At 55.4% G+C, this 57,671-nt stretch carries 48 protein-coding genes (1 of these 48 running past the window's edge); 4 read left to right on the top strand and 44 right to left on the bottom strand.

Features of this window, described 5'->3' with window-relative positions:
- From INF30_RS00250 to INF30_RS00155, 20 genes are all read right to left on the bottom strand, one after another.
- Window positions 1–187: the 5' end (the start) of a sodium ion-translocating decarboxylase subunit beta gene (locus INF30_RS00250; RefSeq protein ID WP_076777954.1), read on the bottom strand. Its footprint begins 965 nt before the window's first position; the window shows 187 of its 1,152 coding nt (coding positions 1–187); it begins with the start codon at window positions 185–187; its stop codon lies beyond the left edge, outside the window.
- Window positions 188–242: 55 nt separating this feature from the next.
- Window positions 243–635, bottom strand: coding sequence for a biotin/lipoyl-containing protein (locus INF30_RS00245; protein WP_226393867.1), 393 nt, complete (start codon window positions 633–635; stop codon window positions 243–245).
- 27 nt (window positions 636–662) lie between these two features.
- Window positions 663–1,478 (bottom strand): OadG family transporter subunit, encoded by an 816-nt coding sequence (locus tag INF30_RS00240; protein WP_226393866.1) that lies wholly within the window; start codon window positions 1,476–1,478, stop codon window positions 663–665.
- A 14-nt stretch (window positions 1,479–1,492) separates the two neighbouring features.
- Entirely contained in the window at window positions 1,493–2,932 is a 1,440-nt protein-coding gene (locus INF30_RS00235) for an acyl-CoA carboxylase subunit beta (RefSeq protein ID WP_226393865.1), read from the bottom strand.
- A gap of 275 nt (window positions 2,933–3,207) precedes the next feature.
- Window positions 3,208–4,239 (bottom strand): RIP metalloprotease RseP, encoded by a 1,032-nt coding sequence (rseP, locus tag INF30_RS00230; protein ID WP_226393864.1) that lies wholly within the window; start codon window positions 4,237–4,239, stop codon window positions 3,208–3,210.
- 3 nt (window positions 4,240–4,242) lie between these two features.
- A complete protein-coding gene (locus INF30_RS00225) occupies window positions 4,243–5,394 on the bottom strand; it encodes a 1-deoxy-D-xylulose-5-phosphate reductoisomerase (protein WP_226393863.1) in 1,152 nt (383 codons plus the stop codon).
- Between the two features lie 31 nt (window positions 5,395–5,425).
- Entirely contained in the window at window positions 5,426–6,223 is a 798-nt protein-coding gene (locus tag INF30_RS00220; protein ID WP_226393862.1) for a phosphatidate cytidylyltransferase, read from the bottom strand.
- The gene (locus INF30_RS00215; RefSeq protein ID WP_076780926.1) at window positions 6,216–6,941 is read right to left on the bottom strand and encodes an isoprenyl transferase; all 726 of its coding nucleotides are present in this window, start codon (window positions 6,939–6,941) and stop codon (window positions 6,216–6,218) included. Before INF30_RS00215 ends, INF30_RS00220 begins: the two co-directional genes overlap by 8 nt.
- 75 nt (window positions 6,942–7,016) lie before the next feature.
- Window positions 7,017–7,568, bottom strand: a complete 552-nt coding sequence (gene frr, locus INF30_RS00210) for a ribosome recycling factor (protein ID WP_076777961.1) — start codon at window positions 7,566–7,568, stop codon at window positions 7,017–7,019.
- A 27-nt stretch (window positions 7,569–7,595) separates the two neighbouring features.
- Window positions 7,596–8,291, bottom strand: coding sequence for a UMP kinase (gene pyrH / locus INF30_RS00205; RefSeq protein ID WP_076777962.1), 696 nt, complete (start codon window positions 8,289–8,291; stop codon window positions 7,596–7,598).
- 104 nt (window positions 8,292–8,395) lie between these two features.
- Window positions 8,396–9,748 carry an MATE family efflux transporter gene (locus tag INF30_RS00200; protein WP_226393861.1) on the bottom strand — a complete coding sequence of 451 codons (1,353 nt, stop codon included), beginning with the start codon at window positions 9,746–9,748 and terminating at the stop codon, window positions 8,396–8,398.
- A 151-nt stretch (window positions 9,749–9,899) separates the two neighbouring features.
- Window positions 9,900–10,385 (bottom strand): cytidylate kinase-like family protein, encoded by a 486-nt coding sequence (locus INF30_RS00195; RefSeq protein ID WP_226393860.1) that lies wholly within the window; start codon window positions 10,383–10,385, stop codon window positions 9,900–9,902.
- 38 nt (window positions 10,386–10,423) lie between these two features.
- Window positions 10,424–11,059 (bottom strand): DUF3841 domain-containing protein, encoded by a 636-nt coding sequence (locus INF30_RS00190; RefSeq protein ID WP_226393859.1) that lies wholly within the window; start codon window positions 11,057–11,059, stop codon window positions 10,424–10,426.
- A gap of 11 nt (window positions 11,060–11,070) precedes the next feature.
- Window positions 11,071–11,577, bottom strand: coding sequence for a prepilin peptidase (locus INF30_RS00185; protein WP_226393858.1), 507 nt, complete (start codon window positions 11,575–11,577; stop codon window positions 11,071–11,073).
- Window positions 11,578–11,582: 5 nt separating this feature from the next.
- Window positions 11,583–12,566, bottom strand: a complete 984-nt coding sequence (locus INF30_RS00180) for a tRNA dihydrouridine synthase (RefSeq protein ID WP_226393857.1) — start codon at window positions 12,564–12,566, stop codon at window positions 11,583–11,585.
- A gap of 58 nt (window positions 12,567–12,624) precedes the next feature.
- Complete coding sequence (locus INF30_RS00175; RefSeq protein WP_226393856.1) at window positions 12,625–14,775, bottom strand: sensor histidine kinase; 2,151 nt, start codon at window positions 14,773–14,775, stop codon at window positions 12,625–12,627.
- A complete protein-coding gene (locus INF30_RS00170) occupies window positions 14,747–15,445 on the bottom strand; it encodes a response regulator transcription factor (RefSeq protein WP_226393855.1) in 699 nt (232 codons plus the stop codon). The genes INF30_RS00175 and INF30_RS00170 overlap by 29 nt, the downstream gene beginning before the upstream one ends.
- Window positions 15,411–16,121: a DUF374 domain-containing protein gene (locus INF30_RS00165; RefSeq protein ID WP_226393854.1), complete on the bottom strand. Its 711-nt coding sequence runs from the start codon at window positions 16,119–16,121 to the stop codon at window positions 15,411–15,413. The genes INF30_RS00170 and INF30_RS00165 overlap by 35 nt, the downstream gene beginning before the upstream one ends.
- Window positions 16,057–17,340, bottom strand: coding sequence for a glycosyltransferase (locus INF30_RS00160; protein ID WP_226393853.1), 1,284 nt, complete (start codon window positions 17,338–17,340; stop codon window positions 16,057–16,059). Before INF30_RS00160 ends, INF30_RS00165 begins: the two co-directional genes overlap by 65 nt.
- Before the next feature lie 15 nt (window positions 17,341–17,355).
- A complete protein-coding gene (locus INF30_RS00155) occupies window positions 17,356–17,865 on the bottom strand; it encodes a DedA family protein (RefSeq protein ID WP_076777972.1) in 510 nt (169 codons plus the stop codon).
- A gap of 267 nt (window positions 17,866–18,132) precedes the next feature.
- Between INF30_RS00155 and INF30_RS00150 the strand changes: the two genes are divergently transcribed.
- Window positions 18,133–19,467, top strand: a complete 1,335-nt coding sequence (locus tag INF30_RS00150; protein ID WP_226393852.1) for an MATE family efflux transporter — start codon at window positions 18,133–18,135, stop codon at window positions 19,465–19,467.
- Here the strand turns inward: INF30_RS00150 and INF30_RS00145 are convergent.
- From INF30_RS00145 to INF30_RS00100, 10 genes are all read right to left on the bottom strand, one after another.
- Window positions 19,412–19,954 (bottom strand): type III toxin-antitoxin system ToxN/AbiQ family toxin, encoded by a 543-nt coding sequence (locus INF30_RS00145; RefSeq protein WP_226393851.1) that lies wholly within the window; start codon window positions 19,952–19,954, stop codon window positions 19,412–19,414. The two genes, INF30_RS00150 and INF30_RS00145, sit on opposite strands and share 56 nt — an antisense overlap.
- A 235-nt stretch (window positions 19,955–20,189) precedes the next feature.
- Window positions 20,190–21,848 (bottom strand): glycoside hydrolase family 13 protein, encoded by a 1,659-nt coding sequence (locus tag INF30_RS00140; RefSeq protein ID WP_226393850.1) that lies wholly within the window; start codon window positions 21,846–21,848, stop codon window positions 20,190–20,192.
- A gap of 34 nt (window positions 21,849–21,882) precedes the next feature.
- Window positions 21,883–23,670: a glycoside hydrolase family 13 protein gene (locus tag INF30_RS00135; RefSeq protein WP_226393849.1), complete on the bottom strand. Its 1,788-nt coding sequence runs from the start codon at window positions 23,668–23,670 to the stop codon at window positions 21,883–21,885.
- Window positions 23,671–23,673: 3 nt separating this feature from the next.
- Window positions 23,674–25,149 carry a 4-alpha-glucanotransferase gene (malQ, locus tag INF30_RS00130; RefSeq protein ID WP_226393848.1) on the bottom strand — a complete coding sequence of 492 codons (1,476 nt, stop codon included), beginning with the start codon at window positions 25,147–25,149 and terminating at the stop codon, window positions 23,674–23,676.
- A gap of 22 nt (window positions 25,150–25,171) precedes the next feature.
- The gene (locus tag INF30_RS00125) at window positions 25,172–27,433 is read right to left on the bottom strand and encodes a glycogen/starch/alpha-glucan phosphorylase (protein WP_226393847.1); all 2,262 of its coding nucleotides are present in this window, start codon (window positions 27,431–27,433) and stop codon (window positions 25,172–25,174) included.
- Between the two features lie 105 nt (window positions 27,434–27,538).
- Window positions 27,539–29,488, bottom strand: coding sequence for an amylo-alpha-1,6-glucosidase (locus tag INF30_RS00120; protein WP_226393846.1), 1,950 nt, complete (start codon window positions 29,486–29,488; stop codon window positions 27,539–27,541).
- Between the two features lie 4 nt (window positions 29,489–29,492).
- Window positions 29,493–31,469 (bottom strand): type I pullulanase, encoded by a 1,977-nt coding sequence (gene pulA / locus INF30_RS00115; RefSeq protein WP_226393845.1) that lies wholly within the window; start codon window positions 31,467–31,469, stop codon window positions 29,493–29,495.
- A 28-nt stretch (window positions 31,470–31,497) separates the two neighbouring features.
- Window positions 31,498–32,370, bottom strand: a complete 873-nt coding sequence (locus INF30_RS00110; protein ID WP_226393844.1) for a sugar ABC transporter permease — start codon at window positions 32,368–32,370, stop codon at window positions 31,498–31,500.
- 3 nt (window positions 32,371–32,373) lie between these two features.
- Window positions 32,374–33,753 (bottom strand): carbohydrate ABC transporter permease, encoded by a 1,380-nt coding sequence (locus INF30_RS00105; RefSeq protein WP_226393843.1) that lies wholly within the window; start codon window positions 33,751–33,753, stop codon window positions 32,374–32,376.
- Between the two features lie 24 nt (window positions 33,754–33,777).
- Window positions 33,778–35,013, bottom strand: coding sequence for an extracellular solute-binding protein (locus INF30_RS00100; RefSeq protein ID WP_226393842.1), 1,236 nt, complete (start codon window positions 35,011–35,013; stop codon window positions 33,778–33,780).
- Window positions 35,014–35,296: 283 nt separating this feature from the next.
- Here INF30_RS00100 and INF30_RS00095 point away from each other — a divergent pair, with 283 nt between their 5' ends.
- On the top strand, window positions 35,297–36,307 hold the full coding sequence (locus INF30_RS00095) for a LacI family DNA-binding transcriptional regulator (RefSeq protein WP_226393841.1): 1,011 nt from the start codon (window positions 35,297–35,299) through the stop codon (window positions 36,305–36,307).
- A 65-nt stretch (window positions 36,308–36,372) separates the two neighbouring features.
- Here the strand turns inward: INF30_RS00095 and INF30_RS00090 are convergent, their stop codons facing one another.
- From INF30_RS00090 to INF30_RS00075, 4 genes are read right to left on the bottom strand one after another with little or no spacing between them, the layout of a single operon-like run.
- A complete protein-coding gene (locus INF30_RS00090; protein WP_226393840.1) occupies window positions 36,373–37,500 on the bottom strand; it encodes a toxic anion resistance protein in 1,128 nt (375 codons plus the stop codon).
- 37 nt (window positions 37,501–37,537) lie between these two features.
- On the bottom strand, window positions 37,538–38,626 hold the full coding sequence (locus INF30_RS00085) for a substrate-binding domain-containing protein (RefSeq protein ID WP_226393839.1): 1,089 nt from the start codon (window positions 38,624–38,626) through the stop codon (window positions 37,538–37,540).
- Between the two features lie 3 nt (window positions 38,627–38,629).
- Window positions 38,630–39,316: a 5-bromo-4-chloroindolyl phosphate hydrolysis family protein gene (locus INF30_RS00080; protein ID WP_226393838.1), complete on the bottom strand. Its 687-nt coding sequence runs from the start codon at window positions 39,314–39,316 to the stop codon at window positions 38,630–38,632.
- A gap of 4 nt (window positions 39,317–39,320) precedes the next feature.
- Window positions 39,321–40,946, bottom strand: a complete 1,626-nt coding sequence (locus INF30_RS00075) for a VWA domain-containing protein (RefSeq protein WP_226393837.1) — start codon at window positions 40,944–40,946, stop codon at window positions 39,321–39,323.
- 275 nt (window positions 40,947–41,221) lie between these two features.
- Between INF30_RS00075 and INF30_RS00070 the strand changes: the two genes are divergently transcribed.
- A complete protein-coding gene (locus tag INF30_RS00070) occupies window positions 41,222–44,947 on the top strand; it encodes a choice-of-anchor I family protein (protein WP_226393836.1) in 3,726 nt (1,241 codons plus the stop codon).
- A 183-nt stretch (window positions 44,948–45,130) separates the two neighbouring features.
- Here the strand turns inward: INF30_RS00070 and INF30_RS00065 are convergent, their stop codons facing one another.
- The 4 genes from INF30_RS00065 to INF30_RS00040 all read right to left on the bottom strand — a co-directional run bounded on the left by INF30_RS00065 (window position 45,131) and on the right by INF30_RS00040 (window position 50,940).
- Complete coding sequence (locus INF30_RS00065; protein ID WP_138303487.1) at window positions 45,131–45,301, bottom strand: helix-turn-helix domain-containing protein; 171 nt, start codon at window positions 45,299–45,301, stop codon at window positions 45,131–45,133.
- Window positions 45,302–45,333: 32 nt separating this feature from the next.
- Entirely contained in the window at window positions 45,334–45,975 is a 642-nt protein-coding gene (locus tag INF30_RS00060; RefSeq protein ID WP_226393835.1) for a hypothetical protein, read from the bottom strand.
- 102 nt (window positions 45,976–46,077) lie between these two features.
- Window positions 46,078–48,213, bottom strand: coding sequence for an ATP-binding protein (locus INF30_RS14695; RefSeq protein WP_311135983.1), 2,136 nt, complete (start codon window positions 48,211–48,213; stop codon window positions 46,078–46,080).
- A 30-nt stretch (window positions 48,214–48,243) separates the two neighbouring features.
- Window positions 48,244–50,940 carry a DEAD/DEAH box helicase family protein gene (locus INF30_RS00040; RefSeq protein WP_226393834.1) on the bottom strand — a complete coding sequence of 899 codons (2,697 nt, stop codon included), beginning with the start codon at window positions 50,938–50,940 and terminating at the stop codon, window positions 48,244–48,246.
- A 254-nt stretch (window positions 50,941–51,194) separates the two neighbouring features.
- On the opposite strand from INF30_RS00040, the gene INF30_RS00035 reads away from it, so the two are divergent.
- Window positions 51,195–52,577 carry a methyltransferase domain-containing protein gene (locus INF30_RS00035; protein WP_226393833.1) on the top strand — a complete coding sequence of 461 codons (1,383 nt, stop codon included), beginning with the start codon at window positions 51,195–51,197 and terminating at the stop codon, window positions 52,575–52,577.
- A gap of 271 nt (window positions 52,578–52,848) precedes the next feature.
- Here the strand turns inward: INF30_RS00035 and tsf are convergent, their stop codons facing one another.
- The 6 genes from tsf to INF30_RS00005 form a co-directional block, all read right to left on the bottom strand.
- On the bottom strand, window positions 52,849–53,769 hold the full coding sequence (gene tsf, locus INF30_RS00030) for a translation elongation factor Ts (RefSeq protein WP_076778007.1): 921 nt from the start codon (window positions 53,767–53,769) through the stop codon (window positions 52,849–52,851).
- A 66-nt stretch (window positions 53,770–53,835) separates the two neighbouring features.
- Window positions 53,836–54,606 (bottom strand): 30S ribosomal protein S2, encoded by a 771-nt coding sequence (rpsB, locus tag INF30_RS00025; RefSeq protein ID WP_157888426.1) that lies wholly within the window; start codon window positions 54,604–54,606, stop codon window positions 53,836–53,838.
- Window positions 54,607–54,799: 193 nt separating this feature from the next.
- Window positions 54,800–55,285, bottom strand: coding sequence for a hypothetical protein (locus INF30_RS00020; RefSeq protein ID WP_226393832.1), 486 nt, complete (start codon window positions 55,283–55,285; stop codon window positions 54,800–54,802).
- Window positions 55,286–55,287: 2 nt separating this feature from the next.
- Window positions 55,288–56,115: an ABC transporter ATP-binding protein gene (locus INF30_RS00015; RefSeq protein ID WP_226393831.1), complete on the bottom strand. Its 828-nt coding sequence runs from the start codon at window positions 56,113–56,115 to the stop codon at window positions 55,288–55,290.
- A gap of 150 nt (window positions 56,116–56,265) precedes the next feature.
- Window positions 56,266–56,742, bottom strand: a complete 477-nt coding sequence (locus tag INF30_RS00010) for a hypothetical protein (protein ID WP_226393830.1) — start codon at window positions 56,740–56,742, stop codon at window positions 56,266–56,268.
- A 433-nt stretch (window positions 56,743–57,175) separates the two neighbouring features.
- Window positions 57,176–57,671, bottom strand: a 496-nt coding sequence (locus INF30_RS00005) for a group II intron maturase-specific domain-containing protein (protein ID WP_311135982.1), incomplete at its 5' end; no start/stop codon positions are given.

Below are 57,671 nucleotides of genomic sequence, written 5' to 3'. Positions count from 1 at the left end.
CCGGATAGATATTGACAAGCAGCATACCGAAGGCAATAGGCACGAGCAGCAGAGGTTCAAATCCATGTTTTATTGCAAGATAGAGGAAAAAACATGCAACAGCGATCATGACCAGATTTCCCCATGTAAGGTTGAGGAAGGCTGTCTGCTGCACGAGGTTTCCCAAGGTCGTTATAATATAATCCATTTTTTAACCTCCAGTCGTGTTTCAAAAGTTTCCGTCAGAACGGCATCTTAGCCGCCTAGTTCAATGTAGCCAGAACTGCGCCTGCCTCAACGGCATCGCCTACAGCCACATCGATGCTGGCAACTGTTCCGTCCTCGGGTGCCACGATGGGGATCTCCATTTTCATAGCCTCAATGATGACAACAGCGTCACCACGCTTTACAGCCTGACCTACATTTGCCTCGATCTTGAATACTTTTCCGGCTGCTCCTGCTTTCACCTGGATAGAACCAGCGCCTGCCGCGGGTGCTTTCGGTGCGGGGGCTGCCGCAGGTGCCTTCGGTGCAGGTGCTGCTGCTTTCGGTGCCGCTGCCGGTGCTGCTGCCGCTGCCGGCGCTGCTCCTGCTGCTTTCTCCTCAACCGTTACATCGTATACATTTCCATTTACTGTGATTGTGTAATTTTTCATTTTTATATCCTCCTGATCCGGTTATACTTACATCCATTTATTTGATTTCCGACGTCTGATGCTTCTCACGATAAAGCCGTCTGCCGGTACTTCTTCCGATGCCGCTATCGCTGCTGCGATAACTGCCACAAGCTCGCCATCGTCTGTCACATCCTCAGGCTCCGGTTCGGGCGCCGCTTCCGGCACTGCCGTCTGAACCGGTTCCGGAGCTGCGGCCGCAGAAACTTCCGCCGCCTGGGCTTTTGTATTCTTTCTAGAGAACGCCTCCTGCAGTTTCGGTATATATTTCAGCAGGGAGATGATCACGCTGATGATGATCAGTACCACAAACACGGTTCCCATGCCAAGAAGGGTGTTCATCCCCGCCTTGCTCAGGATCTCACTCATGGAGTAAATACCGCTGACTGTAAGGCTGTCCAGATGCAGGTTGCCGCGGACATCTGTCTTGTAGATGATCTCCAGGTTCGCATCGCGGTCAGCAAACTCTGCTGTGGTCGTCAGGGAGAGCTCTGTCTGGGAAGCATCGTAGGTAAAATCACCGTGTCCGATGTACTCACCGCACTCCTCCACACCTGCCTGCCAGGCGTCCATGGAGCCAAGAAAACTGTCCCCTGTGAAAGGATAGCCCGACTGTGCCATCTGGATCTCCAGCTGCTCATCAGAGAGGCTGTTCCACTGCTCAATGGTTGTGTCATCCGCACTGGAGCAGTATGCAATGAGGAACTCGGTGGCCTCCTCTATGGTCGCCTGATCATACTCGACTCCCGCGTCGCTGCCACTGCATCCGGCCAGGGCAAACACAGCCATGAGCGTGCATAATAATAAGCTAATTTTCTTCTTCAATTTGTCTCACCTCACTAAACTGTTCCATGTTTCTTGGCAGGACGATCCTCCCTCTTTGTAAAGAGCATCTCGAATGCTCCGATAATATACTTGCGCGTCTCTGCCGGGCTGATGACAGCGTCCACATATCCCCGTCCTGCTGCAGAAGCCGGGCTGGACTGCAGTGCGCGGTAATCTGCCGCCTTCTCTCTCTGGGCTGCCCTGTCAGCGTCAGGATACATGATCCTGGCTGCCAGATCCGCATCCATCATGCCGATCTCAGCGTCCGGCCAGGCATATACCATGTCCGCGCCGATGGATTTGCTGTTCATGGCCACATAGGCGCTGCCATAAGCTTTCCCGATAATGACATTTACTTTCGGAACGGTTGCGTCTGCAAATGCATAAATCAGTTTTGCCGTCTCCCTTGCCAGATTTCTCTCCGCACACTTGGAAGCATCAAAGCCTGTCACATTTGTCAGGGTAAGAACCGGAATATTGAAGGAGTCACAGAATTTCACAAACTGCGCTGCTTTTCTCGCGCCCGCTGTGGACAAAGAACCGTCGAATTCTGCCACCAATTCTGCATTCTCGTTGTATACTTTGGAGCGGTTTGCAACAGCTCCCACGGTCATGCCGTTGAGGCGGATAAACGCGGTAACCATGTCCTTCGCATAGTCTTTCTTCACCTCAAACACAACACCGTTGTCTGAAATCTGGGCCAGAGCTATGGCTGTATCTTCTGCCGCATTCTCGATATCCGCGCACAGACGGTTCAGATCATCTGTACACTCATCGTAAGATGCGTCCTCCTCATTGTTGCACGGCAGCATGCAGATCAGAGAGCGGATATCAGAGAGAATCTCCTCCTCTGTTCCCACCGCATCCACAAGGCCTGCAGACTCACTCTGGAATTTCGCGGAGGATGTGTCGCATTTCTGGACCGTGTTGCCCGGAATTGCATTGGGAGAATTCACAAACAGTTTTGCACTCTTCTCTTCCATAAATGTGAAATCTGTCAGTGCCGGTACAACAGCCAGGCCACCGCCGCAGTTTCCGAAAATCGCTGTAATCTGGGGAACAACGCCGGAAGCCAATGTCTGTTTCAGGTACAGCTGTCCAAATGCGTCCAGCGCATCTGTCGCCTCCTGCAGACGGATACCCGCACAATCCACAAGTCCGATGACAGGCGCGCCCATCTTCATCGCCATATCGTAGACAGACACGATCTTCTTCGCATGCATCTCGCCGATAGATCCTCCAAGAACAGATGCATCCTGGCTGTAGACATAGACGAGATTTCCATCGATCAGTCCGTATCCTGTAATGACGCCGTCTCCCGGAGTTTTTGTTTCCTGCATGTTAAAATCAGTTGCTCTGGCTGTCACACCGCCGCCGATTTCAACAAAGCTGCCTGCATCAAGCAGAGACGTAATTCTCCGGCTTGCTGCATTTTCTGTTGCCATGTTGCTCATAACCTAGCCCTCCATTTTCATTATTATTTAAATCAGGTTTTCCCTTGCAGATTATAGATAATTGCAAAAAGTCAACCAAATTTTCTGCCTATTATATTATATATTTTTTTTCTCTCTAATTCAACTGTTTTTCGTATTTCTGTTAAATTTTTAGCAATGCATCTTTCTGCCGGCAAAAGGTCAAAAAAAGAGGAGCAGATCCGTCTCCCAAGACGCGGAACTGTTCCTCTTTTTGCAATATATTTATATTCTGTGTCCCACCCCGGACAGACTCCCTAAAAGAACACTCTCTGTATATCATTGAACATAACGACTACCATCAGTGCCATCAGAAGCACGATCCCTGCAAAGTGGACGTACCCCTCTTTCTCCGGCGGGATGCGCTTGCGCCGCACCGCCTCTATGGCAAGGAAGACAAGCCGCCCTCCGTCCAGAGCTGGCAGAGGCAGAAGGTTCATAACTCCCAGGTTAGCGGAGATCAGGATCGCAATGTTCAGCATATTGACTGCCACTGTGGCAGCGCCGTAACTTCTGGCCTCCTGGTAGGTGTCATCCACCACATCCACGATCCCCACAGGCCCTGACAGCTGGTCAATGCCGATCTGGCCCGTCACCAGCATCTTAAGGCTCAGAATAGTGGTATCGATCCAGTACTTGACCTCGTAGGCCCCGTACTGGATGGCCGTCAAAGGATTCGCCGCCGTGTAGCCGCTGCTGCTGATGCCCAGCCTGTAATACTGGAGGTCCTCATCAAATTTCGGCGTGATGGTGACTGTGTATTCCTCCCCGTCCCTTAAATAGGTCAGCTCCACGTTCTCTCCCTGGTGAAACTGGTTGTAGACCTGGATTTCCTTGAAAAGATGGATGTTCTTGCCGTTCATCTCAACGATCCGGTCTCCCGGCTGAAGTCCCGCCTCCGCTGCCGGATATCCTTCTTCCACCTCACCTGCCAAAGGCTCGTCGTAACCGGCCATCCCTATAAGGACGACAGCACATATAAGAGCCAGGATAAAATTAAAGACAGCGCCAGCCGCTATGACACAGATCCGGGCCCAAACGGATTTATTGTTGAAATTGGTGGGAGAGTCCGTAGCCTCCTCGTCCTCTCCCATAGCGCAGTACCCGCCGATGGGCAGGATACGCACTGCGTACAGGGTGCCGTGGTACTCTTTTGTAAAGATCGCCGGTCCCATGCCCACAGAGAACTCCTGCACATCGATGTGGTTCAGCTTTGCCAGGGTAAAATGTCCCAGTTCGTGGAAAAAGATGATAAAGCTGAAGATTAAGATTGCAATGATTATACCCAAGTGTTACCTCCTGCCAAGTCTGCTGTTTATGTATTCATAGACGCCCGCTTCTGTGTCCAGTATCTCGTCGAGAGAGGGGGATGGAATATTTACGTGACGCTCCATGCACTCTCCGATCAGATCCGTAATCTCCAGGTACCTGATCTTTCTGTCCAGGAATTTGGCCACAGCCATCTCATTTGCTGCGTTAAACACAGTGGGAAGGCTGCCTCCTGCCCTCCCGGCCCTATACGCCAGTTCAAGCGCCTGGAACGTATCTGTATCCGGCCTCTCAAAATCCAGCTTTCCGATGCTCCAGAAATCCAGTCTCTCTCCCGGCAGATACCTCCGCCGGGGATAGTAGAGGGCGTACTGGATGGGAAGCTTCATGTCCGGCGTCCCCAGCTGGGCAATGACTGCTCCGTCCTCGTATTCCACCATAGAATGGACCACACTCTGGGGCTGGACCACCACCTGGATCTGATCCACGTCCACGCCGAAGAGCCACTTTGCCTCGATCACTTCCAGACCTTTGTTCACCATGGTGGAGGAGTCGATAGTGATCTTCCTGCCCATCTCCCAATTGGGGTGCTTCAGGGCGTCCTCCACCTGCACATCTTTAAGCTCCTCCCGCTTTCTGCCCCGGAAGGGCCCTCCGGAAGCGGTCAAAAGGATCTTCTTCAGCGACCGCTCCTGCCCTCCCTGGAGAGACTGGAATATGGCGCTGTGCTCGCTGTCCACAGGGAGGATGGACACGCCCCGCTCCTTGGCCAGGGGCATGATCAGATGTCCCGCTGTCACCAGGGTCTCCTTGTTCGCCAGTGCAATGTCCTTTCCGGCCCGGATAGCCTCCATAGTGGGGCGGATACCGATCATACCGACAATAGCTGTTACAAGTATATCCGCCTTTTCCTCTGTTGATACCTGAATCAGTCCGTCCATGCCGGATACAACCTTTGTATCCAGATCCCGGACGCGGCTTTTCAGTTCCGCCGCCTTCTCTTCCTCCCAGACTGCAGCCAGGCAGGGCGAGAATTCCCGGATCTGCTTCTCCAGCAGATCGATATTGCTGCCCGCCGCCAGTGCCGTCACTTCTATATCTCTGTTTTCCCTCACAACCTCCAGGGTCTGTGTGCCAATGGAGCCTGTGGAACCCAGTATGGCAATTTTCTTCATTTCAATCTTCCTTCCTGCAAAAAGGTTCAGCCTATCGGATCATGGCTGCCAGATAATAGATCACCGGCGCCGTAAAGATGACGCTGTCAAACCGGTCCAGGATACCGCCGTGCCCCGGGATCAGCTTTCCATAATCTTTCACGTCGTGATTGCGCTTGATGGCTGAAGCAGCCAGATCCCCGATCTGAGAGATAATGCCGCCGGCACCGCAGATCACTGCATAGAGCAGAGGATCCACGTCCGCACCGCCCCACTGGTTCATGGCCAGGGAAAAGAGCGCGCCAAGAAGCGCCGCGCCAAGAACGCCTCCTACGCCGCCTTCCACAGATTTCTTGGGACTTAAGCGGGGCGCCATCTTGTGCTTCCCGATGAGCATGCCCACGCAGTAGGCGCAGGTGTCACATCCCCAGGAGCTTAAGAAGATCAGCCACACCGCCGTGCCTCCCTCCGGCAGCATCCGGGTCTGGTACACGTAGGAGAGCATCACTGCCACGTAGAACAGGCCGAAAAATGTCACCATCACCTGCTCGGTCCTGAAGGCCGGGAAGGTGAACACATAGACTGCCATGACCACCACAAGGAAAAGGATGGTAAAGGCGGTCATCCACTCCATATGGTCTGAATACAGAAGGGCGTAGTAGCAGACCGCCCCCACATAGCCTGTAATGCCCAGCGCCTTTTTGTGCGCATCCACTACTTTATAGAGCTCGCTCATGCCAATCAGGCTGATCACCGCCAGGACCGCAAAGAGAAGATTACCACCGTATCCCACCGTGGCGATCAGAACGATCACCAGCACGATCCCGCTCAAAAGTCTGGTCTTAAACATCTTCCCCACCCTCCTTCTTCTTCACGCCGCCGTAGCGCCGGTCTCTTGCATTGTACTGCTCTATGGCTTTTACAAGATCCTCTTTTGTGAAGTCCGGCCAGAGCACATCTGTAAAATAGAACTCCGAGTAGGCCAGCTGCCACAGAAGGAAATTTGACAGCCTCTCCTCCCCGCTCGTGCGGATGAGAAGATCAGGGTCCGGTATGTCATGGGTGTCCAGGTAGGAGGAGATGACCTCTGAGGTAATGTCCTCCGGCTCCATTTTTCCTACCCTGACATCTGCCGCTATTCTTTGAACTGCCCGGACGATCTCATCCCGGCTTCCGTAGTTAAGGGCAATCTGAAAGTTCAGTCCCCCATTATTCTTTGTAGCCTCCTCCAGCTCCGCGATCCGGCTGCGGATATCGTCATCCAGCCGGGTCTTATCGCCGATGACCCGGACTTTCATATCATTTTTCGCCGCCGTCTTCAGACAGGTCTTCATATAGTTGCGAAGAAGCTTCATAAGAGCATCTACTTCATCCTTGGGACGGCTCCAGTTCTCTGTTGAGAAGGCGTACACGGTCAGGTACTTGATCCCCATCCTCCAGGCTTCCTCGCAGATTTTCTCCACATTCTTGCTTCCCTGCGCATGCCCATAATTGCGGGGCATCCCCTTGGACTTGGCCCACCGTCCGTTTCCGTCCAGGATGACCGCCACATGCCTTGGTACATTCATCGCATTGTCTCCCTTCACAAGGGAGGACGGGCACATGATGTCCCGTCCCCCGTCTTTTCTCTCTGTTTTTTCCGGCTAAACTGTCATAACCTCTTTTGACTTGCTCTCCACCGCTTTATCTACTTCCTTGATGAACTTGTCGGTAAGCTTCTGAAGGTCGTCTTCCAGATCTTTGATCTCATCCTCTGACACGTCGCTTCCCTTTAATTTCTTAAAAGCGTCATTTCCATCCCGGCGGATGTTGCGGACAGCCACCTTGGCCTGCTCGCCTTTTTTCTTGACATCCTTCACCAGTTCTTTTCTGCGCTCCTCTGTCAGCTCCGGGAAGATCAGGCGCACGCAGGAACCGTCGTTGGTCGGATTAATACCAATGTCTGACATGTTGATAGCCTTCTCGATAACCTTCAGCATGCTCTTCTCCCAGGGCTGGATCTGGATCATCCGGGCCTCCGGCACAGACACGTTGGCCACCTGCTGAATCGGTGTGGGAGATCCGTAGTAGTCCACTGTGATCTTGTTGAGCACATTGGGGTTTGCACGCCCTGCACGGATCGTCACCAGCTCTCCCTCCAGGTTCGCCAGCGTCTTTTTCATCTTGTCCTCGTATGGTTTCAGTCTTTCATTCATGTTGGTTTCCTCCCTTATGACTTTCTGCTACACGGTCACTTTTGTACCGGTAAATGTTCCTGATAATGTCTCCACAATGCTGTTCTCCTCGTTCAGTCCGAACACCAGCATGGGCATCTTGTTCTCCAGACACATGATGGAGGCGGTCAGATCCACTGCCATCAGCTTCTTGTCTATGATCTCCTGGATAGAGATCTCATCGTATTTTACAGCATTCGGATTCACCTTCGGATCGCTGTCATAGATACCGTCTATCGCCTTGGCAAGCAGCATGGCGTCGGCCTCGATCTCGATGGCCCGCAGCACAGCCCCTGTATCTGTGGAGAAATAGGGATGGCCTGTTCCTCCCGCAAAGAAGATGACTTTTCCCTGCTCCAGCGCCTCCACAGCCTTATCTTTGGAGAACAGAGTCGTAAAGGCACCGCACACAAAGGGGGTGAACACCTCTGTCTGCATCCCCACATGGCGGAAGATATCGGAGACATAGATGCAGTTCATGACAGTGGCAAGCATGCCGATCTGGTCTGCCTTTGTCCGGTCAATAGTCTCGCTGGTCCTGCCCCTCCAGAAATTTCCGCCTCCGGTCACGATAGCCACCTGGTATCCCTGATCCACGATCTGTTTTACCTGCTTTGCAACGCCGATGCAGGTTTCCTCGTCAAACCCGGTCTTCTTCGCACCTGCCAGCGCCTCTCCGCTCAGCTTTAACAACACTCTTTTCATAAAGTTTAACTCCTTGTCTTACTGTTGTACTCCGCTGCACATCCGGCTTTTCCTTATGTGCATACCTAAGGTAAAGTATAGCATAGGTTCCCGAAAAAGGGAACTTACTTTTTTCCCGATCCAGCGCCTTTCGGGGCGCGGGATCTCATAATGCAGACATACATCACCAGCAGCAGGCCGCCGGCCAGGATCCAGGCCGTGGGGCTTGCCATGCAGGTACCCGGGTAGCTGCCTCTCTCCGCTGAGATCAGGGCCACCGCCCCTCTGCCGATGAGCTCCGCCACGCCCGCCATCATGGGAAGGAGCGCGTACCCCATCCCCTGGATCCCGTTTCTGTATATATTGACCACCGCCAGAGGGATGAACATAGCACCGGCACATTTCAGATAGATGTCCGCCAGTTCCATGATCTGCCCCACCTGCTCAGACACGAAGAGGACCACCAGGTATTTCCCTCCGAAGAAGATGGCTCCTCCCGCGATGACGGCGTAAATGCTCCCGATCACTGTAGCAGAAGAAAACCCTTTTTTCAGGCGGTCCCACTTGCCGGCTCCCATATTCTGGGCACAGTAGGTGGCCATGGTCGTCCCAAGGGCCACGTAGGCCTGGCTCACCACCTGCTCGATCTTGCTGGCCGCCGCAAAGCTGGCCACAGACAGGGCTCCCAGCGTATTCAGAGCCGCCTGCACCATAATAGTCCCGATGGCCGTGATGGAATACTGAAGCGCCATGGGCAATCCGATCTTGATCTGCCACAAGGACAGATCCCGATGCAGCTTCCAGTCTTCTCTTTTCAGATGCAGATCCGGCACTTTCTTAATAATGTAAATCAGACAGGAGATGCCTGACACACCCTGGGAGATGACGGTGGCGTAAGCAGCCCCCGCCGCCCCCATGTGGAATACGATGATAAACACAAGGTCCAGAACCACATTCAAAAAAGCCGCCAGTATGAGGAAATAGAGGGGCACCTTGCTGTTTCCCAGAGCCCGCAGGATGCTGGCCAGCAGATTGTAGAGCACCTGGGCCACAATTCCGGCGCAGATCACCATGATGTACCCGTAAGCCTCGCTGTAGATCTCCGGCGGCGTGTTCATCCAGCCCAGGATCTGCTTCATCATGGACATACTCAGCACGGTCATGATGACAGAGACAATAGCGGACAAAATGTAAGCCGACGCCACAGACTGGCGCATAGCCTTCTTGTTGCCTGCCCCAAAGTGCTGGGCCGTGATCACGGTAAAACCTGCCGTCAGTCCCTGCAGGAAACCGATGATCAGAAACATGAGCGTTCCGCAGGATCCCACAGCTGCCAGGGCGTTTGGTCCCACGAATTTTCCCACGATCACCGCGTCCGCCATATTGTAGAGCTGCTGAAATATATTCCCTATAAAGATAGGGAGCGTAAAATTCAGGATCACCCTGACCGAGCTTCCAACTGTCATATCTGTTTCCATCCAGTTTTCCTCCTTTATCTTCTTCTATGCACAAACGAGCATCATTATAAAGAAGCCTTCGGAAGATTGCAAGAGGCTACACGCAAAAAGCAGCAAGAAACAAAAATAAAAAAGCGGCAGATCTTCATCCGCCGCTTCTCGTCAGTGTTTATCAGATATATTCTTTTCTTTCAAAATACTTCATCAGAATATCCGCACAGTTCTCCAGGCCCAGGTCGGAGGTGTTGAGGATCATGTGATAGTTGTTCACATCTCCCCAGGTCTTCCCTGTGTGCTCATAATAGTACTCCGCCCTCTCCTGGTCTGTCTTCTCGATCTTCTGCTCCGCCTCCTCGTGGCTGAGATTCTCTTTGCCCATGATCCTCTTAATCCGGTCCTCCTTGTCCGCACACACATAGATGTTGAAGGCATTGCGCCGGTCCTTGAGGATCTCGGAGGCGCATCTTCCCAGAATGATGCATGGATTTTCCGCCAGTTTCTTGATGACTTCCACTTCAGAGTCATAGGTATGGCGGCTCATCTCCTCTTCCACATTCACCTTGTCATAGACCGGAATGCCGAGTCTCTCGGAGAGTTCCTGGGCGATCCTGCTTGCTCCTGTGCCGTAACGCCTGCTCATGGTTATCACTAATTTCATACCAATTCCTCCTTTGTAGTCCGGGTTTAGCTCTACTATTATAGCACATCTTCTCCCGGATGTACAATGCGAAGGACCCACTCTCTTCTTATTTCCCATATATTGCCGCACACATTAAAGACAGACCACCTGTCAATATCAAAGATACGGTTCCAGCTCTCCTGGATGCGCCGCTCCTCCTCCGGGTACATGCCTTTGTAACGACCCTGAAAAAACTCAAACCCGTTCACAACTCCCAGCTCCTTAAGATGCTGTTTGTACTTCTCCTGGTCCTCTTTGTCCTTTGGAAGGTAAATCCGGTTCAGCACATAGTCCCACTTCTCATCATCAAAGTAGATGACCTGCTCTTCCGGGACCTCCAGCACGTATACCACCGTCCCCGGAACCGGCCGCAGACAGTTTTCACGGCTGATCGAGCACCAGATCGGAGCCTGCACATCCTCAGGCTTCTCCACAATGGCAGAAGCCTTCCTCGTGAACCAGTCATAGCTGTCCAGAAAAAGGGGTGCGATATCCCCGAAATGCAACTCCACGTAAATGCGCTGGTTGATGATCCGCCCGTCCCGCTCAAGCTGATACAGTGTCTTGTCATTCTGCCTCGTATAGAGCCGCACTGTCTTCTTCTGTCCCGTCTCTTTTTCTTCCTGTCTCTCTCTTCCCCTGTCCTTAGTCATCCTGTATCCTCCTACTTTCCCACATACCACCTTGCCAGTTCCTCGCCCAAGAAAAAGCCGGCCGTCATGCCCAGGCAGAGAAAAGGTCCAAAAGGGATCCCCTCTCTTCTGGATATCCTCCCTGTAAGAAGGAATACTGCCACAGCGGCACCGGCAGACAGAACAGCCATCGCCCCTGCAGACAGCATGGCCTTCCATCCCAGGAAGAAGCCTCCTGCCGCGCAGAGTTTGATATCGCCGCCCCCGAAGGATCCGGGGGCCAGGCAGGCGGCTGTACCAAGAGGAATACTGACGCAGAAAAAACCTGCCAGACGCTCGGAGAATTCCAGAGGACCCGGTCCGCATCCCGGCGGCGAGATCCCCGCTATATGACAGCACAAGCCGGCCGCCACGAGAAGAACCCCTATCCTGTCCGGTATCTCTCTTCGCCGCAGATCTTCCAGGCATGCCCGCACAAGAAGCAGCAGGAACAGCGTTCCTGCCATCAGCTCCAACAGCCATCTTTCATTCCCACGCATCTTCCTTACAAGGCATGGTACTCTCCGTCTTTTACCTCGCAGCTCTCAAAAAGCCAGGCGGCCGCCTCCTCGTATGCCGCCAGCTTCTCTGCCTTTCGGATCTTTTTCAGGGGTTTCTCCGCCCCCTCAAACAGCTGCCCCATGTAAGCCCACAGTTCCTTCATCTTGAAGAGCACCGGCTTTGCCCCCGGCATCTCCTCTTTGTACCACGCATAGATCTGATCGTGGAACTTCCGAAGCACCGTCTTATCCGGCATCTCTGCACCCTGCAGCATCTGGTGGAGAGCCGGGTTGACAAGAAGGCCTCTGCCGATCATCACCCGGTCCAGATCCGGAAATGTACTGGCCAGGGCACGCATATCCTCCCCGGTCCGGATATCTCCGTTGTAGCAGACCGGGCAGCGGCTGTTCTCTGCACCATAGGCAAAGAGATCCATATGGACAGTGCCGCTGTAGAAGTCCTGCTGCGTCCGGGGGTGGATGATCAGCTCCTTCAGAGGGTACTTATTATAAATGTCCAGGAGCCGGAAAAACTCCTCCGGCTCTTCCACGCCCAGCCTTGTCTTCACGGAAATCCCCATCCCCTGAAGGGAGCTTTCTCCCCCTTCCCGGCAGGCCGCAAAGACCTCCTCAAAAAACCGGTCTAACGCTACAGGCTTTGCCAGGAATCCTGATCCCCGGTACTTGGTCACCACGGTCCGGGAGGGACATCCCAGGTTCAGATTGATCTCCCGGTAGCCCATCTCCCCCAATTTCGCTGCTGTGGTGATAAAGTCCTGTGCATTGTTTGTGAGAAGCTGGGGCACGGTGTACATGTCCTGGTTGTGGGCCGGGAGTATATCGTTTTTCTCCCTGGCGCTGAACTTTCCCTTCTGTCCCGGCGCGATAAATGCCGTAAAGTATTTGGATATGCCGGGAAACAGACTGTGATGCACATTTCTGTGTATGTAGCCTGTGATCCCCTCCATGGGTGCAAAATAGTATTCCATCTTTTTCCTCTTTCATGTCGCTTTGTGCTACTACTCTAGCATGATTTATGGAAAAAGTCTACGGTTTGGGAAAGCGGATCTCCACCCGGAAAAGATCTGCCTCTGTGGAAATCTGCAAAGTGCCGTGCATCAGCTCCGTAAAGCTCCTGGCTATGGCAAGGCCCAGTCCGGAGCCCTCTGTATTCCGGGAGGCATCTCCCCGCACAAAGCGGTCTGTGATCTCTTCCGTGTCAAAATCCAGCTCCGCTGCAGACACATTTTTCATGCGGATCACCGCCTCCTGCTCTGTCTCCTCCACATCGATGTAGACTCGCGTGTGTGGAAGAGCGTATTTCGTGATGTTCACCAGAAGATTTTCAAAGACCCGGTAGGCTTTCTGGCTGTCCAGCTTAAGGATCACCTTCTCGCCCGGCAGACTCCAGCGGATATGCAGGTCTACCGCCTTGATATCCCTGTCGTACTCCAGCTCTACCTGCTTCAGAAGACCGATGATATCCAGATCCATAAAATGCAGTGTCACACTTTTGCTGGTAGCCTTGCTGATCTCAAAAAGATCCTCGATAAGCACCTTCAGTCTCTGGGATTTCCTCTCCAGAATGCCGATGTACTCCCGCCGTTTCTCCTCATCTTCCTCATTTTTCAGAAGATCCACGTAAGTGATGATAGCTGTCAGCGGCGTCTTCAGGTCGTGGGACACATTGGTGACCAGATCGGTCTTCATCCGCTCGCTCTTCACTTCCCTCTCCACGGCTTTTCGGAAGCCGGACTGTATCTTGACCAGCTCCTCCTGCACCGGGGCAAAGATCCCCGCATCTCCTTCGATCGGAATATCAAGCCGTCCCTCTGCCAGGGTGCTGGTGGTCTTAAGGATCTGGCCATACTGCTGCTTCACCTGGTCCAGATACCTTCGCAGGAACAAAAACAGAAGGACGGAGTAGATGGTCAGCACCCACACACCAAAGCCCCAGAACAGACTGATGATCAATATAACGACAAAATTGATGCCAACGATCTTCAGTATCAGACGGTTTGTACGATCCCGGAAATCCAGATGGAGGAGCGCCTCATACTGCTTTTTTACCGCCCCCTTTGTTTTCCGGAATACGCCTGACGCCTTCTCTTTTACTGTACCTGCAAAGTCCTTCTGCCCTGTCAGAAGCCAACGTACCCACCTGACAAGAAGACTTCGCTCCTTCAGATAGTCCACCGGCGCCTTGAAAAACTCCCGCAGGCATCCTCCGATCCAGAATATGACGGCGAAGATCACAAGCCACACAAGAAAGTTGAGTCCATATGCCAGGATCCGGTCCACATTCGCATAGCCTGATGAGCTGATTAGCTCCCCGGAGCAGGTCTTCCAGATCATGATAGCGGGCCAGATCATGGCGGCGGCCAGCCCCAGGACTGCGGCACACACCAACTCTGCCGGCGCCCTGAAGACAGCCTCCTGCCTGTCTCCGGAAAAGATCCTGTACAGAACTCCCGCCGCTGCCGCCAGTACAGTCAGGAACATCATGACCCAGGCAAAGGAAGAGCTTTCCAGTATCCCCCAGGCATACACATACGCTCCCCCGTAAGCCTCCGCGGACACGTAAGAGGACAGATAGGACTCTGCATTATCCCGGGTCATGCCGTACACAGCCGTCACATCCACAGGCGTGGACATTGGCCAGGCTTCCTGTTGCTCCCACTCCCTCTCCAGAGACTGCTGGTCGTGCAGCAGCGCCTCCTCGATCTGGTACTGCACCTCTTTATCCAGGTAACTGCTGCTCACCTGGATGTCCCCAAGTCCTCCCTCGCCGTCAAAAGAAAAGCTGATCTGTATATCATAAGCCGTGTTCTCCGGCTGACCATCCAGCTTCCTGCCCACGCCGGACCGGCTTTCAAGGAGAGCTTCTCCCTCATCGTCGAAGAAACTGTAATCCATATATTTCTCCAGCCGCCTGAAATCAGACGTTTCCAGCTCTTCTCTGATCTGGGACCCATCTGCATCCCTGGATATCTCGTTATAGAGAACATAGTTTCCCCGCGTCACGGGGGACAGCATTTCGGACAGATACTCTGCCCCTTCATAGACCTCCTCTGTCTCCTCCCGGCCTGCCTTTTCAAACGTGGGATAAAACGCAAGCATAACTGCCGCGCACACACATAGGACCGCCGCCGACAGAAGACGCCGCACATTAAGACTGTTTTTCGATCTTGTATCCAACACCCCACACCACCTTCAGATATTTTGGATTTTTCGGGTCCAGCTCAATTTTTTCTCTTATATTACGCACGTGGACCATGACTGTGTCCGTATTGACGGCTCTCTCCTGCCACACCCGCTCATAGATCTCATCTGCCGAGAAGACCCGGCCCGGATTTTTGGCCAGAAGGAGAAGGATCCGGAACTCCAGGGGAGTCAGCTTCACCGGGCTGCCGTCCACGGTGACTTCCACCGTGTCTTCGTTGATCTCCAGGCCGCCGATGACATGGACGTTTCCCTTCACCTCCAGCTTTTCCAGGAACTTCCGGTACCGCCGGAGCTGGGAATTGACTCTGGCCATCAGTTCCATAGGAGTGAAAGGCTTGGTCACATAGTCGTCTGCCCCCAGGTTAAGTCCGGTGATCTTGTCCACCTCCTCGGATTTGGCTGACAGCATGATAACCGGAAAATCATACTTTTCCCGCAGCTTCATCGTCATCTGGATGCCGTCCATCCGGGGCATCATAATATCCACAATGGCCAGATGGATCTCCTCCCTCTCCAGAATCTCCAGCCCTTCCACACCGTCCCCCGCCTGGAAAACCTGATACCCCTGGCTTTTCAGATAGATCTCCACGCCCTCCCGGATCTCTTTGTCATCTTCCACGATCAAGATATGATTGATTTCCATAATTTCCTCCTGCTGTCTGTATCTTTTGCTTTTCCATTCCAAGTATACTACTTCCCTTTCCGGACAGAAAGCCCGGATTTTCCTTCGGCGGCGCCGCAGGAAGAACAGGCGTCTCCTTCTTGGTGACCCTGCCGTAATCGTGGGCCCAAACTGTTACCTTTGAAAAGGGCAGAGGAATGGCGTACTGATCCCACCTCCACCGGAGACGGAGGCAGGCAGAATACCGGATCGTAAAGCCTGTAAAGCCCTGTCCCAGTGTCTCCGCAAGGTAGAAGGCCAGCTTCTTGGGCTGATGCCGGGGGCCAAGGGGGCCGTCCAGGGCCACAGCCACAGAAGCGTCTTTGTGCCGGTACTCCTCCAGTATCTCCCTGAGTTTTCCAAAGGAGGCCCGCCCGTCCGCCACTCTCAGTGCATGGCCTCCGCAGCTTTCCAGCATTTTCTCAATATAATCTCCCCTCGTGTCTGCCGTGACAATGACGTGAACCGGCCTGGTCCGCTCAGCCATCTGTCCCAGTACCAGGTTCATGGAGAAGCTGTCCTCATGCCAGAAGCCGAAGATCTGACGCCCTGGATCCACCTGATCCTCCGCCCACTCCACCTGCACGGTCCTTCTAAGTAATCTTAAATAGGCGAGAAAGAGAAACTGCAGCATGCTTTTCCCCATGTCCGTCCACACATCCAGACACCTCCTTCCACCTCTGCTCTGCACAGTTCCTGTACATCCGCTCCTCCTGCATAGCCAGAAGGATGCTCCTGTATCCCCTGACGCTGTCTTTTGCCCGGGACCGCATTTCTCCTGCTGCCGGCCCTTCCAGGGCCTTCCACACCTTCAGACACCAGGCCTGCGCATCCTCCGGCGCCAGGAACCCGTTCTTTCCATCTTCCACAACATCCTCCACTCCGGTAGCCTTCACTGCCACCACCGGACATCCGCTGGCCAGCGCTTCCTGGATCACAATCCCCTGGGTCTCTGACCTGGACGCAAAAAGAAAGAGATCGCTGGCAGCCAGATAATCTTTCAGCTCCCGGTTGGGGATATTGCCGGTAAATGTGACCACATCCCCCAGCCCCATCTGCCGGGCAAGCTCTTCCAGATAAACCCTCTGCGTCCCCTCTCCGATCACCAGAAAGCGGAAAGGCTCCATGTCCTCCTCCTTCAATCTGCGCACGCCCTCCAGAAGAAACGGAATATTCTTTTCTATCTCCAAACGGGACACGGTGCAGAACAGATATTTCCTGTCTTGCAGATATTCTCTGCGGATCTCTTCTGCCCTTCTTGCATCTGTCTCGAAAAAGCTTTCCTCAAGCCCGGTGGGAAGCATTTCCACAGGCGCCCTGACGCCCATCTCCAGGATCTGCCTTTTCATCCCCTTGGAGGGCGCCAGCACCAGGTCACATTTTCCTGTGAACCAGCGCATATAGGCCGGCAGGATGAGATCCCGCCCTGCCCGGATCAGCAGACGCCTCAGAGGCCCCGCCTTTTCCTCCTCCCGGAACAGCGGGAAATAGTGCAGATAGTCCTGGTACTTTGTGTGCCAGGTATAGACCACCGGTATATGGTACTTCTTTTTCAGCCAGAGGGCGGTATTTCCCGCAAAGACAGGCTGATGGACGTGAACACAGTCAAAGAACTCACGCTCAAAGGCCTCACGCACCTGCCGGTCCGCCACTTTGGGGTAGACCATGCCGTTGCACATCTTTCTTTTAAAGCAGCTGCACCGGACCACATGGTCTTCCTCAGGATCCTGGCCCCCATTTTTCCCGTCCCCATAGTCCGGGGCAAACACCGTCACCTCATGGCCTAAGGCCCGCAGCGCTTTCGCCTGTCTTTCCACAGAGACGGGAACGCCTCCCACAAAAGGCCTGTAATTGTTTGTCAGCATCGCGATCTTCATGTCTCATTGCCTCCTCTAGCTGAATATACGGATAGCAGCCTCCCCAAAGAAGTATCCTGCCCCCACAAAGAGAAAGTTCCACAGAAAGATCCCAAGAGCCGAGCTCACCGTATATTTCACAAAATTCATTTTCACCATGCCTGCCGGGATGGAGATCAGCGTCCTCACCATCGGCAGCAGCTTGCTGACAAAGACACCGACGCAGCCCTTCTCCCGAAGGAACCGGATCTTCTCCTCTATGACAGGCTTATGTTTGGGAAATTTCTTAAAATACCAGTCCAAAAGCCTGCTGCCGCCTGTCCGGCCCAGAAGGTAGAGAGCCCAGCTTCCGGTCAGTCCTGCCGCCACAGACAGGACCATGACCATGGGGAAGCTGATCTGTCCCTGGGAAGCCCAGATCCCCGCCAGGGGCATGATCACACCAGCAGGAAATCCCGGCAGGTTCAGGTACTCCAGAAGAACGATCACAAATATGAAAAATGCGCCATATTCAAGAAAATAGTTTGTAAGCGTCTGGATATCCATGGAACACATCCTCCTTTGTATGTACTTAGCATACCCACAATTTCTTAAGGAGCATGTGTTAAGAAACGAAAGATTTTCTAAAGAATTGACACAGCCTCTCTCCTGTGCTACATTTATAGAGTTAAAAATCATATTCCTAAAATTTTGATGTGGATTTTTCTGGCACAGCCACTTTTCGCCACACACCTGCCCCCGGCAGATGTGTGGCTTTTTTGCTGCCGCCCTTTTCAAAAAACTAACTTTTCAGATCAGAAAGGAAACAAACATATGAATGATACATTTATGAAAGAGAAACCTGTTCTCCCCCTCATTGCATCCATGGCGCTCCCTATGGTCATCTCTATGCTGGTCAACTCTCTCTACAACATTGTAGACAGCTTTTTCGTGGCACAGATCAGTGAGGACGCCATGACCGCCCTGTCACTGGTCTATCCCCTGCAGAACCTGATCAACGCGGTGGCCATCGGCTTTGGCGTGGGCATCAACGCGCAGATCGCCTTTCAGTTGGGAGCTGATAATAAGGACCGGGCCAGCGCTGCCGCCACCCGCGGCCTCCTCCTTGCCGCCATCCACGGCCTGATCCTTTCCCTGGTCTGCGTTGCAGCCATCCGCTGGTTTCTTGGCATGTTCACAGCTGACCAGACAGTCATCAACCTGGGTGTACGCTACAGCGTGATCGCCTTCTCCTTTTCCGTGGTCATCTCTGTCGGGCTTGCCTTCGAGAAAATATTTCAGGCTGTAGGACGGATGAAACTGACCATGCTGAGCATGCTCTCCGGGTGTGTCGCAAACATCCTCCTGGACCCTGTTCTGATCTTTGGCCTAGGGCCCTTCCCGGAGCTTGGCATAGAAGGGGCCGCCATCGCCACCGGCGCGGGGCAGGTGCTGACACTGGCTGTCTACCTGACTGTCTACAGAAAAGTCCCCATCCCGGTAAGGATCAGCCGCCGCCATCTGTCCGCTGACAGGCAGATGGATGCAAAACTCTACTCTGTGGGCATCCCCGCCGCCCTGAACCTGGCCCTCCCGTCTGTTATGATATCTGCGCTCAACACCATCCTGGCAGCCTGGTCTCAGAGTTACATCGTCATCCTGGGAGTCTACTACAAGCTGCAGACCTTCCTCTATCTGCCGGCCAGCGGCATTGTCCAGGGAATGCGTCCCGTCATCGGCTACAACTACGGCGCCGGAGAGCGGACAAGAGTTCAGAAAATCTACCGGGTCACCCTGACCATGTGCGCAGTTATCATGGTGGCAGGCACTTTAATCTGCCTGACAGTCCCCCACCTGCTGATCGGACTTTTCACGGATAATTCGAACACCGTACAGGCAGGAGCTGCGGCGCTGCGCATCATCAGCGCCGGCTTCATCGTCTCATCTGTATCTGTTACATCCTCGGGAGCTTTAGAAGGCATAGGCAAGGGGTTCCCATCCCTCATCATCTCCCTGTGCCGCTACATTGTGGTCATCCTTCCGGCTGCTTTCATTCTGAGCCGGCTGATGGGACCTTCCGGCGTATGGCACGCCTTCTGGGCAACAGAACTGATCACAGCCGTCGTTTCTTTTGCTGTGTACCGGAAGACTGCTGCCCTTCCGGACTGATACCGGACGTATACAGTCTGCACATCTCTTCCATTCTCCGGAAATCGATACATCTTTCTGCCGCCGCGCACTTCTTTCCCTCCACTTTCTTTCTATACAGGATGGAAGCGCTGCGGCGGATCTTATCCTCCATTTTCTTGATATATCTGTATTCTGCCCGCAGCAGATCCCTGTATTTGTCATCCTCCTCCCGGGCAATGTCCACATACTCGTACTGTCCTTCCGGTACAGGAAACATATTGTTCAGATTGATGACCGCATAGTTCTTCACCTTGACAAAATCCAGGCTTTCTCTCATGGCGGCATGTTTCTCCTTAAAGGAAGAGAGGGGTGCAAAATAATCCATATGATGGATATGCAGCACAATCCCTATATACTTTCTCCTGCGCCTTCCCTCCTCCTGCCTGTTGTAAAACAGATGGGGCGCGCAGGGACGCAGATATTCCACATACGCTTCTGTAATGTGGTAAAATTTGATATGGCTCATTCTGCCTCCTTACCAGAGCGCTCTTTCAGACTGTAAAACTCATCACTTTGGAAATTTTGAAGATCTTCATGGATAATCAGATAACACCGGAGGCAGACTGGCTGCCTCCCTGTGTCTGGTCCGCCAGAAAAGGCGGATGTCTCTAACTTTCTCACTTGGGGCTGAGATACACCCTCTCGATTACAGATATTATAGAACAGATTTATGTGAAACGCAAGCTTTTTTATGTCGCTTCTTATTTTTGACAGAGCACCATCACGGCCTCATATGGGCGAAGATGCCCTCTCTTCCATTCTCCTTCGCCGGCGCTGTTCTCTTTCTCATAATTACAGGCCAGTACCTGCCCTTCAGCCCACATTTCCGGTAAGGAGCAACTGGCTTCTTTCCCCGAGAAATTGGCAAGGACAAGGAGCTGGGAATCTTTGCTGCTTCTTGTGTAGGCGAAGATCTGCTCATCCTCCGGGAAGAGAAGTGTGAATTTCCCGTCCACGATCACCGGATATTCCTTGCGCAGGGCGATCAGCTTCTGATAGAAACGGAACACGGAATCCGGATCCGCCATCTCCGTCTCTGCGTTAATCTGCCTGTAATTTTCGTTTACCTCGATCCAGGGCTCGCCTGCTGTAAATCCCGCATTGGCGCTGCCGTCCCACTGCATGGGGGTGCGGGCGTTGTCCCGGCTCTTGGCGTAGATGGATGTCATCACATCCGCCTCGTCGTAGCCTGCTTCCACCCTCTCCTCATAGAGGTGCAGCGTCTCAATGTCCCTGTAATGGCTGATGTCCGGGAAGCGCACATTGGTCATGCCCAGCTCTTCTCCCTGGTAGATGTAGGGCGTCCCCTGCATGCCGTGAAGGATCATGGCCAGCATCTTTGCCGACTGCACCCGGTACTCCTTGTCGTTCCCCCACCTGGAGACGATCCTTGGAAGGTCGTGGTTGTTCCAGAACAGGCTGTTCCAGCCGCAGCCATGCAGTTCCTCCTGCCATTTTGCCAGGGCCTTCTTCAGATCCACCAGACGAAGAGGCGCCAGATCCCACTTGCTCTTTCCCTCCTGCTGATCCAGACCGATGTGCTCAAACTGGAAGACCATGGAAAATTCGCTGCCATCCGGGTTGCTGTAGAGCTTTGCCCGCTCCGGGTCTGCTCCCCAGGCTTCTCCCACGGTGATGAGATCCCCTTTCTGGAAAGTCTCCCGGCTCATCTCCTGTATAAACTCGTGAAGCCGGGGACCATTGGCCGTGATCCGCTGGTCCGGCTCCTTGGCGATCTGGTCAATGACATCCAGGCGGAACCCGCCCACGCCCTTGTCCATCCACCACAGGATCATGTCGTAGATCTCCCGGCGGACTTTCTCGTTCTCCCAGTTCAGATCCGGCTGTTTCACGGAAAACTGGTGGAAATAATACTGCTTAAGTTCTGGAACCCACTCCCAGGCAGGGCCTCCGAAGGCTGCCTCCATATCGTTGGGAAGCTCCCCTTCCACGCCGTCCCTCCACACATAGTAGTCGTGGTACGGGTTGTCTTTACTCTTCTTCGCCTCCTGAAACCAGCGGTGCTCGTCGGAGGTGTGATTCAGCACCAGATCCATGATGATACGGATTCCTCTCTTTTTTGCCTCGGCTATAAGCTCCTCCATGTCGGCAAGGCTTCCGAACATGGGATCAATGTCCTGGTAATCAGATATATCGTAGCCGTTGTCGTCCTGGGGAGACCTGTACACAGGCGAGAGCCAGATGGCGTCGATCCCCAGCTCCCGCAGATAGTCCAGGCGGCTGATGATACCCGGGATGTCCCCGATGCCGTCTCCGTTGCTGTCCTGGAAGCTGCGGGGATAGATCTGATAAACCACTGCCTGCTGCCACCATTTTCTTTCTGTCGTCCTTTCACTCATGAATATTCATCTCCTTTCCACTCTGTACACAGATCTACCGCCTGATCTTCCGGCGGATCAGGGTGCCGTTCTTCCCAAGGACCCCGTCCGCATATTTTCTGGAGAAGAGGATCTCCCCCTCTTCCCGCACGTTCATGTCTTCCTTGGAGCAGTTCAGAAGCACCTCGATCTCATTCTGGTGCCCGTCCAGCTTGATGTACTCCACGCAGCGGTCGTTTTCATACTCACAAGGGAAATGGAAGTAGAGGCTCCTGCATGCCTCCTCGTCCTTCCGCATCCGGATGAGGGAGCGGACAAGGCCTATCTTCTCCTGGTTGTCCTTCTCCTCCAGCTCATCCCAGGGCATGCACCGCCGGCAGTCCGGGTCGTGGCCGCCCTCCATGGCGATCTCTGTCCCGTAATAGATGCAGGGGCTTCCCGGCATAGTAAAGAGGACCGCAAGCTGCTGGTAAAAGATATCCAGGTCATGGAACCGGTTCATAAGCCGCTCCGTGTCGTGGGAGTCCAGAAGGTTGAACATGACGTTGTTGTTCTGCTGCATGTACATGGTGTAGCAGCGGTTGATCATGTACTCGAACTCCTCTTTCTTCATGCTCTTGTCCAGGAAAAAATCATGGATGCCGCTCATAAGAGGGTAGTTCATGACTGAGTCGTACTCGTCCCCCATGAGCCACTGGCTGGCGTCATGCCAGATTTCTCCCAGGAGGTAGAGATCCTCCCTGCACCCTTTCAGATGCTCCCGCATCTTTTTTAAGAAACGGTGGGACACTTCATTTCCCACATCGAAGCGGATGCCGTCTATGTCAAAGTCCCGGATCCATCCCTGGCACACCTGGCAGAAATAGTCGATGACCTGGTCATTGTTCGTGTTGAGCTTTGGCATCCAGTCCGCAAAGGCAAAGGAATAAAATCTGCCGTCCCTTGTGTCCTCCTGCTTGTCCGGCAGGGGCCACTGGTGGATCATGAACCAGTCCGCATACGGGGAGTCCTTCCCGTTTTTCAGCACGTCCTGCCAGGGGCCGAAGTGACGCCCGCAGTGGTTGAACACCGCGTCCACCATGACCCGGATCCCCAGGGCGTGGGCCTCCTTCACCAGTCTGGCAAAGGTCTCCCCGTCTCCGAAATGAGGATCGATCCTCGTGTAGTCCGTGGTGTCATACTTGTGGTTGGACTCCGCCTCCATGATGGGGTTGAGGTAGATCCCGGTGACACCTAAGTCTGCCAGGTAGGGAAGCTTCTGCCGGATCCCCTCCAGGTTTCCCCCGAAGCGCTCCTCGTTGGTGACAGGCCCCTTCCGCCAGGGAACGATCTCTCCTCCTGAGGCAGCGCTGTCCCGCTCAGCTCCTTCTGCTTCTGAAACTCCCCTGCAGAAGCGGTCCGGGAAGATCTGGTACCAGACCGTGTCGTTGACCCAGTCGGGGGTCCTGTTTACATCCGCCGGGTTCATCCAGGGCACGGTAAAGCACTGGATCATCCTTCCCTCCATATCCATCTGCTCCTGGGTCAGGAAACCGTCCTCGCAGTAGTACCAGACTTCTCTGTCCGTGTGCAGTTCAAAGTAATATTTGCATCTCTTGTAAGGCGGAACCAGGGTGGTGGTCCACCAGATCTGATGGCGGAGCCTCTTTTTGTAGACGATCTCCTCCCTCTTCCCGGTCCACTTCTCTTTCCCGCCAAGGATACCCGCCTCGAAGGGGTCGCCGTGGTGGATGAACACCCGTTTCACGTCGTAGCCGGTCTTTAAGTTGACCACCAGCTCGTCTTCATTTAAAGGATAGCTCATCTGCTCTGAAGTTTTGTGGTAAACGCCTGTAAATTCCATCTTTTATACCTCTTTCCGGGCCTGGATCAGCTTTCTGTATCCTGCAAGTTCCCGTCCGGCCCTGTCAAAGTCCGGCATATGCCACTCCCAGTTGGGGGAGCCCACCGTTCCCGGCGTGTTCATGTGGCCCTCCCGGCCAAGTCCCAGAATGTCCTGCATGGGGATGATGGCGTACTGGGCCGGGCTGTGCAGCAGGTAGGCGATCAGCCTGTCCTTCACGGACCCTGCCCTGCACCCTTCCTTTTTAAGGAAGCGGCGCACCTTCCGCCTGGCGGCGGGGCTTAAATTCCCGTACCACTCCATAAGCGTGTCGTTGTCATGGGTGCCGGTGTATATGATCATATTTTCTGTGTCTTCTGAGATATCACAGGCGTACTTTCCGCCTGTCTCAATAGAGAAGACAAGGATCTTCATGCCCTTTAAATGGTAGTGCTCTTTCAGCGTCAGAACCTCCGGACGCAGATCTCCCAGATCTTCCGCCACCAGCTCAACGCCTGGCAGCTTCTCTGTCAGCAGATCCAGCACCTCGTACCCGGGCGCCTCGATCCAGTCTCCCTCCACGGCTGTGGGGCAGGAGGCCGGGATCTTCCAGTAGGTGTCAAAAGCACGGAAATGGTCGATGCGCACAATGTCAAAGAGCTTTCCGCTGTAGCCGATCCGGTCCAGCCAGAACTGATAGCCCTGCTCCTTCATGTAGTCCCAGTCATAGATAGGATTGCCCCATCTCTGCCCTGTCTCACTGAAATAGTCCGGCGGAACGCCTGCTATGAAGATGGGGCGTCCGTCCGTGTCCAGAAGGAAATTGTCCTTTCCTCCCCACACGTCCACAGAGTCCACGCCCACGTAGAAGGGCACGTCCCCCATGATGCGGATGCCGTTTTCGTTGGCCGTTTTTTTCACCTTCATCCACTGGCAGAAGAACATATACTGAAGGAACACCTGGAAATCGGCCTCTTCCTTTTCCGGTGCAGTAAGCTCCCGGCGGGTCTTCGTCCAGTTTTTGTCCTCCTCTTTCCACTCGTTCCAGCATGTGCCGCCGTTGCTTATCTTAAGGGCGCGGAACACACCGTACTCCAAGGCCCACTCCTGCCGGGCAAAGGTCCGGAACTCTTCCTTCTGGTCCAGCCCCTGCTCCCGGAATGACTGCCAGGCCTCCTTAAAATAGGGAAGCTTGAAAGCTCGCACCGCATCGTAGTCCACACGGACTGCCTTTTCCCGGAACACCTCCGGCTGCTCTTTCAGAAGCCCTTCCTGGAAAAGCACATCCAGACTGATATACAGCTCGTCTCCTGCGTAGGATGAGTAGGGCTGATAAGGCGAATTGCCGTAGCCCACAGGGTTCAGGGGAAGGATCTGCCAGATCCCTGCCCCGCTTTCCTTCATCATCTCGATCCATCTGTATGCCGCCGGGCCCAGCTCCCCGATCCCCGTCCGGGAGGGGAGGGAGGACACGGGCATCAGTATGCCTGTCTGTCTCATGGTAATACCTCTCTTATCTATTTTACAGATGCCAAATGTCTCTGTTGTACTCCGCAATGGTGCGGTCTGAGGAGAAGAAGCCTGCCTTTGCAATGTTCACCAGCATCTTCTTCGCCCACGCTGTCTCATCCTCGTAGTCTGCGAGCATCTGCTCTTTTGTGCGGATGTAGTCCTTCACATCCAGAAGGGTCATGAACCAGTCTTTGCCCACGATCTCCTTGTAGAGTCTTCCTAAGTTCACCGGATCGCCGATCATGATCATCTCCTTGCTGATGATAAAGTCCACCAGCTCCTCGATCTGCGGATCGCTCTCGTAGATGGCTCTGGAATTGTAGGCGCTGTCAGCGTAGAGCTGGATGACCTTCTCGGACTTCTCGCCGAAGATATAGATGTTGTCGTCCCCCACAAGCTGGTGGATCTCCACATTTGCCCCGTCCTCGGTTCCCAGGGTCACGGCTCCGTTCAGCATGAACTTCATGTTTCCGGTTCCGGAGGCCTCTTTGGACGCCAGGGAGATCTGCTCGGAAATGTCGCAGGCCGGGATCAGCTTCTCAGCCTTTGTCACATTGTAGTTTTCCACCATGACGATGCGCATGTACTTGTTGACATCCGGATCGTTGTTCACAAGCTGCTGCAGGCAGAGAATCAGATGGATGATGTCCTTTGCGATGGTGTAGGCCGGAGCAGCCTTGGCGCCGAAGATCATGGTGATGGGTCTTGCCGGCAGGTTGCCCTTCTTGATCTCCTTGTATTTGTAGATGGCGTAGAGGGCGTTCATCTGCTGTCTCTTGTACTCGTGGAGACGCTTGATCTGGATGTCAAATACAGAATTCTCGTCCACGTCTACATCCTGGGTCATCTTCAGATAGTTCTTCAGCTCCACCTTGGCGTCTTTCTTGATCTCTCTGAGACGCTGGAGCACTTTCTCGTCATCCTTGTATGCCAGCAGTTTTTCAAGCTGGGAAGCGTCCTCCACATACTCTTCTCCGATAAGCTCCTTCAGATAATCCGCAAGCTCATGGTTGCAGTGGAGAAGCCAGCGGCGGAAAGTGATGCCGTTTGTCTTGTTGTTGAACTTCTCCGGGTAAATATCGTAGAAAGGCTTCAGCTCGGACTCTTTCAGTATCTCTGTGTGGAGGGCAGCCACACCGTTCACCGCATAGCCGTAGTGGATGTCGATGTGGGCCATGTGTACCCGGTCCATCTTGTCGATGATGTACACTCTCTCGTCATGGAAGTCCCTTCTCACCCTTGCGTCCAGCTCGCGGATGATGGGCATAAGCTGGGGAACCACCTTCTCCAGGTAGGCGATGGGCCACTTCTCCAGAGCCTCTGCCAGAATGGTGTGGTTCGTGTAGGCGCATGTCTTTCTCACCACGTCGATGGCTGTGTCCATATTGAAGCCCTTCTGGGTTGTCAGGATACGGATCAGCTCCGGGATCACCATAGTAGGATGGGTGTCGTTGATCTGGATGCACACATGCTCGTGAAGGTGATACAGGTCCACGCCTCTCTCCTGTGCCTCTTTCAGAATGAGCTGGGCCGCGTTGCTGACCATGAAGTACTGCTGGTAGATACGCAGAAGCTGTCCCGCCTCGTCGCTGTCATCCGGGTAGAGGAAGAGGGTCAGGTTCCTGCGGACATCACTCTTGTCAAACTGGATGCCATCGTGGATCATGCTCTCGTCCACAGTATCGATGTCAAAGAGATGGAGCTTGTTGCAGCCGCTCTTGTATCCCGGCACGTCGATATCGTACATGGTGGAGGTCAGGGTAAAGCCGTTAAAGGGCACCTCAAAGTGGCAGTCCGTCCGGGTCAGCCAGCTGTTGTCCGTGATCCAGGGGTTCTTGTCCTCCCACTGCTTGTTGTCCGCGAACTTCTGGAGGAAAAGGCCGTCGTGGTAGTTGAGGCCCACGCCGTCCCCCGAAAGCCCCAGGGTGGCGATGGAGTCGAGGAAACAGGCAGCCAGGCGTCCCAGTCCGCCGTTTCCGAGAGAGGGCTCCGGCTCCACCTCCTCGATCTCGGTCAGGTCGTGGCCGTATTTGGCCAGCACCTCCCTCGTCTCCTCAAAAAGTCCCAGGTTGATCAGGTTGTTGGACAGAAGCTTGCCGATGAGAAATTCCGCGGAGATGTAGTACAGTTTCCGGTCCCCCGTGTTGGGTGTCATGCCCTCCATCTTCTCCTTTGTCACAAAGAGAAGGGCTGTGTAGATCTCCTCCTTTGTGGCGTCTTTGATATCTTTCTGAAATTTTTCCTGTAGTATGCGCTGCAGTGCCTGTTCCATAATTCATGCTCTCCTTTTTTCTATATTCTGCGGGACGCCCCGGTCTCTTTTTCTCCGGCCGGAGGCGGGGCGCGCGCCCCTGGTCCCTCTGGGTATTATCATACTCTATTTTTCCAGTTTTTCATAGACCCGAAGTAGTTCTCCCACGCTCCAGGCCTGGGCAAAGCACCCTCTGGAGGAGGTGGGGCACTCCCCGTCGTAGATCTCCGGGAGCTGGCCCGCGCACCCCTCCCTAAGGGCGCTCTCCAGCACCTCAAGCTGCTCTCTCACCAGCTCCTCTGCCCGCTCCCACTCCTTCCTGTCCCTGCTGTGGACCTTGAGGAAGGCCAGGTAGTAGGCTCCCAGGGGGAAGGGCCACACGGTCCCCTGGTGATAGGCCATGTCCCTCTCCATCATCTCCCCTCCGTAGACGGGGCGGAACTGGGGATCATCCTTCTCCAGCGTCCGCAGGCCGTAGGGGGTGTAGAGCTTCTCAAAGACGGTCTCCACCACTCGTCTCTCCCTCTCCTCATCCAGCATGGTGAAGGGAAGGGAGAGGGCCCAGATCTGGTTGCACCGGATCTGTCGGTCCGCCGGTTCCCCGGATACCAGGTCCTTGAGGCACCCCTTCTCCTCCATCCAGAACTGTTCGTTAAAAGAGGTCCTCACTTGGCCCGCCAGGTCCCCGTACTCTCCCGGGTCCCTCCCGAAGAGGGAGGCGAAGTGCTCCATAATGCGCAGGGCGCTGTACCAGTAGGCGTTGATCTCCACCGGCTTGCCGTGGCGGGGCGTGGGCAGGATATCCCCCACCCGCACGTCCATCCAGGTCACCTGGTCCAGCCCCCGCCCGGCCATGACAAGGCCGTCCTCATCCATGTGGATGCCAAAGTCGGTCCCCCGCCTGTAGGCCGCGATGATCCGCTCCATGACCGGGTACATCTCCTCTGCAAACTCCTGATCCTTCGTCCTCTCAAAGTAGAGGTACAGGCAGTTGACAAAAAGGAGGGAGGCGTCCACCGTGTTGTACATGGGCTCCCTGTCCCCCTCCGGGAACAGGTTGGGCATCAGCCCGCCCCTCTCGCAGGACGCGAAGGTGCGCAGGATATCCCGGGCCGTATCATACCGGCCTGTGGTCAGGCAGATCCCGGGGAGGGCGATCATGGTGTCCCGGCCCCAGTCCTCAAAGAAGGGAAAACCGGCCAGTATCGTCTTTCCCCCGGTGGAGGCCCGCTCCGACACGAACTGGTCCGCGCTCTTCGCCAGCACCTTGGCAATTTCGCTCTGAAATCCCGCCTGCTGCGCCAGCGCCTGCCGGCGGCGCTTCATGTCCGCTATGACCTGCCCGGCCTCCGGGAAACGGAACTCTTCCCCGGGCCGCTCCAGGTGCCAGACGATGTCCAGGACCGCCTCCTCCCCGGCGGGCACCTCCACCTGAAAGCGGTGCAGGGACACCGCCGAGCCTTGGGGCCGCCTGCCGTCACAGGCGTCGTACCGGTAGTAGTAGGTCTCCCGCTCCGGTTTTATCGCCTCCGCGCTCCCGGTTGTCCCAAAGAGCAGGTCCCCGGCCCGGCCGCTGATCCTGTCCCCCCTCAGGGCGGGCTCAGCGCCTTCCTCCATGTCCTCCCCCTTGGGTGCGAACTGGTAGAAGGGCGTCACCCGAAAGGCGCAGCCGCTCCTCCGCCTGTTGCGGATCTCGTAGCGCAGGGCGATGGTGTTCTCCCCCTGGACCATGGCCGCCTCCTTGCGGATCTCCACGCCGTCCGCCAGGAAACGCCAGACGGGGGTGTCCTCGTATGTAAAGGAGACCAGATGGCGGTACCCCTTCTCCGCGGTCCCGTCCCCCATCTCCTGGGTGGACAAAAGGACATCGTCCACCTCCTCCCGGATGCGGTGGATCAGGTTGTATCTGCTGTTGGGGGCCTTCACGCAGGCCATCAGAAAGGCGTGGTCATTCCTGGCGGCCGCCCCCGCTGCGGTGAGGGAGGAAAATCCCCCCAGCCCGTTGGTCATCAGATAGCAGCTCTCCTCACTTCTCTCTGCTGATTGAAAATCCTGTCTGCCGTATATCCATCTCATCTTCTCACTTCTCCTGCTCTCTTCTTCCAAGTACCAGCATGCTCACCGGCTCCACTTCTATCTCTCCCTCAGCCGTCTCGGGCCGCATCCATCGGAAACTGTCACGCCCGTCGGCCAGGACCTCCCACTTCCCGGCAGGCAGGCGCAGCTCCTCGCTCCTCTGCCTGCTGTTGTAGATGACCTGCACGGTGTCCCAGGGCGTCGTCCGGCAGTCCGCGCACTCGCCCCTGTCCGCCCCGGGCCGCCGGTTGTCCACAGAGAAGCCCACCAGGCCCTCCCCGGACCACTGCCCGTAGATGCGCCGCCAGGCCTCCCGGCTCTTGTCACACAGCCCGGGGATCTGTTTCCTGAGGGCGATGAGGCCCCGGTAATAGTCCACAAGCTCCCGCTCCTGCCAGGCCTTTTGCCAGTCCAGCCGGTTGATCTCTATGGGGGCGTTGTAGCTGTCCTCCAGCCCTCCCTTGGACCGGGCGAACTCCTCCCCGGAGAGGAGGAAAGGCCGGCCCTGGCAGGTCATGTAGATCCCCGCCGCCAGCCGGTACTCCCGCCTCCTGAGCCCCTCGTCCCGGGTGGTCTCGGAGAGCTTGTCCCAGAGCGTCTGGTTGTCGTGGGAGGACACGTAGCTGATGATCTGGGAGGGCGCCCTGGCTCCCGTAAGGCCGTCTCCTGCGCACCAGGCCCGGACGCTTTTGAGGATCTCTCCCTCCAGCCCCCTGCCCCCGTTTACAAACCCCGGCTCCTCTTTCTCCAGGGCGGACCCCTTGATGGCGTCCCTTGTGTCATCGCAGAACATGCCGGTCCCCGGGTCCAGACGGCGGATGTTGCTCTTGAGGGCCTGGGCCTTCTCGTCCTCCATGGCGGTCCGGTCCGCGGCCCAGGGCTCGCCAAAGAGAAGCTTCTCCCCTTTTCCGTACCTCTCGTCCAGGGCGGAGCGGATCCGGTTCATAAGATCCACGTCCAGAAGCCCCATCAGGTCAAAGCGGAACCCGTCGATGTGGTACTCCTGCGCCCAGTAGAGGACGGACTCCAGGATGTATTTGGCGCACATCTCCCGCTCGCTGGCCACGTCGTTCCCACAGGCGGAGCCGTTGGAGACGCTGCCGTCTTCGTCCACCCGGTAGAAATACCAGGGGACCGTCCTCTGGAACCAGGAGTCCAGGGAGTAGGTGTGGTTGTACACCACGTCCATGATGACCCGGAACCCCTGGGCGTGGAGGGACTGGATCATCTCTTTCATCTCCCGGATGCGCACCTCCCCGCAGGCCGGGTCGGTGGAGTAGGACCCCTCCGGCACGTTGTAGTTCACCGGGTCGTAGCCCCAGTTGAAGTCCGCCCCCTCCCCGGCCTCATCCACGGAGCCGTAGTCGTAGACCGGCATGAGCTGGATGTAGTTGACTCCCAGCTCTTTCAGGTAGGGGATGCCGGTGGGATGGACCCCGTCATTATCCAGAGTGGTGTCCGTGTGAAGGAAGGCCGTGAACTTCCCCCTGGACTCCTCGGGAAAGCCCCCGGCGGGGTCCCAGGAGAACTCCTTCACATGGAGCTCGTAGATCACCGTCTCCTCCTCCCTGGCAGGCGGGCGGTCCACCTCCCAGCCCGCGGGGTCCGTCTCTTTCAAGTCCACCGCCATGCTGCGCTGCCCGTTGACCCCGCAGGCCCGGGCGTAGGGATCAGCAGAAAAAACCGTACGCCCCTCCATCCGCAGAGTAAAATCATAGTAGATTTTGTGTAAATTTCGCTCCGTACGGTATTCCCACACGCCCTTTTCGCCCTTTTCCATGACGTGTCTCTCAAAGGCCTCCGAGCCGCTCCCCTCCCTGTACAGGTTCAGGATCACCTGGTCCGCGAAGGGGCTCCACAGGCGGAAGATAGTTCCCTCTTTGGCGGGCAGGGCGCCCAAAGCCGCGCCCTCGCACACATATGTCTCTTTAAAGGATGGATCCTGATAGATCTCTTTCCACTGTCTCGCTGTCTTTCTCATCTTGTCACTCCTTGCGCAATCCTTAAATCTATCCCTTGACCGCTCCGGAAAGTCCGTCCACATAGTACCTCTGCATGAAGAGGAACAGGGCCGCGATGGGGATAGAGATCAACACCGCGCCGGCGGCAAAGCTGGTGTACCAACTGTCGATGTACTCTTTTTGCAGCATCTGCCACAGCCCGATGGCGATGGTGTACTGGTCCGAGTTGGCCCGGCAGATCACCTTGGCGAAGATGAAGTCCAGCCAGGGGGCCATGAAGGAGGTCAGCACCGTGTAGATGATGATGGGCTTGCTTAGAGGCAGCGTGATCTTCGTGAAGATCTGCCACCTGGTGCAGCCGTCCAGCAGGGCCGCCTCGTCCACCGCGATGGGGATGGTGTCGAAAAATCCCTTGGCGATCTGGAAGGACAGCCCCGCCCCGCCGGAGTACACAAGGATCAGCGCCAGCCTGATAAGGCTCCCCTCCGTAAGACCCAGGGCCTTCAGGATGAAGTACACGGCGATCATGGACATGAAGCCGGGGAACAGCCCCAGGATCATGGCCATGTTCATGTAGGGCCTGCGGAGCTTAAACTTCAGCCTTGACAGGCAGAAGGAGACCGCCAGCACGTAGAAGGTGGAAAGGATACAGGAGCAGACGGCGATGATCAGCGTGTTCACGAACATCTGCGGGAAGTTCAGGATGGATGTATCCGTAAAAAGCTTCACATAGTTGTCCAGCGTGAAGGACTGGGGGAAGAAGGTGGACACGTAGGAACCCTTCTCCGCGCGGAAACTGGTGAGGATGACCCAGACGATAGGAAACACCCAGATCACCGCCAGCACGCCCAGCACCACATGGACGATGGAGTTGTTGATAAAACGTCTTCTCTTTGCAGAGTACATTTTCTGTCCGGCCATAGTTTAGAACCCTCCTTCTTCTTTGTATGATCTGCTGTTCCGGTATGTAAACAGGGCTCCCACCGCCAGGATGATGAAGGTCAGGATACCGATGACAGCGCCGATGTTGTAGTACTGCTTGTCGATGGTCAGCTTGTACAGCCAGGTCACGAGAAGATCCGTACTTCCGGCCGTAGACGCCAGATCCGTCACCGGGTCTCCTCCCGACAGCAGGTAGATGACGTTGAAGTTGTTCACGTTTCCCGTAAAGGTGACGATGAGATAGGGCGTCGTCACGTACAGCATGTAGGGCAGGGTGATCTTTGTGAAAGTCTGGAAGGCGTTGGCTCCGTCCACCCTGGCCGCCTCGTAGAGCTCCCCCGGAATGTTCTGGAGCACGCCGGTGAGCTGCAGCAGGGTGTAGGGCACGCCCACCCAGATGTTGACCACGATGACCGTCACCCGGGCCCATGTGGGGTCCGTGAAGAAGGGAAGGCTGGCGTCCTGGGCGATCCACCCCAGGTTCCGAAGCAGCACGTTGACAGCTCCCTCGGGCTGCAGCATGGTCCGCATGATCAGCAGGGACACGAACATGGGCACCGCGCAGGAGAGCACAAAACAGAACCTCCAGAAGCCCTTGGCCCTGGTCCCCTTCCGGTTGATGAGGAGGGAGACGATCATGCCGAAGATGTAGTTGCTGAAGGTGGCAAAGAAGGCCCACACAAGGGTCCACACAAGCACAGGCCAGAAGGTGCTGCCGATGATGCTGCCGGAGTCAAAGAGGGCCGCGAAGTTGTCAAGGCCCACCCAGTCAAAGAGCATCAGGTGATTGTCGATCTTGCTGTAGTTGGTGAATGCCATGCAGATCATGAAGATTAGGGGCAGCACGGTAAAGGCAAAGATGAACACGGCCGGCGGCGTCATGAGGAGCCTGTGCAGGTTCTCGTGGAGCAGGGATCTTAAGTCCTCCCTGAAATTATTGACGTGCCTGCCCTCCTTTGCAAGGCACTCCGCCTTGTAGGCGCTGCGCAGCGCTCCCCGCCACGCGCAGAACATGAGCAGCGTCAGCAGCACGGTGGCCACGCCGTACAGGAGGATCAGCACCGACTGGTCTCCCTCCGTGTAGGTGTAGATCTGCCTGGCCTCGTCCCACACCTCCTCCTGGGGCACCGTGCCCAGGGAGGGGAGCATGGAGAGGAAACCCGCTCCGTTCACCGCCATAAATACAATGTAGGCCACTTCGATCGCCAGGTAGATCAGTCCCTTGACCGCCTGCCCGTGGACGATATTTCCAAATCCCATGAGCGCCATGGAGAGCTTTGTCTCTATGCCGCCCTCCCTGATGGCTCTTGTGCATGTGTAGGGAGTTGGAAAATCATTGACTCTCTTTTTAAAAATTTCCATCCTCTTCACCTCATTTTCCTTCCGTTATGAAATCCCATCACTGTTCATCGCGTCGTTCATCTCTTCCGTCTGCTCCGCCGCGTTGTCGTGGGTGATGCTCCCGTTTCGGATGCCCTTGCCCATGTTCTCCACCGGCGTCCAGCAGTTGTTCATCTTTGAGACGAAGGGCTGCAGGATGGACGTGTTTTCAAATGTATTGTTCTGGGCCGCCACAAGCTGGTCCGACGCGAAATCCGGCTGAGCCAAAAGCTCTGTGCTGCAGGGGATGACGCTGCACAGCTCGTAGTGGGCCTGCTGGGCCTCCCCGGAGCCCAGGAAGACCGCCAGCTCGATGGCCGCCACCATGTTGTCGCAGTTGGGATTGACCCCGATGGCTTTAGAGCCCGCGTAGGCCGTCATCTGCACTTCCCTCCCGTTCAGCGTATAGGTGGGGAGAGAGGCCACGCCCATGTTGTCCCCCAGGGCCTCCTTCACTGCGTTGGCGTCCCAGGAGCCGGAGAACAGGGCGCTGATGCTGCCGTCCCGAAGCCCAGCGATGCCGGACCCGTCGGCGTCAATGCGGAAGTTGGGGTTGGCCTCCAGGTCGATCAGGTAGTCCGTCACCTCCCGGGCCTTCTCGCCGCCGAAATCCACCCCGGCCGCCTCGTCCGTGCCGTCCCCGAAGAGGGTGCAGCCGTTGCCTATGTAGAAGGCCGGCAGATACCAGGAGTTGGTGAAGGGGAAGGATACCACTCCCTTCTCCAGCATGGTGTCCAGGTTCTTTACGTCCTCCTCGGAAAACACCGATTTGTCGTAGTACATGAACCAGGTGTTTGTGGTGAAGGGCACACCGTAGAGGTTGTCGTCCATGGTGAGGGACGCGATCACCTCCTCTGAGTTGTTCGACTCGATCTCATCTTTATACTTTCCGCCGAATTTCGCCAGCGCGTTGGCGTCCGTCATGGTGGTCAGCGTGTCGTTGGCGAACATGAACACATCCGCGCTGGCCTCCGGGTCCTGGGATACCTGTCCTGCGGCGCTGGCCTCATCGGCCACGCCGTACACAAATGTAATGTCCCACTCCGGGTGTTCGTCCGCAAACCTCTCGCACATCGTCTGAAGCCATTCCCCGCTGTCCTTTGACTGGTCGTTGGACGGGGACCAGACCATGAGACGGACTTTTTCCGCGCCGTCTCCCCCTTCCCCGCCGGCCGCGGCGCAGCCGGTCAGTCCTGCCAGCAGCCCTGCTGTGAGCAGCAGAGCCAACCCTCTTTTCTTCATCACTTCATCTCCGTTTCTCTAAAATGTTTCGTAATGTTTCGTACTGGGTATAGAATACTCCTCTTTTATCCTTCCGTCAATGAAAATATTTCGTATATTTTCATTTTTGTCCATTTTATCCAGTTTTTAAAATGCATTTTTGTCTATATTTACTCCGCCGCTCACCCCTCCACTCCAAAACTATACGAAACTCACCTCTTTTTTCTCCGCATTGCATTGCTTTTCTGCGGGATATCTACTATAATTTCCTTACATTGTTTTTTCAGGGAGAGGAGGACGGCCCGTGGCCACTATACAGGATATTGCTGATAAACTCGGGATTTCCAAGGGGACCGTGTCCAAGGCGCTGAACGGCGCCTCCGACATCAGCGAAACTTTACAAAAAAACGTGCTGGAGACAGCCGTGGAACTGGGATACACAAAGCTGCGCCGCCCCGGCGGCCAGAGAAAGCTCTGCATCCTGATCGAGAATATGGATTACAGGGAAGCCCACCAGTTCGGCTACGAGATCATCCTGGGGTTCCGGCAGATGGCCGAACCCGCGGGCTACACGGTGGAGATCGTCCCCGTCACGGAGAAACTGCAGAAAAGCGCCTCCTACGACGCCTTCATGCTGAAGAACGACTACCTGGGAGCCTTCGTCCTCGGCTTTTCCCTGAGCGACCCCTGGATGAGGGATTTTCAGACAAGCCACACCCCCGCTGTCCTCTACGACAACTACATCATGGCCAACCCCCACACCGGCTATGTGGGCGTGGACAACAGCGAGGGCATGGAGCTGGCGGTGGAGCACTTAAAGAGGCTGGGACACCGGAAGATCGGCTATCTGAGCCACGCCCTGGGCTCCCACATCATGCAGGTCCGGCACAAGGCTTTCTTCTACGCCCTTCGCCAGAACGGGCTGCCCGCGGACTCCTCCCTTGCCGGGAGCTCCTACTACACCTCCCAGTGCATGGAAAAGCACCTGCCCCGCCTCCTAAAAGAGGGCGTCACCGGCATCATCTGCAGCCACGATCTGATCGCCAGCGCAGCTCTGGTGCAGTGCCAGCAGATGGGGCTTCGCATCCCTGCCGACGTGAGCATCATCGGCTTTGACGACCTGCCCATCTGCGCTTACACCTCCCCGCCCCTCACCACCGTGCGCCAGGAGCGGGTGCAGCTTGGCAAGAGCGGCTACTACGCGCTGGAGAGCCTGATGAACGGGGTGGCCATCGGCACGCTCCTTTTGCACGCCAGCCTGGTGGTGCGCCAGTCGACGGGCACAGCCAGAAAAAAGACGGATCCCGCCGAGTAGGATCCGCCTTTTTTCATTATGATTACACTATTTTTTCACTATTTTTCAGAGTGTCTTCTCTTACATCAGCTCCGGGATGTTCCAAGAAGCGAAGCCCGTATGTCGCGCTCCAGCTTCTCCAGCTCGGCCTCCGCCTCCTGCCGTTTCCTGCGGCCCTCCTGCTGGATGCGGACCGCCTCGCTCATGGTGCTGATCAGGTTCTCGTTCGCCTTCTTCAGCGTCGCGATATCCACGATGCTCCGCTCCGACTCCCTCGCCACGTCCAGGGTATTCTGCCTGAGCTTCTCCGAGTTCTGCAAAAGGAGCTGGTTCGTCGTGTCCGTGATATTCCGCTGCAGCTTCAGGGCCTCCTGCTGCCGGTACAGCCCCAGCGCCATGACCATCTGGCTCTTCCACAAAGGGATAGTCTCCTGGATCGCCGTCTGGATCTTGTCAGCCAGAAGCTTGTCATTGTTCTGCACGAGCCGGAGCTGGGGAGCCGTCTGGATGGCGATGGTACGGCTCGTCTTCAGGTCGTGGATCTTCTTCTCAAACTGGTTCACCGTGTCCTCAAAATCCCGGACGATCTGGGCGTTCATGGGATCGCCGCTCCTCTCGGCCTCGGCCCGCAGGGAGGGGAGCGTCTGCTCCCGCAGTTCCCGCAGTTTCTCTTCTCCTGCCGCGATGTAGAGCTGAAGCTGCCGGAAGTAGGACAGGTTTTTCTCATACATGGCGTCCAGCATGCCAATGTCTTTGAGCATCTCCATCCGGGCCTCCTCCAGTTTGCCCTCGATCCTGTCCACCTGGACTTCCAGCTTCTCGTACTGCATGAGGAATTTCTTCACCTTGGACTCCGCCTTCTTAAAAAGGCCCATGATCCCGCCCTCTTTCTCCAGGGAGTCAAAGTCCAGTCCCTCCACATTGGCGATGAGCCCGGTCATCAGCTCTCCCACATATCCTGTGTCCTTTGCGCGGACGTTATTCAGGATATTCTCGGAGAAATCCGCGATGTTCTGCTTCGCCCCGGCGCCGTACTGCATCAGCATCTGGGAGTCCGTCAAGTCGATCTGCTCCTTCAGCTCCTCCACCTTGCGCCTCTCCTCCGGCGTGAGTGAAGTGATCTGCTCCTTCAGGGCGGCCGGCGTCTCCTCCGCCGGTGCATCCTCCGCCTGTCCTCTCTGCTTTCTCAACATATCCAGGGTTATCTCTGCCATAGCCATTCTTTCCTTTCTGTTATTTTCGCCGGGTCCTTTACCGGAGCCCGTCTATGATCCGGCGCATCACATCGTAGGAGGGTACCTGCGCCACCTGGGTGATATTGTCAGCGATGCCCGGCACGCCGAGCTCCTTGTCCGATATCTCATAGTTTCCCGTGCGGAAACCGTGCTTTTCCCACGCCAGCTTCTGCACCTCTTCATCCTGCAGCCCCCGGATCAGGGTCTTCCCCGCATCGTCCAGAGCGATCAGCACATGGGCGGACCACACGGTAGGAGCCGGGTAGAGCACGACGATGTCGTCCCGGACCGACTCATACTCTTCCGGATGCAGCATGGCGTACTCGATGATCTGGCTCTCGTACCCCGCCGCAATGGGAGTGGCTCCCACGCCCATCCGCAGGAACTGGCTGAACAGATCTGAGGAGGAGGTCTCCATGTATCCAAGCTTTCCGAAGATTGTCTGGAGCTGAGGCAGGATCTCGTCCACCTTCTCCGGGGTCAGCGTCTGCCCCCCGTTCAGCACATCCGCCAGAAGGGCCGCAAACATATTGCCCGAGTTGGAGCGGGCCGGGTCTGTGGTGTCCACCGAGACTGTACCGTACAGCTCCGGCACGCCGATGTCCGCCCAGGCCGTATCATTCTGGATCAGCTCCACCAGCTTTGCCATGTCGATGTAGTTCACGTCCCCGTCCTTCGTGATCAGCCCCTGGCTGTCAAAGGCATCCAGCACCATCTTATGGGTGTAGAGGACAATGGGCGTGTTGAGGAGGATCTCGCTCTGGACCGGGCTGCCGTGGAGCTCCTCATAGTACTCAAGCGCGATGCTGCTGGACGGGAAGAGATAATTTCTCCCCTCCAGGTCCGCTGTCATCATGTCGAGGGAGCCCGCCTTGGAGTAGTCCACCTCCAGTCCGTATTTCTCTCCCAGGATGGACAGCACCTCCTCATCTTCCAGGAACCCGATCTTCTCGCCCCCCACATAGCCGGATACCGCTGTCTTTGGCTTTGTCTTCCCTGTTTCCTTCTCTTTGCCGTCCCCCGAACCGCCCGTCAGGAGGTAGATGCCTCCCACAGCCGCCATCACGCAGATCAGCAAAACAAGTCCTATGATCTTCTTCCTCATGTACTACACTCCTGTCTCCTTTTCGTTTCCCTGGCCGTCCCTTCCCTTATCACGGCCCTCCTCCTGCCGCACCTCGTACCCCTCCGAGCGGAGCGTCTGCCTGAGCAGGTTCAGGTCAGCCTCCATATCCATCAGTTCGTTCTGCATCAGTTTCTGGAACTGCATCCGGAAGGCGTCCTTGAGCGTCAGGACCGCCTCCGCTGTGTTCTGAAAGATCTTCTCCGACTCGTCAGTGAGGAGCCTGGTGTCCTGGAGCTCCACATAGTTCTCCAGCACGTTGGCCGCCGTCTCCTGGTAGTAGTCGATGTAGCGTCTGGCGGACGGGATCTTCCTCGGGTTGTCGGTCAGGAATTTCAGGATGTTTCCCGCAATGTCGATCAGTTCGGACGCGGACTGGCGCAGGCCCGGCGCCTGGATCCTGTCCGCCGCCTCCCGCATCCGCCGGTAATCGCGCCCCGCCTCCTGCAGCCTTTCATGGAGCACCTCCCCGTTCCCCAGCTTCTCGATATCGATCCGCCCGATCCGCCTCACCGGGCGCAGCACCAGGAGGAACCCGGCGTAGGACACAAGGGAGAGCCCCATACACAGAAGCATGTTCCACCCAAGCCCCACGAGGAGCACGGCGAAAAGCACAAGCGCCAGAATGGCGGAGACAGCGATGCTTACGATTTCTTTCCATTTATCTTTCATAGTACTAGTTATATCCTTTCACACTGCGGAATGCCTCTGTCAGATCCTGCGTCCCGTCAAAGACGCGGCCTCCCGTCGCCTCTGCCAGTTCTTCCAGCTGCGTGGGGTCCGCCGTCCCGAAGGTGATGGAGAACACCGGCACATCGATCCCGAGAATATCCCAGGCCTCCTGGAACGTCTGGTAATTGTAGTCTGACACGCCGTCCGTCATCAGGATGATGGCAGGCGTATACTTTTCCAGGTCGTAGGACGACGCCTCAGCCAGAGCCTGCGCCGCCGCGTTGTAGATATCCGTGCCGCCTGCGATCTGGAAGTCCGCCACCTTCTGGTAGAGCTGCGCCAGAGCCTCGTCGGAGTCGTCCGCCGCCCGCTCTATATCCAGGATCGTGTTGTCAAAGAAGATCACCTCGTTGACCTCCCCCGCATTCGCCTGCAGGAAATTCCTGCTGGCATTTTCCTGCAGCAGGATCTGGGACATGGCGTCTTTGAGCTGAGCCTCCCCGGTCCCCTCCATGCTGCCGGAGAAATCCAGACAGTAGATGTTGAGGGAGGGCTTCTTAAAGCTTGTCTGGTACAGGTTCAGCGCCTCCATCAGCACGTCTGCGTCCGGCATCTGGATGGGCGAGAGGATCCGCTCCGTGTCAACGCCCCACTCTTCGTTAAAAACCTCCTTATTCTCATCCGAGACGCCGTTCGCGCTGATGCGCCGGCCGGTCGCCTCGATCTCACTCTGGGCCTCCTTCGACAGCAGATACTGCTGCACAGCCTGGAAGGCCTCCTCCTTCTGGCTGTCCCCGTGATCCACATACCCCAGGGGCGAGTCCGCGATGGACAGGCCGTCGTAGGGGTAGACGATATAGAGCGGCTCCTTTCCCTCGCTCTCCAGCTGCCGGTTGGCGTCGATGATCAGGCACTCGTAGTTGACCATGGCGTCGTAGTCCTCCTTGAGGAACAGGTCCTTCAGCCAGTCGGAGCTGCCTGAGCTGCGCTCCACGCCGCCAAGAAGTTCCGTGATGTCAGCCCGTAGCTGCTCCCCCTGAAGGTCTTCCGCCGTCATGCCCTCCTGCTTGCCCAGAAGCGCGTACAGGAAACCTATGTAGGCGCTGGCCCCGGAGTTGGACTGGGTGGCGCTCGTCATACAGAAGCTCATCTTTCCACCCTGTATGGCGGCCAGGATGTCTTTCACAGAGACGTCTTTCCCCTTAAATCCCAGCTCCTCCGCCAGGCTATCCCGGATGCCGAAGACCACCGGCGTCATGGAGATGGACTGACTGTGCTTCACCAGGTGGTCCACATCCCCCATGGACAGCCAGATACTGCTGGCCGGCCAGACGGCGTCATACTCTTCTGCGCCGCTCTCCAGAGCCCGCATGATATCTACAGAGCCCTTGTAGTCTATCTCGATCTCCACGCCAGTTGCCTGGCTGCACTCGTCTATCACCGCCTCCAGCTCCTCGTTCTCCGAGCCGGACAGGATGCGGATCGTCCCGTCCGCCTTCATGATCTCAGCGGACGCATCCCGCTCCTTCTCTTCCGTCTTCGCCTCACCCGGCGAGCCCGCGCATCCTGTGAGCAGGAGAGCAAAAGCCAGGAATAAGGTCAGAGCTGTTCCAAATTTTCTTTTCCTCATAAGACAATTCCTTTCTTCGACCTGCGCGGCACATGCCGCTGTTTGATCCTTCTGTCTCTATTTTCCTTCATTTTGCGCATTTGCTCTATCAACTCCGGGTAAAATCTACGTAAATTCCCTGTTAAGAGCGCGGCTCCTCATGTAGGATTTCTACATCCGCGCATGGATTTACCTGGAGTTTACGCATTTTTTCGCAAACTCTCATCCCGACTTAATATTTGTCCTGTATAGTAACTTTGGAAATTTTGTATCCGAAAAAAGGAGGAAAGAATTCTATGAGAAGAAAATGGCACAAAGGCGCCGCCATCACACTGGCAGCGGCCATGCTCTGCGCACAGGGTGCTCCCGTATCCGCCCTGGCCGAGGAGAATGTCCAGACAGACGAGACCGTCACCCCGGACGCGGAGACCGCCAAGACAGATGCGGAGGCAGCGGAAAACGGCAGCACCGCACAGGACGCGGCGGAAACCGAAGGCATGGATGCGGAAACATCCGAAGCAGACGAGACCGTTCCTGAAGAAAGAACAGAACGTACACAGGAGACTACAGCCTCTCCAGCCACAGGCGCAAATACACTCCAGACACCGGCCGCAAATAGCGGCAACACGGTAGAATACCTGACGCTCCAGCCGGGGGAGACCAGCACTTCCGTGAACCTGAACTGGTATGCGCCGGATGGGACAGAAAAGGCACAGGTAAAATTCGGTGATAAAACTGTTGAAGCCACTGTTCGCGAGCTTACAGCGCCCACAAAGCTGGATACCGGCAAGTACACAGATACCGGCAAAATGGTCTGCGAGGCTACGATTACAGGGCTGACTGCAGGCACCGAATATACGTATCAGATTTCCTATGACAGCGGACAGAGCTGGTCCGAAGCGCACACCTACACCACGCCGGCAGCCGGCAGCTTCCGGTTCGGCTTCACCAGCGACCCGCAGATCAAGGAGAACGGCAGCACCGACGGTGCGGGCTGGCAGCCGGCAGATAACACGAACCAGACCGGCTGGGCAGCCATGATGGAGAAACTGGCCTCTGAGGGCGTCAGCCTTGTAGTATCCGCCGGGGACCAGGTGGAGGATCAGAGCTGGGGCAAATCCAGCGAGTACGCCGCCTTCTTCGCCCCGGAGGAGATGTCGTCCATCGCTTATGCGCCGGCAGTGGGCAACCACGACCGCCATTACATGTTCGAGGACCACTTCAATCTGCCCAACGAAATGTCTGTGGCAGGCGTGGATGAGAACGGCGCGCTCGCCCAGGTAAAGACCACGTTCCGGGGACAGAACAACGGCACAAGCCAGAGCCACGGCAACTATATCCAGGCGACGGCGGATGAGATCGCAAACGGCTCCGAGTCCAACGGCGTAACCCCAAATGCAGAGGGGCAGTATGACTTTGCGGAGCGCCGGGAGATGGAGACAAAGGGCAACTACTATTATCTCTATGACAATGTGCTCTTCGTCACCCTGAACACAGGCGCTTATCCGGGAGGGAATGATGAGGAGAATGCAGGAAACGCCAGCGTGCCCAGCGCAGCCAAAGATAACTCCGAGGCTGAGGCCATGGTGGACAACTTCCGCACCACCATGAACGCAGCCGTCAGCGAATACGCGGGCCAGTATCAGTGGCTGATCGTAACGCATCACAAATCCACCCAGACCGTGGCCAAGCATGCGGCGGACTCTGACATTGAGAACTACGTGGACGCGGGCTTCGAAAAGGTGATGGACGAGTTTGACGTAGATTTTGTCCTGGGCGGACACGACCACGTCTACTCCAGAAGCTACGTGCTCAAGGATGGCCAGCGGAATGCGGAGCGCCTGGACAGCTATCACGATCCGGACGGCACCATCTACCTGACCGGCAACTGCTGCTCCGACATGCAGTACTACACTCCCTTCGCTTCCGTCGACAAAGCGAACAATGCGGACTATCCGGTCCTTGCGGACGGAACGACAGGTTCCCAGGAATATCTGAAGGGCAAGCTCCCCATCGGCAACCAGGAGTGGAACCAGGAGTACAGCCCCAGCTACGCTGTATTCGATGTGACAGGGAATGAGATTTCCGTCAATGTATACAATCTTGCCGGAGACAGCGCCTCTCCGGACAGCGAGCTCATCGACTCCTTCAGCGTGACGAAGAACGCAGACGGCGGAGCAAAAACGGCAGGCGCCGAGAACGGAAAGACTTCCGCATCCCTGAACCTGACCCAGGAAGCCCGCTATGACGCAGGGATGTCCAACGCGGACGGCGGTGTCATGGAGATCGTGGACTACAATACGGCAACCGGATGGGCCTACGCTGTCAACGGACAGACCGGCAATCTGACCGCCATCCCCATGAAGACACTGGCATCAGGTGAGACCGTGGATCTGCTGGACGGCAATGACATCGATGTAAAATCCATGATCGAGGCAGAGTGCGAGGGCTTTACATACGGTGACATGACTTCCGTGGCGGTCTCCGCTGACGGTACAAAGCTTGCGGCTGCGATCCAGGCCGAAGGATATGCGGACAGCGGCCGCGTGGCGCTCTTCACCTGCAATGAGGACGGAACCCTTACATTTGAAAAAGCCTATGAGACAGGCACCCAGCCGGATATGGTGACATTTACGCCGGATGACAGCAGGGTGCTGACGGCGAACGAGGGCGAGCCGAGGAAAGGATACGAAGGAGACGCGACAGATCCGGCAGGAACCGTAACGGTGATCTCTCTTGCGGACGGCAAGGCAGTGAACGTCGGATTTGAGGCATATGACAGTGCGGAGGCAAGACAGGCTCTCACAGATGCGGGGATCGTGCTGAAGAAGGGATCTGTTCCGTCCAAAGACCTGGAGCCGGAGTATATAGCAGCGGGAAACAGCACGGCATACGTGACGCTGCAGGAGGCCAACGCCATCGCAGCCATCGACCTGAACAGCCTGAAAGTGACAGGCATCTACTCCGCAGGCTATGAAGACTACAGCACTGTAGCAGTTGACATTGATAAAAAAGATGAGGCTTATAATCCGAAGACCTACGAATCCCTGCGGGGTATCCGCATGCCGGACAGCATTGCGCTTTACTCTGTGGACGGCACGGACTATGTTGTAACGGCAAACGAGGGGGACTCCAGAGAGTGGGGCGACTATCTCAACGAAGACGAGAGAGATTTCAAGGACGGCCAGACCTCCCCGACAGGAAAGATCACGGCAAAGAACAGCGGCCTGACAGGGAAGGTGGTATTCTTCGACAGCAGTGATTACGATGGGCTGGATACAAATCTGGATTACCTCTTCGGCGGACGCTCCTTCACCGTATACAAGGCGGACGGAAACGGCCTGACCGAGGTGTTTGACAGCGGCAGCGACTTCGAGGCAAAGACAGCGATCTATGTACCGGAGAACTTCAACTGCTCCAACGACGATAAGTCGATCGATGACCGCTCCGGAAAGAAGGGACCCGAGTCCGAGAGCGTGACACTGGGAACTGTCGGGGAGAAAACCTATGCGTTCGTGGGGCTTGAGAGAGTCGGCGGCGTGATGGTCTACGACATCACAGATCCGGCACACATCAGCTTTGCAAACTACATCAATTCCAGAGACTACAGCGAGGATATCGCAGGCGACAACTCGCCGGAAGGACTGTGCTTCATCCCGGCAGGCGAGAGCTGGGACGGAAACGCTTATCTGGTGGCTGCATGCGAGGTGTCCGGCACAGTCGCCGTCTACGGTGCTTCCGCCAACACAGCCTATGATCCCGGCACAGAAAACCCGGATGACGGACAAAAGCCCGGAGACGGCGATGACCAGAACCCGGATGACGGGCAGAAACCAGGGACAGACGGCGAGGATCAAAAGCCCGGCACAGCCGATAGCCAGGCAGGCGGGCAGAGCACTTCCGGAAAGAAAGCGGCAAGGACCGGAGACAGCAGCAATTACACACTGTATCTGCTGCTGGCACTGGCAGCAGCAGGTTCTGCCACTGCTGTCATCGTGATCCGCCGCAGAAAAGCACAGTAAAAAGCAAACGCCTTTCATAGGACAGGGCAGACAAAGTTGATGGCATGTCCCACCCGGGACATGCCATATCTTTGTCTCTTTGCTCTGTGCCTGTCTATTCAGCTCTCCATCTTCTCCTTTAACATCTTCATGAACCTGTGTACGTTTTTCTTGTCACAGCTGGTGGGATAGTACATCCGTATCTCACAGTCCTTCTCCAGCCGTTTCTCCGCCTCCTTCTGCACGCTGCAGCTGTAGGGAGGAGATGTTCTGGCTGATGGCAGTCTGGGAGACATAGTTCATATTTCCGGCTTTTGTAAAGCTCTTGCTCTCGATCACATCCACAAAATATTTGTACTTCCATATGCTGCTCACCTGGCGGCCCTCCTACTTGCGTCGCGGGACATCTACCCCATCAGTTTTCCCACCTGACCTGCGATCTTCGTGTTGCAGCGGATCTGCTTCTGCACCCGCTCTCCCGTGCGCACAGACTCAAACACAAGGTAGGCCACCGTGTCCTTCTCCACCTGCTGCACTGTCGTCTTCAGGTCTGTGTGCCTGTGGGTCCCGTTCAGCGCCCCCACAAAAGCGCCGTCAAAGCCAGCGACGGCCCCGCCGATGATAGCGCCTGTCAGTTTTCCCTTGGGGCGGGTCGTGCCCGTCGTCGTTGTGAACGTCTCATAATGCGGGCCTCCCCATATAAAGCTGACCAGGGCCCAGCAGGCGGCGTTCTCCACAAATACGTCCCCGAAGTAGTAGAGCCCGTTTCCTCCTTTTCTGAAGTTCAGGCCCCCGATGTGGTACTGGGTCTCCTGTTGTTTCAGCGCGCTGATCCTCTGCTTTTCCGCTATGCGCGCCTGCTTTTCCTGATATTTTGCCAGGTACTCCTCCGGGGACATCTTCTCGTTGGCAAGATAAAACTGTCTCTCCTCGTCCGTCAGGACGGCCGTGGTCCCGGCTTTCTGCATCTTATTATTAATCTGCGCAAGTCTTGTGCCGATGTCGAACCCCTCTTTGAGCTCATCTGCTATCTTCTTCCAAAAGCCCATTTCCCGTTCTCCTCTCTTCATCCTGTCAGAGTCTGCTGCACATTGTCTTTCTCTATCATAAAACTTTCGGAAAGATTTTTCAACACTTAAAAAAGATCCCGTCTACGCCTCCCGGCTGATGACGCTGACCACGCTCTCCTTTCTCTGGGGAAGCCAGGCCAGATATGGCACGACGACGCCCAAAAGAAGCAGTATCGGGAACACCAGCAGCATGGGCCATATGACAAAATGGTAGTCCATGAACCACAGTCCCTCCGACAGAGCCCGCACAAGGGTCAGGGACAGGATACAGCCCGCTGCCAGGGAGGCAAGGATGGTAAACCCGGCGTAGCATACTCCCTCCAGCATGAGCATCCGCGCCAGCTGCCGCCTCGTCATACCGATGGCCTCCATCATGGCCAGCTCCCGCTTCCTGGTGACAATGCCGGTGAGGATGGAGTTGACAAAGTTCAGGACGCCGATGACGCCCACCACAGTGGTGAGGACGCCTCCCACAAGGGTGATAAGCCCGGTCATGCTGGAGAACTCGTTGGTATATCTCTGCCTGGACTCATAGTTCATCAGAGGCTCCTGAGAGGTCGTGTAGGTATCAATAAATCCGGCAAAGTCATCCTCCCTGTCGTCCTCAACATCAAAGAGATAGCTCATGAGACACTCCGGCGAGGCCATCTCCTTAGACACATCTGCCGCGGTGTAGAAGGAAAAGGCTTCTCCCTTCCTGGTGGTCAGCCCGTAGTAATTCTCCTTCACAAGAGAGAGGATCTCAAACTGTCTCCTCTGCCCGTCCGGCGCGACAAGAGTGATGGCGTCCCCGGCGTGATAGCGGAGCCGGTCCTCCTCCACATTCCCGTTGTCGTCCGTGTCCACCTGACCCAGCACATACTTCCCTGTGGCCAGCTTTTCCCTGATAGCGTAAAGCCCAAAGCAGCTTCCCTCCCCCTCCCGGGAGCTGACCCTGATATAGCCGTCCTGCCGCTCCAGGATCTGTCTTGCCAGGTAGAGGCCGATGCCCACGCCCTCCTCCTGCTGCACCTGCCCGCCCCGGCAGAACCTGCCAAAGATCCGGGCCCTCTCCTCCTCCGGGATGCCCGGTCCCTGGTCTTCCACCTGGATGCAGACGTAGAATTCAAACTCCCGGACACGGATCCTCACCCGGGAACCGGCAGGAGAATACTTGATGGCATTGTCCACCACATTGCCCAGCGCCTCCCCGGTCCACTTTCTGTCGTACCGGCACAGGACCTCCTCCGGAGGCAGGACGCACTCCAGGGTCATGTCCTTTTCCCCGGCCCCGGGTCCGAAGGTCTCCGCCACCCCTTCCAGCAGGGGCCTAAGGCTCTGCTTCACGGGCTGGATCTCCAGGATACCGAACTCCAGGCGGGACATTTTTACAAGGGCCTGGATGAGAAATGCCAGCTTCTTTGTCTGCCCCAGTATCTGCCGTGCCAGCCTGCGCTCCTCCCCGTCCGATGCCTTCTCCTCCAGCAGCTCCCCGTAGAGGAGGATGTTGGCAAGGGGCGTCTTCGTCTGGTGGGAGATGTCGGACACAAGGGCCTTCATGTCCTCCCGCTCCCGCCGCGTCTCCTCCAGGGCTCTCTGTGTGGAGGCGATATACTGTTTCCACCTGGACTCCAGGCGGGACAGTTCCGTCTCATCGTAATGGTCCTCCTCAAATGTGCCGTCCATGGCGCCATCCAGCATCTCCTCCAGCCGCTCCCTTGTAAGGGTCTGCCCCGGGTTCCGCACGAAAAACCGAAGGAGCTTCTGCTCGATCTTACTTAAGACGATCTCCTGCCCGTCCACGTAGAACCGCATCTCCTCAAACTGAAAATGGTACCTGCTGTCCGCATAGTCGTCTTTTTTACTCTCCGGCTCACCACCTGTGCGAAGCCGCATCCGGTCCACCCTGGCCCGCAGGGCCATAAGCCCGAAGGGCTTGGTGATATAGTCGTCCGCCCCCAGGGAAAAACCGGTGATCTCGTCGCTTTCCAGGTCATTGGCCGTGATGAGGAGCACCGGGATCTTCGAGTGGCTGCGGATTTCTTTTAAAAGGTCGTACCCGCTGCCGTCCGGCAGGTTCACATCCAGCAGAGCCATGTCCACCTGCTCCCTCCCAAGTATCTCCCTGGCCTCACCGGCAGCATGAGCCTGCAAAAAAGCTGTGTCCTCCCTTTCAAGAGCCAGGGTGATGCCCTGGTTCAGTCCTCTGTCATCCTCCACGATCAGGATTTTATACATCTGTCCTCTCCTTGCATGATTTCTTACTGATCATTCGTATTTTCCCTTTGCCACTTTCCGGCCCTGCAGAGCGCTCTGATTTTTGTTTACAAAAGACCTGGTCCGGGCCCGAAGCAGGATCTTCCTGCCCTCCGGCGTACGGGTGTAGACAACCCGGTACCGTCCAAGCACCCTGCGCATATGTTTCTCAAAGACCAGGGCCCGCTCTTTCTGTCTGCCGAAAATTTCCGGGACGCTGTAATATTCTTCCCCCCGCCCCCTTCTCTTCTCCCGCATCAGCAGGTATCTGGGATTGTCGATGACGCCCCAGATCTCTTCCATGCAGGCCGCAAAGGTGGTTTTATCCCGCATGGTGCCGCCCTTGAGCCATGTCCCGATGAGCATGCCCTCCACAGACTCCACCTGAGCCCGGCAGTGCTGCGGGTCTTCCAGCTCTCCGGTCTCCGCCAGGGCGTCGGCCACCGCCTGGCTGAGCCGCCTCATCCGCCGCTCCGGCGTGCTGAAGCGGGCCAGCCTGATCCCGTACCTGGCCACCAGGACGCAGGCGGCCAGCATCAGAAGGCCAAGGGCCGCCGCCAGAGCGGATCTGGTTCCATAAGCCGCCTCCACAAACATGCGCCCCATCCCGGCCATCACCGCCAGGACCACGCTGAAAATCTCGTACCACAGTGCATTGAAAAAGAGAAAGCCGGTCTTTTCCTCCTCCCTGGGGACCGCCTCCACCTGCTGGACCTCCATGCCGCCGTGGATCTCCCGCAGCGACTCCTGCCACCGGGCTCTCAGGCCATCCCTGTCCGCCGCCCGCCGCAGCATCATCTGGTTTACTTTCTCCATCTTCTCCTTTGTGTCAAACTCCGGAATGGCAAGCCGCTCCATGCCGCTCTCTATCACATTGTCCTTCCATGAGACGCCGAGAAATGACTCAAATCTTCTTTTGAGCATCTCGTAATCCCCGGAGAGGTCCGGGTGCTTTGTCTTCCCGGATTTCTGCGGAAAGATACAGGCAAGATGCCAGATATTGCCTGTCTTCTCCGGGTGATCCCGGTCCGTCCGGATGGTGCGGCCCCGCATCTGGTTGCTGAGCATGAAGGAGCCCACATAGGTAGCCAGGATAAGCGAGTTGATGCAGGGGGCGTCCCACCCCTCCCCCAGGAGGGATTTGGTCCCCACCAGTGTATTGATCTGCCCCTGCCGGAACAGCTCTGTGATGACCGCCACCACATGGGTATTTTTCCCCTTCACTTTAAGCTGGCCGTAGCCGGTGTCCCGGACAGGGGACAGAGTGCCCTGGCAGCCCTTCTCCTGCAAAAGGATCTCCAGCTTTTCTTTCGTGTCCACAGGGACCAGTATCACGCTGCCGCTCAGGCATCCCAGACGGATCCCTTCCCCGGCCTCTCTCCTCAGATATTCGAAAATCGGCACGGCTCCTATCTCGGCCGCCAGTGTCTGGTCTGTCCCTACAAGGGGCAGCTTGTCCTTCTTGATATAGTCGCACAGGATCAGAAGCCGCAGCTCTTCCCCAAGCGACTGATGCTCCGCCTCCACGATCCTTCTGATGCTCTCCATCTTTCCCCTGCTCTTGACCAGGAGCTTCTGCATGGCATCCCTGTGGGTGAGGGAGACTTTCTTCCGGTACACACAGCCCGCCTCTTTCAGCTCCTTCAGGAGCTCCTCCCTCTCCCCTTCCGTCACTTCGTAGGACTGCGCATCGTCATACAGGAACCCCTGCAGCAGCGCGTCCAGCCATTCGGGAGTCAGCTTTGGCAGCTTTCCCTCTGTGCCGATCAGCTCCCGCAGATAGGAGGGAAAGGGGATATCCTGGGCCTGGCAGAAGATCAGAAGGGCCGAAAAGTACTTGGGATCGTCCAGAAATTTTTCGCTGTACTCCTCCGGGTTTCTAAGTCCCCTGTGAGTGGCGATCATTTCCGTAAATCTGCTTCCCGTCAGCAGCTTTTCCCAGATTTCCCTCTCTTTCTTCTGGTAGGCCTCGATCTCAGCCAGCTCCTCCCTGGAGGGCCAGTTGAAATAAATGTAGTCCTCGTGGGGACACAGGCTTCCCTCTCTTACCAGCTCCGGCGTAAAGATCTCCTCGTCGATGGGGCCGCACAGGTCGATGTACCGCTTCCACTGCCCCGGCGTGCTGTCGTAGGGAGGTGTGGCTGTAAGGGCAATGACAGTCATTCCCTTCAGCTCTTTCATAAATGTTTCCAGAGCTTTCCACCACTCGCTCCTCAGGTGATGCGCCTCATCCAGGCAGATGGTCTTAATTCCCGCAGCCTTCACTGCGTCGAAAATGTCAAAATCGCGGAAATCCACTGCCTCGGACTCCCTTTCATCCTCCTCCGACTCATCGTCGCCGTCACTTAACTGCCCCTGGTAATGCTTCATGGCGCTGTACAGGGCCTGGTAGGTAATGGCGGTGATACACTTCATATGTCTCAGGTCATTGGACAAAAGCTCCTCCGGCTCCCTCCCCGGCAGCAGAAAACCTTCCATGATCCTCTCCAGCCACTGCTGCCGGATGGTGATGCTGGGAGACAGGATCAGGCATGGCTCTCCCAGCCGCCGGAGCAGCTCAATGCCCAGGGTCGTCTTCCCGGACCCGGGTGCCGCCACGATATGCAGCTTCCCGTCCGCCAGATATTTCTGGGAATTCTGCAGGACCCTGTCCTGGTAGTCTCTCCAGCTTCCCCTGAACTGCAGTGTATCCTCGTATATGTTTTTCATTTCTCATTTTCCCCTTGTGCTGTCTGTGTCATGCTACAAGTCCACTCTATATGGATTTGGAGGAAAAGTCAATGGCCCGGTCATCCTTCAATCAGCATATCCCTGCCGCTCACAGGAGTTTCTCACAATTTCACTTGCCTCCCTCCTCCATACGGCAGTATACTTATTATAAATCCAGTAACTTCAGGAACATACAGGACTGACCGGATACCGCCTGGAAACAGCAAGCCGCATACAAAAGGAGCATGCATAAGATGAATAAATTTGACATATTTATATCTTTTAAAAACAGTACCTCTGATGGCAGTCAGACAAGAGACGCCCAGATTGCGGAACAGATATATCGAGAATTCTGCCTGATGGGCATATCTGCTTTTTACAGCAACATCACGCTTCTGAAACTGGGAGAGAGCGTTTACAAGCGCTCTATCGATCACGCCCTCGACACCGCAAAAATACTGCTCCTCATCAGCACCGATCCGTCCTACATCGAATCCAGATGGATCAAATATGAATGGGAAAGCTTTCACACTGACATCCTGAATGACATAAAAAAAGACGCGGAGATCATCACATACACCGACGGAATCTCTCCCCACGCCCTCCCGCGCGCACTTCGCAGCTACCAGAACTGCGACATACAGCGCATGGACATCTCCGCTTTCTGCGCTTTCACAAAAAAGGTCCTTGAAAAACTGAGTTCACCCGCAAATCAGCCGGAACAGCCCGATCTCCGCGCCGGGAAAACGCCGTCTGATACCAAAACCAGAAAAAGTCATAAGTCCATCTACTCATCCACATATCGGAACGAGGCAGACCGGCTCCGCATACAAGCCGGAAATTCCGCCTCTTCTGACAGAATTGCTCTTGAGTATCTCAAAAGCCAGGGAGCCTTGCGCGAACATTCTGTGATCCTGGATGCCGGCTGCGCTTACGGGTATGTGGCGGAAGACCGCTTCGGGAATGCCGGATGGACAGATCTGATACTGGGAATAGACAACAACCCCCTTGTCATTGAAAAAGCGCGCCAGCTCCATGATAATCCTAAAATGGCTTTTGAGGTCATGGATCTGGAAGACGAAAATTTTACACAACTGCTTAAAGATATGATGGAAAGATACGGAATCCGAAAATTCGACATTATTTTCTCGGCTCTCACGCTTCACCATTTAAAAAATCCAGGCAAGGTTCTTCACCGACTTCGCAGATTTCTTGCAGATGACGGCTACGTGATCCTCCGGGGATCTGATGACGGGAGCAAGCTGTGCTATCCGGGCAGCGATCTGATGGATCAGATCATAGAGAAGAGTCTGACTGCCCACGGTGTCTCTGACCGTCTTAACGGCCGGAAACTTTACACCCAACTCTTCGATACCGGCTATCACGACATCCATATTTTCAGCAATATAAAAGATCTCAGCAATATGGACTATGACGACCGGGATGACCTCTTCCACGAAAGTTTTTCCTATCGCAGCGACTATTTTCGGAAAGCCTACGAGAAGGATCCCTATAATATTCAATGTAAAAATGACTTCGAGTGGATGCAGGAGGCACTGGATCTTTTCGAGCAGCAGTTTTACGAGCGCAACTTCTGGTACTGCGAGTATGACTACATCGCCGTTGCCAGGAAGTAAGACATGCCCGTTGAGCAAAGAATAAAAAAAGTGTTTCTTTGCTTCCGCAAGAGGAGTATAATCCAGGATTTATGGATGGATATGGGGGGGGGATAATTTTATCGTTTTTATACAAGGATGAGATATTGAGATTCTTTCACTATTATCTTTGAAGAAGTTGGGAAGAAAGGCGAAGAAACAGATTATAAAGATAGTTCAGCATAAAAAAGCCCTTGAAAACGCCCGTTTTACGGGATTTTCAAGGGCTTCAGACACCTTTGTGGTTATGAGATTACATTCCAGCCTGAGCTGCAACCTCTGCCGCGAAGTCGTCTACTTTCTTCTCGATTCCTTCGCCTGTCTCAAAACGTACAAACTTCTTAACTGTCATGTTTGCACCGTTCTCTTTAGCAACTTTTGCCACATACTTGGCAACTGTCAGATCGCTGTCCTGTACGTATACCTGGTCTAACAGACAGATCTCTTTCATCTCTTTGTTGAGACGTCCGATAATCATCTTCTCGATGATGTTCTCCGGCTTATCCGGATTCTCTGTCTTAGCCTGTGCAAGCAGGATCTCTTTCTCGTGATCCATGAACTCCTGAGAAACTTCGTCTCTGGACACATACTTCGGAGACATAGCTGCTACCTGCATAGCTACGTTCTTCAGACAAGCTTTGATCTCGTCGTTGATCACGTCTGTCTCAGCCTCTACAAGAACACCAATACGTCCGCCACCGTGGATGTATGCAACGATGCATCCGTCGGAAACGATCTTCTCAAATCTTCTGATGCTCAGCTTCTCGCCGATAACAGAGATCTTCTCTGTCAGAGCGTCCTGAACAGTCTTGGAAGCGTCTTCGTTCCATGCCTCTGCCATGAAAGCGTCCATATCTTTTGCCTCTGTTGCCAGAGCCTGCTCTGTAACTGCCTTAACAAATCCCTGGAACTCAGCGTTCTTTGCAACGAAGTCAGTCTCAGAGTTAACCTCTACGATAGCTGCTGTCTTATCATCTTTTACTTCAGCCATAACAAGACCTTCTGCAGCGATTCTTCCGGCTTTCTTAACAGCCTTTGCCTCGCCGTTCTTTCTCAGGTACTCGATTGCTGCGTCCATATCTCCGTTTGTCTCGCTGAGGGCTTTCTTGCAGTCCATCATGCCTGCGCCTGTAAGCTCTCTCAACTCTTTTACCATACTAGCTGTAACTGCCATTTTATTTTCCTCCATATTATATACGAATATATACGAATTACCGGTCTGTACGCCTCTGTCCGGAGCTTAGGCCTCCACTGTCTCCTCAGCTTCCTCTGCTGTCTCGTCGTAAGCTTCCTCGCCCTCTGCGTACTCTTCCTCACTGTACTCAGCAGCGCCCTGGTTCGCCTCAACAACAGCGTCTGCCATCTTGGAAACGATCAGTTTTACAGCGCGGATAGCGTCGTCATTTCCCGGGATCACATAGTCAAGCTCCTCAGGATCGCAGTTTGTGTCAGCGATACCGATCAGCGGGATTCCCAGTGTATGAGCCTCCTGCACACAGATTCTCTCTTTCTTCGGGTCAACGATGAAGATCGCATCCGGCAGTCTCTTCATCTCTTTGATGCCGCCAAGGTTCTTCTCCAGCTTCTCCCACTCTTTTTTCAGCTTGATAACTTCTTTCTTAGGAAGAACATCAAATGTTCCGTCCTCAGCCATTGCCTCGATCTCTTTCAGACGTGCCACACGGCTCTTGATGGTCTTGAAGTTTGTCAGCATTCCGCCGAGCCATCTCTCATTTACATAGAACATACCGCAGCGCTCTGCCTCTGTCTTGATAGCGTCCTGAGCCTGTTTCTTTGTTCCTACGAACAGGATCGTGCCGCCCTCTGCCGCGATATCGGATACTGCCTGGTAAGCCTCATCTACTTTTCCAACGGATTTCTGCAGGTCGATGATGTAGATACCGTTTCTCTCTGTGTAGATGTAGGGAGCCATCTTAGGGTTCCATCTTCTTGTCTGATGTCCAAAGTGAACACCTGCTTCTAAAAGCTGTTTCATTGAAATAACACTCATGTTTCTTTCCTCCATTTGGTTTTCTTTCTTCCGCACATTTCATTTCCCGCATGACCGTCTTTTCCTTAAAAAAGCTTAGGCACCGGTGCGGGCAGACATATGCGTGTTTTTTTGCAACGGTCATATATTATCATAAAACCTGCCCTGTTGCAAGCACTTCTCCTCATTTTGTGCCGCTGTTTTGCAGGATTTATCAGCAGTCAATGCCCTTTCTCTGGTAGAAGAGGTTGAACAGGATGTACCCGGCCCCGATCCACAGGGCGCACACGCCCAGGGCGATGAGATTGTTCTTTGCCAGCAGCTCCTGATCTTGAGTCACTCCATTGTAGATCGTCTGAAAGGAGGTGGTGGGCACAGCTACAGACACCTTCTCCAGCGTCTCATTCAGTCCCCCGAAAAGAGGAGGCAGCATGGTCAGCAGCATGAGGGGCGCCCCGATGGTCCCCGCTGACGCCTGGTCCCTGGCCAGAAGTCCCGCCAGCGCCCCCAGGAAGCACAGGCCCGCTGAAGCCAGCAGTACAGCCCCTGTGTAGACCGGGAAATCCTTCATATCGCCCCCTGTGATGAAGAACACGGCCGCCGCGTCCAGGAGCGTCATCAGAAGGCAGACCAGCAGTTTGGAGGCCAGGAACCCCTTCAAGTCCTTTTTCAGTAACGTAAAAATAATCTTTCCGCTCATAGCTATTGCTCCTCCTTTGTCAGTGTAAGAAATACGTCCCGGAGACTGGGCTCCTCGGAGTGGATCATGAGGACCTCTCCGGCCTGCCCCAGGGACTCCAGCAGGGCTTCTCTTTCAAGGGGCACTTCCCTTTTCCCCTCCTTCGTGGTGATGACCACCCTTTTGTGTGAGTATTTCAGCTCCTCCGGCGAGCCGCTCTCCACGATGCTCCCCTTGTTCAGAAGGGCCACTCTGTGACAGAGCTCATCCGCCTCCTCCATGTTGTGGGTGGTGAGAAAGACGGTGGCCCCCTCCCGGTTCAGCCTTCTTATGAGATCCCGTATCTCGTCCGCCGTAGCCGGGTCAAGGTTGGCCGTGGGCTCATCCAGAAAGAGAAGGCCCGGATCGTGGAGGATGGTCCTTGCGAAGACCAGCCTCTGCTTCATGCCCCTGGAGAGCTTCTCCACCTTCTTTTTGGCAGCGTCCAGGAGCTCCACCGCCTCCAGCGTCCTCCGTATTTTTTCCTTTTTGTCCCTGATCCCGTAAATATCCGCAAACAGGTCCAGGTTCTCATAGACCGTCATCTTCTCATACAGGCCGCTCATGTCGCTCATAATGCCTATTTTCTTTTTTATATCCGGAGAAAACGGGTCCTTCCCCAGTACCGTCACCTCCCCGCTGTCGCTGTGGAGCTGCCCGGTGAGGAGCTTAATAGTGGTTGTCTTTCCCGCGCCGGAGGGTCCCAGATATCCGAATATCTCTCCTTTTTTGATCTCCAGATCACAGTGATCCAGCGCCTTTACATTTCCAAAGGTCTTTGTCAGTTGATCTGCTTTTACGATGTTTGTCATGGCTTTCGTCCTCCTTACAGCTCCTATCTTACCGTTTCTCTGGATTTTCACCTTATTTTCCCGGTAAATGGAGCCTGTCAGAGGATGAACGGAGCAAAAAAAGGGGTGAGACCTGCAATGCCTCACCTCCAAAAGTCACTTTTTTATTTCTTATCTCTGACGCGTCCCGGCCTCCAGGGTGGGGAAAAAAGGTCTCTTTTTCCGGATCACAAAGAGGGAAGCGATTCCTGCCAGGAACCAGACCGCGCACACGGCCCCTCCCCAGACCAGGGACACATCCATAAAGCCCTCCATGGGCTGCAGCTTCTTCAGGACCACGCCCAGGATGCCGGTGGGCAGGAACTCTGCTAGCCTTCCAAATGCCACGTTCCAGTAGGAAAAGACCGGAGCCACATAGACAGCCACCACACTGACGGCCGCATACACATTTACGCTGTTCTGGTCCTTCGCGTACACACCGGTCAGGAAGCCCCAGGGCAGAAGGGCCGTCACCCCGGCCAGATGGACCAGCAGGTACTCCGGCAGGAGCGACATATCTGCCCCCGCGATCAGAAACACCACCACAGCCATGAGCTCTCCCACCACAAGACAGGCCCCTGCCTTGGACAGCGCAAAGCCTTTTCCCAAGCAGCTCCGAAAGATGCATCTGCTCCACCGCGGAGCGCACCCTCTTCTCCGTGCCCGACAGCCCCGCGAAAAACTTCAGATATTTCCTCACTGTCATCTTTTCATACAGGGCTCCCTCATCTTCCACATATCCTGCGTCCCGGCCCGCCGCCTCCACCAGAGGTGCCTCGTCCTTTTTGGTCCCCTCAAAGTGGAGCATCCGGCTGCCGGATAAAACCTCCCTCAAAAGCTCTTCCATAGTCTGTTCTCCTTTGTCATCACTCTTGCCATTTTCCGCAACAGTCAAAATACTCCTCCATTGTACTGGATGAAGACGCAGAATGCAATATACGGGGAAAAGCATGTCCGGAACTCCTCCGGGCGTATCGATCGAGTAGGGGAGATTTTCTCTCCCCTCTCACACCACCGTACATGCCGTTCGGCATACGGCGGTTCAACATAACTTCAAAGCATGGCGCTCATTGTAATAGTCAAGACAGCTTACAAGCCCTGCTTTAGTTAATACATCTTTAGAGATTGCCCTGACAACGCATGTCTTCGTTGCTACCCAATAATAGCGGTCTCCACAATACGCTGTCAGTCTTGCAAGGTCTTTTCCAACTCCCAGTTTCTGCAATCCCCATTGTCGCTTTCCTGGTACCTTCCACTGTTTCCAGATGATAACTCTGAGTCTTGTTCTTAAATGTGCGTCTATTTCTGTCATTACTGTTTTCATGGAACCAAGGGCATAGTAGTTAATCCATCCTCTTGTTACCTGATTGATTTTCTCAATCTTGCCCGTGACTGTTCCCGGCATTTTTCTACAGGTCAATCCTTTCAATCTGTCCTTGAACTTCTTCACAGATTCCTGATGGGGTCTGCATTTCCATTCCTTCGTCCTGCTGTCCTTGTAGAACCCGAAGCCAAGATACTTCAGCTTCATCGGTCTT

The organism is Claveliimonas monacensis, assembly GCF_014982975.1.
GTDB classification, from domain to species: domain Bacteria; phylum Bacillota; class Clostridia; order Lachnospirales; family Lachnospiraceae; genus Claveliimonas; species Claveliimonas monacensis.
This window is presented reverse-complemented; position numbering and strand designations above follow the sequence as displayed.

What these genes read in the sequence shown, in the direction of transcription:
- pyrH (WP_076777962.1), bottom strand. Translation starts at nt 8,291, where the DNA reads ATGAAAAGAGTGTTGTTAAAGCTGAGCGGAGAGGCGCTGGCAGGTGCG.
- INF30_RS00155 (WP_076777972.1), bottom strand. Translation starts at nt 17,865, where the DNA reads ATGGATATCCAGACGCTTACAAACTATTTTCTTGAATATGGCGCATTT.
- INF30_RS00080 (WP_226393838.1), bottom strand. Translation starts at nt 39,316, where the DNA reads ATGAAAGATAAATGGAAAGAAATCGTAAGCATCGCTGTCTCCGCCATT.
- INF30_RS00105 (WP_226393843.1), bottom strand. Translation starts at nt 33,753, where the DNA reads ATGGAAATTTTTAAAAAGAGAGTCAATGATTTTCCAACTCCCTACACA.
- INF30_RS00085 (WP_226393839.1), bottom strand. Translation starts at nt 38,626, where the DNA reads ATGAGGAAGAAGATCATAGGACTTGTTTTGCTGATCTGCGTGATGGCG.
- INF30_RS00190 (WP_226393859.1), bottom strand. Translation starts at nt 11,059, where the DNA reads ATGACTAAGGACAGGGGAAGAGAGAGACAGGAAGAAAAAGAGACGGGA.
- INF30_RS00195 (WP_226393860.1), bottom strand. Translation starts at nt 10,385, where the DNA reads ATGAAATTAGTGATAACCATGAGCAGGCGTTACGGCACAGGAGCAAGC.
- INF30_RS00245 (WP_226393867.1), bottom strand. Translation starts at nt 635, where the DNA reads ATGAAAAATTACACAATCACAGTAAATGGAAATGTATACGATGTAACG.
- INF30_RS00220 (WP_226393862.1), bottom strand. Translation starts at nt 6,223, where the DNA reads ATGTTTAAGACCAGACTTTTGAGCGGGATCGTGCTGGTGATCGTTCTG.
- tsf (WP_076778007.1), bottom strand. Translation starts at nt 53,769, where the DNA reads ATGGCAGTTACAGCTAGTATGGTAAAAGAGTTGAGAGAGCTTACAGGC.
- frr (WP_076777961.1), bottom strand. Translation starts at nt 7,568, where the DNA reads ATGAATGAAAGACTGAAACCATACGAGGACAAGATGAAAAAGACGCTG.
- INF30_RS00145 (WP_226393851.1), bottom strand. Translation starts at nt 19,954, where the DNA reads ATGAGCCATATCAAATTTTACCACATTACAGAAGCGTATGTGGAATAT.
- INF30_RS00015 (WP_226393831.1), bottom strand. Translation starts at nt 56,115, where the DNA reads ATGACAAACATCGTAAAAGCAGATCAACTGACAAAGACCTTTGGAAAT.
- INF30_RS14695 (WP_311135983.1), bottom strand. Translation starts at nt 48,213, where the DNA reads ATGTATAAAATCCTGATCGTGGAGGATGACAGAGGACTGAACCAGGGC.
- INF30_RS00180 (WP_226393857.1), bottom strand. Translation starts at nt 12,566, where the DNA reads ATGGAATACTATTTTGCACCCATGGAGGGGATCACAGGCTACATACAC.
- malQ (WP_226393848.1), bottom strand. Translation starts at nt 25,149, where the DNA reads ATGAGACAGACAGGCATACTGATGCCCGTGTCCTCCCTCCCCTCCCGG.
- INF30_RS00110 (WP_226393844.1), bottom strand. Translation starts at nt 32,370, where the DNA reads ATGGCCGGACAGAAAATGTACTCTGCAAAGAGAAGACGTTTTATCAAC.
- INF30_RS00040 (WP_226393834.1), bottom strand. Translation starts at nt 50,940, where the DNA reads ATGAAAAACATATACGAGGATACACTGCAGTTCAGGGGAAGCTGGAGA.
- INF30_RS00225 (WP_226393863.1), bottom strand. Translation starts at nt 5,394, where the DNA reads ATGAAGAAAATTGCCATACTGGGTTCCACAGGCTCCATTGGCACACAG.
- INF30_RS00125 (WP_226393847.1), bottom strand. Translation starts at nt 27,433, where the DNA reads ATGGAACAGGCACTGCAGCGCATACTACAGGAAAAATTTCAGAAAGAT.
- INF30_RS00060 (WP_226393835.1), bottom strand. Translation starts at nt 45,975, where the DNA reads ATGGGCTTTTGGAAGAAGATAGCAGATGAGCTCAAAGAGGGGTTCGAC.
- INF30_RS00135 (WP_226393849.1), bottom strand. Translation starts at nt 23,670, where the DNA reads ATGGAATTTACAGGCGTTTACCACAAAACTTCAGAGCAGATGAGCTAT.
- INF30_RS00160 (WP_226393853.1), bottom strand. Translation starts at nt 17,340, where the DNA reads ATGAAGATCGCGATGCTGACAAACAATTACAGGCCTTTTGTGGGAGGC.
- INF30_RS00215 (WP_076780926.1), bottom strand. Translation starts at nt 6,941, where the DNA reads ATGAATGTACCAAGGCATGTGGCGGTCATCCTGGACGGAAACGGACGG.
- INF30_RS00170 (WP_226393855.1), bottom strand. Translation starts at nt 15,445, where the DNA reads ATGGAAATCAATCATATCTTGATCGTGGAAGATGACAAAGAGATCCGG.
- INF30_RS00235 (WP_226393865.1), bottom strand. Translation starts at nt 2,932, where the DNA reads ATGAGCAACATGGCAACAGAAAATGCAGCAAGCCGGAGAATTACGTCT.
- INF30_RS00150 (WP_226393852.1), top strand. Translation starts at nt 18,133, where the DNA reads ATGAATGATACATTTATGAAAGAGAAACCTGTTCTCCCCCTCATTGCA.
- INF30_RS00100 (WP_226393842.1), bottom strand. Translation starts at nt 35,013, where the DNA reads ATGAAGAAAAGAGGGTTGGCTCTGCTGCTCACAGCAGGGCTGCTGGCA.
- INF30_RS00120 (WP_226393846.1), bottom strand. Translation starts at nt 29,488, where the DNA reads ATGAGATGGATATACGGCAGACAGGATTTTCAATCAGCAGAGAGAAGT.
- INF30_RS00200 (WP_226393861.1), bottom strand. Translation starts at nt 9,748, where the DNA reads ATGGAAACAGATATGACAGTTGGAAGCTCGGTCAGGGTGATCCTGAAT.
- INF30_RS00035 (WP_226393833.1), top strand. Translation starts at nt 51,195, where the DNA reads ATGAATAAATTTGACATATTTATATCTTTTAAAAACAGTACCTCTGAT.
- INF30_RS00070 (WP_226393836.1), top strand. Translation starts at nt 41,222, where the DNA reads ATGAGAAGAAAATGGCACAAAGGCGCCGCCATCACACTGGCAGCGGCC.
- INF30_RS00140 (WP_226393850.1), bottom strand. Translation starts at nt 21,848, where the DNA reads ATGAGTGAAAGGACGACAGAAAGAAAATGGTGGCAGCAGGCAGTGGTT.
- pulA (WP_226393845.1), bottom strand. Translation starts at nt 31,469, where the DNA reads ATGAGAAAGACAGCGAGACAGTGGAAAGAGATCTATCAGGATCCATCC.
- INF30_RS00090 (WP_226393840.1), bottom strand. Translation starts at nt 37,500, where the DNA reads ATGGCAGAGATAACCCTGGATATGTTGAGAAAGCAGAGAGGACAGGCG.
- INF30_RS00185 (WP_226393858.1), bottom strand. Translation starts at nt 11,577, where the DNA reads ATGCGTGGGAATGAAAGATGGCTGTTGGAGCTGATGGCAGGAACGCTG.
- rpsB (WP_157888426.1), bottom strand. Translation starts at nt 54,606, where the DNA reads ATGAGTGTTATTTCAATGAAACAGCTTTTAGAAGCAGGTGTTCACTTT.
- INF30_RS00075 (WP_226393837.1), bottom strand. Translation starts at nt 40,946, where the DNA reads ATGAGGAAAAGAAAATTTGGAACAGCTCTGACCTTATTCCTGGCTTTT.
- INF30_RS00020 (WP_226393832.1), bottom strand. Translation starts at nt 55,285, where the DNA reads ATGAGCGGAAAGATTATTTTTACGTTACTGAAAAAGGACTTGAAGGGG.